The 57043-nt window shown below is 49.5% G+C and carries 58 protein-coding genes and 1 riboswitch; of the genes, 42 read left to right on the forward strand and 16 right to left on the reverse strand.

The genetic code is table 11. From position 1 onward, the window contains the following. The first annotated feature begins 313 nt into the window (after positions 1-313). Positions 314-1372: a Gfo/Idh/MocA family protein gene (locus EDM21_RS16395; protein WP_068774768.1), complete on the forward strand. Its 1059-nt coding sequence runs from the start codon at positions 314-316 to the stop codon at positions 1370-1372. 21 nt (positions 1373-1393) lie between these two features. Then, positions 1394-2266: a sugar phosphate isomerase/epimerase family protein gene (locus EDM21_RS16400; protein ID WP_157337172.1), complete on the forward strand. Its 873-nt coding sequence runs from the start codon at positions 1394-1396 to the stop codon at positions 2264-2266. 153 nt (positions 2267-2419) lie between these two features. On the opposite strand, the gene EDM21_RS16405 is transcribed toward EDM21_RS16400, so the two are convergent. The 3 genes from EDM21_RS16405 to EDM21_RS16415 are packed head-to-tail and all read right to left on the reverse strand — an operon-like array spanning position 2420 to position 4979. After that, positions 2420-3271 carry a MetQ/NlpA family ABC transporter substrate-binding protein gene (locus EDM21_RS16405; RefSeq protein WP_157337174.1) on the reverse strand — a complete coding sequence of 284 codons (852 nt, stop codon included), beginning with the start codon at positions 3269-3271 and terminating at the stop codon, positions 2420-2422. A gap of 39 nt (positions 3272-3310) precedes the next feature. After that, positions 3311-3970 carry a methionine ABC transporter permease gene (locus EDM21_RS16410; protein WP_068774771.1) on the reverse strand — a complete coding sequence of 220 codons (660 nt, stop codon included), beginning with the start codon at positions 3968-3970 and terminating at the stop codon, positions 3311-3313. Further along, on the reverse strand, positions 3957-4979 hold the full coding sequence (locus EDM21_RS16415) for a methionine ABC transporter ATP-binding protein (RefSeq protein WP_157337176.1): 1023 nt from the start codon (positions 4977-4979) through the stop codon (positions 3957-3959). The genes EDM21_RS16410 and EDM21_RS16415 overlap by 14 nt, the downstream gene beginning before the upstream one ends. A gap of 84 nt (positions 4980-5063) precedes the next feature. Next, a riboswitch (SAM riboswitch) is annotated at positions 5064-5185 on the reverse strand. 154 nt (positions 5186-5339) lie between these two features. Here EDM21_RS16415 and EDM21_RS16420 point away from each other — a divergent pair. Next, positions 5340-6125, forward strand: coding sequence for an alpha/beta hydrolase (locus EDM21_RS16420; RefSeq protein WP_157337177.1), 786 nt, complete (start codon positions 5340-5342; stop codon positions 6123-6125). 184 nt (positions 6126-6309) lie between these two features. On the opposite strand, the gene EDM21_RS16425 is transcribed toward EDM21_RS16420, so the two are convergent. The 3 genes from EDM21_RS16425 to EDM21_RS16435 all read right to left on the reverse strand — a co-directional run bounded on the left by EDM21_RS16425 (position 6310) and on the right by EDM21_RS16435 (position 9775). Next, positions 6310-6996, reverse strand: coding sequence for a DUF6483 family protein (locus EDM21_RS16425; protein ID WP_157337179.1), 687 nt, complete (start codon positions 6994-6996; stop codon positions 6310-6312). A gap of 99 nt (positions 6997-7095) precedes the next feature. Beyond that, positions 7096-8076, reverse strand: a complete 981-nt coding sequence (locus EDM21_RS16430) for a YpdA family putative bacillithiol disulfide reductase (protein WP_157337181.1) — start codon at positions 8074-8076, stop codon at positions 7096-7098. A 250-nt stretch (positions 8077-8326) separates the two neighbouring features. After that, positions 8327-9775, reverse strand: coding sequence for a SulP family inorganic anion transporter (locus tag EDM21_RS16435; RefSeq protein WP_157337183.1), 1449 nt, complete (start codon positions 9773-9775; stop codon positions 8327-8329). A gap of 423 nt (positions 9776-10198) precedes the next feature. On the opposite strand from EDM21_RS16435, the gene EDM21_RS16440 reads away from it, so the two are divergent. Together EDM21_RS16440 and EDM21_RS16445 are read left to right on the forward strand one after the other, a co-directional pair. Then, positions 10199-11431, forward strand: coding sequence for an aminopeptidase (locus EDM21_RS16440; RefSeq protein ID WP_157337185.1), 1233 nt, complete (start codon positions 10199-10201; stop codon positions 11429-11431). 56 nt (positions 11432-11487) lie between these two features. Continuing rightward, positions 11488-11763, forward strand: coding sequence for a HesB/YadR/YfhF family protein (locus tag EDM21_RS16445; RefSeq protein ID WP_157337187.1), 276 nt, complete (start codon positions 11488-11490; stop codon positions 11761-11763). A 131-nt stretch (positions 11764-11894) separates the two neighbouring features. Here EDM21_RS16445 and EDM21_RS16450 read toward each other — a convergent pair whose 3' ends face one another. Further along, complete coding sequence (locus tag EDM21_RS16450) at positions 11895-13439, reverse strand: MDR family MFS transporter (protein ID WP_157337189.1); 1545 nt, start codon at positions 13437-13439, stop codon at positions 11895-11897. 151 nt (positions 13440-13590) lie between these two features. Between EDM21_RS16450 and EDM21_RS16455 the strand changes: the two genes are divergently transcribed. From EDM21_RS16455 to EDM21_RS16465, 3 genes are read left to right on the forward strand one after another with little or no spacing between them, the layout of a single operon-like run. Next, positions 13591-14034, forward strand: a complete 444-nt coding sequence (locus EDM21_RS16455) for a MarR family winged helix-turn-helix transcriptional regulator (protein ID WP_157337410.1) — start codon at positions 13591-13593, stop codon at positions 14032-14034. Beyond that, positions 14024-14761 (forward strand): AzlC family ABC transporter permease, encoded by a 738-nt coding sequence (locus tag EDM21_RS16460; RefSeq protein ID WP_166542067.1) that lies wholly within the window; start codon positions 14024-14026, stop codon positions 14759-14761. The genes EDM21_RS16455 and EDM21_RS16460 overlap by 11 nt, the downstream gene beginning before the upstream one ends. Continuing rightward, positions 14752-15078 (forward strand): AzlD domain-containing protein, encoded by a 327-nt coding sequence (locus tag EDM21_RS16465; protein WP_157337191.1) that lies wholly within the window; start codon positions 14752-14754, stop codon positions 15076-15078. The genes EDM21_RS16460 and EDM21_RS16465 overlap by 10 nt, the downstream gene beginning before the upstream one ends. On the opposite strand, the gene cdaS is transcribed toward EDM21_RS16465, so the two are convergent. After that, positions 15075-15719: a sporulation-specific diadenylate cyclase CdaS gene (cdaS, locus tag EDM21_RS16470; RefSeq protein WP_157337194.1), complete on the reverse strand. Its 645-nt coding sequence runs from the start codon at positions 15717-15719 to the stop codon at positions 15075-15077. The two genes, EDM21_RS16465 and cdaS, sit on opposite strands and share 4 nt — an antisense overlap. A 251-nt stretch (positions 15720-15970) precedes the next feature. Between cdaS and EDM21_RS16475 the strand changes: the two genes are divergently transcribed. The 4 genes from EDM21_RS16475 (at position 15971) to EDM21_RS16490 (ending at position 20833) form a co-directional block, all read left to right on the forward strand. Further along, positions 15971-17053: a lactonase family protein gene (locus EDM21_RS16475; RefSeq protein ID WP_157337196.1), complete on the forward strand. Its 1083-nt coding sequence runs from the start codon at positions 15971-15973 to the stop codon at positions 17051-17053. Positions 17054-17292: 239 nt separating this feature from the next. Further along, positions 17293-18558, forward strand: coding sequence for a multidrug effflux MFS transporter (locus EDM21_RS16480; RefSeq protein ID WP_157337198.1), 1266 nt, complete (start codon positions 17293-17295; stop codon positions 18556-18558). A gap of 231 nt (positions 18559-18789) precedes the next feature. Continuing rightward, on the forward strand, positions 18790-19392 hold the full coding sequence (locus EDM21_RS16485; protein WP_157337200.1) for a nitroreductase family protein: 603 nt from the start codon (positions 18790-18792) through the stop codon (positions 19390-19392). Positions 19393-19540: 148 nt separating this feature from the next. After that, on the forward strand, positions 19541-20833 hold the full coding sequence (locus EDM21_RS16490; protein ID WP_157337202.1) for an N-acetylmuramoyl-L-alanine amidase: 1293 nt from the start codon (positions 19541-19543) through the stop codon (positions 20831-20833). Positions 20834-21004: 171 nt separating this feature from the next. On the opposite strand, the gene EDM21_RS25410 is transcribed toward EDM21_RS16490, so the two are convergent. Further along, on the reverse strand, positions 21005-21121 hold the full coding sequence (locus EDM21_RS25410; RefSeq protein ID WP_338044005.1) for a YjcZ family sporulation protein: 117 nt from the start codon (positions 21119-21121) through the stop codon (positions 21005-21007). Between the two features lie 427 nt (positions 21122-21548). Here EDM21_RS25410 and EDM21_RS16500 point away from each other — a divergent pair, with 427 nt between their 5' ends. Then, entirely contained in the window at positions 21549-22100 is a 552-nt protein-coding gene (locus EDM21_RS16500) for a hypothetical protein (RefSeq protein ID WP_157337206.1), read from the forward strand. A 118-nt stretch (positions 22101-22218) separates the two neighbouring features. After that, positions 22219-22458, forward strand: a complete 240-nt coding sequence (locus EDM21_RS16505; protein WP_157337208.1) for a hypothetical protein — start codon at positions 22219-22221, stop codon at positions 22456-22458. Positions 22459-22872: 414 nt separating this feature from the next. On the opposite strand, the gene EDM21_RS16510 is transcribed toward EDM21_RS16505, so the two are convergent. Continuing rightward, positions 22873-23913 (reverse strand): lytic polysaccharide monooxygenase, encoded by a 1041-nt coding sequence (locus tag EDM21_RS16510; RefSeq protein ID WP_157337210.1) that lies wholly within the window; start codon positions 23911-23913, stop codon positions 22873-22875. A gap of 877 nt (positions 23914-24790) precedes the next feature. Here EDM21_RS16510 and EDM21_RS16515 point away from each other — a divergent pair. The 3 genes from EDM21_RS16515 (at position 24791) to EDM21_RS16525 (ending at position 28573) form a co-directional block, all read left to right on the forward strand. Then, the gene (locus EDM21_RS16515; RefSeq protein ID WP_157337212.1) at positions 24791-26317 is read left to right on the forward strand and encodes a glycine betaine uptake BCCT transporter; all 1527 of its coding nucleotides are present in this window, start codon (positions 24791-24793) and stop codon (positions 26315-26317) included. An 84-nt stretch (positions 26318-26401) separates the two neighbouring features. Next, positions 26402-27544, forward strand: a complete 1143-nt coding sequence (locus tag EDM21_RS16520) for a zinc-dependent alcohol dehydrogenase (protein WP_157337214.1) — start codon at positions 26402-26404, stop codon at positions 27542-27544. Positions 27545-27796: 252 nt separating this feature from the next. Further along, on the forward strand, positions 27797-28573 hold the full coding sequence (locus EDM21_RS16525) for a TipAS antibiotic-recognition domain-containing protein (protein ID WP_166542059.1): 777 nt from the start codon (positions 27797-27799) through the stop codon (positions 28571-28573). A 174-nt stretch (positions 28574-28747) separates the two neighbouring features. Here EDM21_RS16525 and EDM21_RS16530 read toward each other — a convergent pair whose 3' ends face one another. Further along, on the reverse strand, positions 28748-29347 hold the full coding sequence (locus tag EDM21_RS16530) for a nitroreductase family protein (RefSeq protein WP_157337216.1): 600 nt from the start codon (positions 29345-29347) through the stop codon (positions 28748-28750). A 328-nt stretch (positions 29348-29675) separates the two neighbouring features. Between EDM21_RS16530 and EDM21_RS16535 the strand changes: the two genes are divergently transcribed. The 9 genes from EDM21_RS16535 (at position 29676) to EDM21_RS16575 (ending at position 39258) form a co-directional block, all read left to right on the forward strand. Continuing rightward, positions 29676-30407, forward strand: coding sequence for a ZIP family metal transporter (locus EDM21_RS16535; RefSeq protein ID WP_157337218.1), 732 nt, complete (start codon positions 29676-29678; stop codon positions 30405-30407). A 152-nt stretch (positions 30408-30559) separates the two neighbouring features. Beyond that, positions 30560-31255: a response regulator transcription factor gene (locus EDM21_RS16540; protein ID WP_157337220.1), complete on the forward strand. Its 696-nt coding sequence runs from the start codon at positions 30560-30562 to the stop codon at positions 31253-31255. Beyond that, positions 31252-32649: a sensor histidine kinase gene (locus EDM21_RS16545; protein ID WP_157337222.1), complete on the forward strand. Its 1398-nt coding sequence runs from the start codon at positions 31252-31254 to the stop codon at positions 32647-32649. The genes EDM21_RS16540 and EDM21_RS16545 overlap by 4 nt, the downstream gene beginning before the upstream one ends. A gap of 142 nt (positions 32650-32791) precedes the next feature. Next, the gene (locus EDM21_RS16550; RefSeq protein WP_157337224.1) at positions 32792-33796 is read left to right on the forward strand and encodes a TolB-like translocation protein; all 1005 of its coding nucleotides are present in this window, start codon (positions 32792-32794) and stop codon (positions 33794-33796) included. A gap of 36 nt (positions 33797-33832) precedes the next feature. Continuing rightward, positions 33833-34864, forward strand: coding sequence for a hypothetical protein (locus EDM21_RS16555; protein ID WP_235918235.1), 1032 nt, complete (start codon positions 33833-33835; stop codon positions 34862-34864). Positions 34865-34877: 13 nt separating this feature from the next. Beyond that, entirely contained in the window at positions 34878-35906 is a 1029-nt protein-coding gene (locus tag EDM21_RS16560) for an S-layer homology domain-containing protein (RefSeq protein ID WP_157337227.1), read from the forward strand. A 120-nt stretch (positions 35907-36026) separates the two neighbouring features. Next, positions 36027-36719, forward strand: a complete 693-nt coding sequence (locus tag EDM21_RS16565; protein ID WP_157337229.1) for a response regulator transcription factor — start codon at positions 36027-36029, stop codon at positions 36717-36719. Next, positions 36716-37786, forward strand: coding sequence for a sensor histidine kinase (locus tag EDM21_RS16570; protein WP_157337230.1), 1071 nt, complete (start codon positions 36716-36718; stop codon positions 37784-37786). Before EDM21_RS16565 ends, EDM21_RS16570 begins: the two co-directional genes overlap by 4 nt. A gap of 239 nt (positions 37787-38025) precedes the next feature. Beyond that, positions 38026-39258, forward strand: coding sequence for a cell wall-binding repeat-containing protein (locus tag EDM21_RS16575; protein ID WP_157337232.1), 1233 nt, complete (start codon positions 38026-38028; stop codon positions 39256-39258). A 250-nt stretch (positions 39259-39508) separates the two neighbouring features. Here the strand turns inward: EDM21_RS16575 and EDM21_RS16580 are convergent, their stop codons facing one another. The 3 genes from EDM21_RS16580 to EDM21_RS16590 are packed head-to-tail and all read right to left on the reverse strand — an operon-like array spanning position 39509 to position 43255. Next, positions 39509-40642: a Ger(x)C family spore germination protein gene (locus EDM21_RS16580; RefSeq protein WP_157337234.1), complete on the reverse strand. Its 1134-nt coding sequence runs from the start codon at positions 40640-40642 to the stop codon at positions 39509-39511. Then, positions 40639-41751: a GerAB/ArcD/ProY family transporter gene (locus tag EDM21_RS16585; protein ID WP_157337236.1), complete on the reverse strand. Its 1113-nt coding sequence runs from the start codon at positions 41749-41751 to the stop codon at positions 40639-40641. The genes EDM21_RS16580 and EDM21_RS16585 overlap by 4 nt, the downstream gene beginning before the upstream one ends. Before the next feature lie 10 nt (positions 41752-41761). After that, positions 41762-43255, reverse strand: a complete 1494-nt coding sequence (locus EDM21_RS16590; protein ID WP_157337238.1) for a spore germination protein — start codon at positions 43253-43255, stop codon at positions 41762-41764. A gap of 193 nt (positions 43256-43448) precedes the next feature. Here EDM21_RS16590 and EDM21_RS16595 point away from each other — a divergent pair, with 193 nt between their 5' ends. The 12 genes from EDM21_RS16595 to EDM21_RS16650 all read left to right on the forward strand — a co-directional run bounded on the left by EDM21_RS16595 (position 43449) and on the right by EDM21_RS16650 (position 53103). After that, on the forward strand, positions 43449-44456 hold the full coding sequence (locus tag EDM21_RS16595; protein ID WP_157337243.1) for a formylglycine-generating enzyme family protein: 1008 nt from the start codon (positions 43449-43451) through the stop codon (positions 44454-44456). Positions 44457-44569: 113 nt separating this feature from the next. Further along, entirely contained in the window at positions 44570-44830 is a 261-nt protein-coding gene (locus tag EDM21_RS16600) for a YqkE family protein (RefSeq protein WP_157337244.1), read from the forward strand. Positions 44831-44968: 138 nt separating this feature from the next. After that, positions 44969-45991 carry a potassium channel family protein gene (locus EDM21_RS16605; protein WP_157337245.1) on the forward strand — a complete coding sequence of 341 codons (1023 nt, stop codon included), beginning with the start codon at positions 44969-44971 and terminating at the stop codon, positions 45989-45991. 52 nt (positions 45992-46043) lie between these two features. After that, a complete protein-coding gene (locus EDM21_RS16610) occupies positions 46044-46967 on the forward strand; it encodes a phosphotransferase family protein (RefSeq protein ID WP_157337246.1) in 924 nt (307 codons plus the stop codon). Between the two features lie 115 nt (positions 46968-47082). Next, on the forward strand, positions 47083-47454 hold the full coding sequence (locus EDM21_RS16615) for a MerR family DNA-binding transcriptional regulator (RefSeq protein WP_166542060.1): 372 nt from the start codon (positions 47083-47085) through the stop codon (positions 47452-47454). After that, positions 47451-47768, forward strand: a complete 318-nt coding sequence (locus EDM21_RS16620; RefSeq protein WP_157337249.1) for a thioredoxin family protein — start codon at positions 47451-47453, stop codon at positions 47766-47768. The genes EDM21_RS16615 and EDM21_RS16620 overlap by 4 nt, the downstream gene beginning before the upstream one ends. Positions 47769-47952: 184 nt before the next feature. Beyond that, positions 47953-48291: a hypothetical protein gene (locus EDM21_RS16625; protein WP_157337251.1), complete on the forward strand. Its 339-nt coding sequence runs from the start codon at positions 47953-47955 to the stop codon at positions 48289-48291. A gap of 227 nt (positions 48292-48518) precedes the next feature. After that, positions 48519-49805, forward strand: coding sequence for an ABC transporter substrate-binding protein (locus EDM21_RS16630; RefSeq protein WP_235918236.1), 1287 nt, complete (start codon positions 48519-48521; stop codon positions 49803-49805). Between the two features lie 79 nt (positions 49806-49884). Then, positions 49885-50739 (forward strand): carbohydrate ABC transporter permease, encoded by an 855-nt coding sequence (locus tag EDM21_RS16635; RefSeq protein ID WP_157337252.1) that lies wholly within the window; start codon positions 49885-49887, stop codon positions 50737-50739. A 2-nt stretch (positions 50740-50741) separates the two neighbouring features. Further along, positions 50742-51629, forward strand: coding sequence for a carbohydrate ABC transporter permease (locus EDM21_RS16640; protein ID WP_157337254.1), 888 nt, complete (start codon positions 50742-50744; stop codon positions 51627-51629). 214 nt (positions 51630-51843) lie between these two features. Further along, entirely contained in the window at positions 51844-52521 is a 678-nt protein-coding gene (locus tag EDM21_RS16645; RefSeq protein ID WP_157337255.1) for a Na-translocating system protein MpsC family protein, read from the forward strand. 153 nt (positions 52522-52674) lie between these two features. Continuing rightward, a complete protein-coding gene (locus EDM21_RS16650) occupies positions 52675-53103 on the forward strand; it encodes a response regulator (RefSeq protein ID WP_157337257.1) in 429 nt (142 codons plus the stop codon). A gap of 126 nt (positions 53104-53229) precedes the next feature. Here EDM21_RS16650 and EDM21_RS16655 read toward each other — a convergent pair whose 3' ends face one another. Then, positions 53230-53967, reverse strand: a complete 738-nt coding sequence (locus tag EDM21_RS16655) for a YwaF family protein (protein ID WP_157337259.1) — start codon at positions 53965-53967, stop codon at positions 53230-53232. A 135-nt stretch (positions 53968-54102) separates the two neighbouring features. Between EDM21_RS16655 and EDM21_RS16660 the strand changes: the two genes are divergently transcribed. Further along, the gene (locus EDM21_RS16660; protein WP_235918237.1) at positions 54103-54318 is read left to right on the forward strand and encodes a hypothetical protein; all 216 of its coding nucleotides are present in this window, start codon (positions 54103-54105) and stop codon (positions 54316-54318) included. Positions 54319-54503: 185 nt separating this feature from the next. Next, the gene (locus EDM21_RS16665) at positions 54504-54971 is read left to right on the forward strand and encodes a hypothetical protein (RefSeq protein ID WP_157337261.1); all 468 of its coding nucleotides are present in this window, start codon (positions 54504-54506) and stop codon (positions 54969-54971) included. A gap of 104 nt (positions 54972-55075) precedes the next feature. Here the strand turns inward: EDM21_RS16665 and EDM21_RS16670 are convergent, their stop codons facing one another. Beyond that, positions 55076-55291 carry a hypothetical protein gene (locus EDM21_RS16670; RefSeq protein WP_157337263.1) on the reverse strand — a complete coding sequence of 72 codons (216 nt, stop codon included), beginning with the start codon at positions 55289-55291 and terminating at the stop codon, positions 55076-55078. A gap of 189 nt (positions 55292-55480) precedes the next feature. Between EDM21_RS16670 and EDM21_RS16675 the strand changes: the two genes are divergently transcribed. Beyond that, positions 55481-56374 carry a hypothetical protein gene (locus EDM21_RS16675; protein ID WP_157337265.1) on the forward strand — a complete coding sequence of 298 codons (894 nt, stop codon included), beginning with the start codon at positions 55481-55483 and terminating at the stop codon, positions 56372-56374. Between the two features lie 84 nt (positions 56375-56458). After that, positions 56459-57016 (forward strand): M15 family metallopeptidase, encoded by a 558-nt coding sequence (locus EDM21_RS16680; RefSeq protein ID WP_157337268.1) that lies wholly within the window; start codon positions 56459-56461, stop codon positions 57014-57016. Positions 57017-57043: the final 27 nt, after the last annotated feature.

Here is a 57043-nt window from a genome sequence, read left to right on the forward strand (position 1 = left end):
AGCCACCTGGCTTTGGAGAACCGGTGGCTCAAAACAGAAACTTACTGCATTTTTGAGTTTTTTATTTCTCCAAACAAGACAAACTCCTGAGTTCCATTCGGAACAAAGGAGTTTGTCTGCAATCTGAAAGCATACCTGATAAATCGGGTGTGCTTTTTTGTTTAGTCGTGCAGGTTTTATCTTGATAAATAATATTAATCACTATAACTAAAAAAATGTTCACTGCTTCCTTAAATTAGCTTGAAGACGTTTCCTTTTCATGCAAGAATGGAGGAGGAGTGAACTCTATAGACAATGGAGGAGAAGGAGAAGCATGTCAAAACTTAAAATCGGTGTCATTGGTGCCGGCTCAATTTCCGAGTATCATTTCGGCGCGTACGCAAAGAACAGCCAAGTCGAAATTCACGCGGTATGCGATCTGAACGAGGAGCGGGCCAAGGCCAAGGCTGATAAATACGGTGCTGTGAAAACGTTTACCGACTATCACCAGCTATTAGCCGACCCCGAAATCGATGCGGTCAGCATTTGCACATGGAACAATACGCACGCAGAAATAAGTAAGGCTGCCGTAGAAGCAGGCAAGCACGTACTCGTAGAGAAGCCGCTGTGCAAGACTGTAGAAGAAGCAGAACAAGTACAGGAAGCCGTGCGCAAGTCGGGCAAGGTGCTGCAGGTCGGGTTTGTGCGCCGTTTTGGAACGAATACAAACGTAGCCAAACGTTTTATTGAAGCGGGCGAACTGGGTGAGATTTACTACGCCAAAGCTACTGTTCTCAGACGCCTCGGCAATCCTGGCGGATGGTTCTCCGATGTGGAACGTTCCGGCGGCGGGCCTGTTATTGACATTGGGGTTCATGTAATTGATCTTTGCTGGTATTTGATGGGCAAGCCGAAGGTGAAGTCCGTATCTGCCGTTACATATGACAAGCTGGGCAATCGTTCACATATTGAGAATTTAAGCTTCTATAAGGCTGCGGATTACGATGCGGCCAAGAATACGGTAGAAGATATGGCTTCTGCTCTGATCCGTTTTGAGAATGGGGCGGCGCTGTCCGTAGAAGCAAGTTTTACCCTGCATGCCAAGAAAGATGAAATTTCCGTTAAATTATTCGGCGACCAAGGCGGAGCTGAAATCGAGCCTGAACTGATGATCGTAACGGAGAAACATAACACAATTCTTAACCAGACTCCACAGATTGATCACCTGACCTTTGATTTCGAAGCGGGATTCCTTCGTGAAGTGGATCATTTCGTCGGCTGCTGCCTGGGCAACCATGAGACGATTTCCCCCGTTGAAGACGGCTTAGAGCTGATGAAAATTTTGTGCGGTATTTATGAATCCAGCGCGGCAGGTAAAGAAATCGAATTATAATAGTCGGAGGTAAACAGCTATATGAGTATTCCGAATCCAATCGGCGTCATTGTAGACAGCTTCGGGCTGCCTGTACGTGAAGGCTTGCAGAAAGCCAAAGAAGTTGGAGCAGACGGCGTTCAAATTTATGCCATCAAAGGTGAAATGTACCCGGACAACCTGAACCCGGCTCAGCGCAAAGAGCTCAAGGCGTATATTGATTCATTGGGGCTTGAGGTATCCGCATTGGTAGGCGATTTTGGCGGACACGGTTTCCAGGTTCGTGCGGACAATAAAGAAAAGATCGAGAAATCCAAGCGCGTGATGGATCTCGCACTGGAACTCGGTACGAACATTGTTACGACGCATATCGGGATCGTTCCTTCCGAGCAGGACGAAATCTTCGAAGCCATGCAGGAAGCTTGTGAAGAGCTGGGGCAATATGCAAAGAGCATGAACGGCTATTTCGCAATCGAGACAGGCCCGGAACCGGCTGCCCATCTCAAAAGCTTCCTGGACACGCTCAGCACCAACGGCGTATCCGTTAACTTTGACCCGGCTAACATGATCATGGTTACAGGTGACGACCCCGTACAAGGCGTATATACACTCAAAGACTATATCGTTCACACCCATGTGAAAGACGGCCTGCGTCATCAGGAATTTGACCCGCGTATTCTGTACGGAGCGGTAGGCTTTGAGCCGATGGGACACGAGCGCATTGCAGACATGCTGCGTGAAGGCAAGCTGTTCGAGGAGCTGCCGCTGGGTCAGGGCAAGGTTGATTTTGACCAGTACTTCAAAGCGCTTCAAGATATCGGATTTAAAGGCTATCTGACGATAGAACGTGAAGTAGGGGATAACCCTGCCGAAGATATCCGTAAAGCAGTCGAGTTTATTAAAGCATACCGTTAATAATCAGGCTGGCCGGGCTAGGACAAGCACGCCGCCGGACATTAACGGCGCAACAAAAAAACCTTTCCAACCGGACCTCCGGCGGAAAGGTTTTTCGTTCCTGCATCCCAGTCATGGAATACCCAACTGGGATAATAATCCAGTTGTCTGAAATTAGAATGCTGGAATGATGGAGCCTTGGTACTTGTCTTCGATGAATTTCTTAACTTCTGGCGTTTGCAGTGCTTTGATCAGTTTTTGAACCGCTTCTGCGTTTTTGTTATCTTCACGCGATGCAATGATGTTCACGTATGGAGAATTTTTATCTTCGATGAAAAGAGCGTCTTTCGCCGGTACCAGCTTCGCTTCAAGCGCATAGTTGGTGTTGATCAGGGCAAGCTCGACTTCGTCCAGTACGCGCGGCAGCATGGCTGCTTCAAGCTCTCTGATTTTCAGGTTCTTCTTGTTCTCGGTGATGTCTTTCGCGGTACCCGTGACGCCAACGCCTTCTTTGAGCTTAATCAGTCCGCTCTTCTCAAGCAGGGCCAGAGCGCGGCCGCCGTTTGAAGGATCGTTCGGGATCGCGACGGTTGCTCCGTCTTTAATTTCATCCACGGATTTTACTTTACGGGAATACCCGCCGAAAGGCTCGATATGAACGCCGCCTACGCTGGTAAGTTTGGTACCTTTGTCTTTGTTGAATTGATCCAGGTAAGGCTGGTGCTGGAAGAAGTTTGCATCAAGCTGTTTCTCGCTCAGCTGAGTATTCGGCAGAATATAGTCGGTAAACACTTTAACTTCCAAAGTGACGCCTTCTGCTTTGAGCTTGTCCTTCACGGATTCGAGGATCTCTGCGTGAGGAACGGCGCTTGCGCCCACCTTGAGCGTTACTTCTTTGGGTGCGCTCCCGGAGCCGCTACCGCCTTCAGGGGAAGGAGTTGCACCGGATTCAGGCTTGTTGCCGCAGGCCGACAAAGCAGCGAGGGCGATAATCAGGATAAAGACGAACAGCGTATTCTTTTTCATCTTGCAGGTTTCCTCCTTTAATGAGTTCTATTTATCGCATTATTTGCGCGTGAAGTGGAGAACCAGACGGTCTCCGATCATTTGCAAAATTTGCACCAGGATAAGAAGAATGACGACGGTCGTGATCATGACCTCGGTCTGGAAGCGCTGGTAGCCGTAACGGATCGCCAGGTCACCCAGTCCGCCGCCGCCGATCATACCGGACATTGCGGTGTAGGACACCAGTGTGACCGTGGTGATCGTAATGCCGGCGACTAGGCCCGGCAGGGCTTCCGGAAGCAGGACGCGGCGTACGATCTGTCCGCGTCCCGCACCCATGGACTGCGCGGCTTCGATAATGCCGCGGTCCACTTCGCGCAGGGCCGTTTCGACCAGCCGTGCGAAGAACGGCGCCGCTGCAATAACAAGCGGCGGAATGGTTCCTTTGACGCCTATGGATGTGCCGACGAGTACTTTGGTAAGCGGAATGACCGCGATCATCAGGATGACGAACGGGACAGAACGCAGTACATTGACGACAAAGGACAAAATAATATTGGACAACCGGTTCTCCAGCAGGTTGCCTTTGGAAGTCAGGAAGAGCAGAATTCCGATCGGCAGTCCGATTACAAAAGTGAACACGGCGGATAATCCGAGCATAATAAGCGTATCATTAGTAGCTGTTCCGATCTCGCTCCAGTCGAGTCTAGACCAATCCATGGTTGTACACCTCCACATCAAGGCCGCTCTCGCGAAGCAGGACGATGGTCTGCTCGGCGGCCTCGGCCGGTCCTTGCAGCCTTACGACAAGCTGGCCGTAAGGCGTGTTCTTCATCCGGGAAATCGTTCCCTGCAGGATCGAGAAGGTTACGCCGGTCTGCTGTACGGCTCTCGATAGAATCGGATCGTAAGTCGTCTCACCCAGGAAATTAATCTGGATTACGGTGCCGGCATCCGTCTGGTCTGCTGCCGCTGCATCCAGTTCCACCGGGTCGGCGACCTGCTCGATAAATTGCTTGGTGACCCCATGCCGGGGTTTCAAGAATACCTCGGCAACAGGCCCCTGCTCGACGATCTGACCGGCATGGATGACGGCGACACGGTCACAAATCGAGCGGATGACGTGCATTTCATGCGTAATGAGCACGATCGTGATATTCAGCTTGCTGTTAATGTCCAGCAGCAGAGCCAGAATCGAATTCGTCGTCTGCGGATCGAGAGCCGATGTGGCCTCATCGCACAGCAGCACGTCCGGATTCGTCGCAAGCGCTCGCGCGATGCCGACTCTCTGCTTCTGTCCGCCGGACAGCTGTGCGGGGTATTTGCGGCCCTGCTCGCCAAGGCCGACAAGATTCAGCAGCTCGCGGACTCTGGCCTTCACAGCGGATTTGCTTGTCCCCGCCAACCGAAGCGGGAAAGCGATGTTCTCTTCCACGGTTGCGGAAGAGAGGAGGTTGAAGTGCTGGAAAATCATGCCGATGCGGCGGCGCTGCTCCTGCAGACGCTTCGTGCTCAGAGATGTGAGATCGACTCCATCCACAATAACCTTGCCTTCAGTCGGACGCTCCAGAAGATTGATGCTCCGGAGAAGCGTGCTTTTACCGGCGCCTGAATGACCGATAATACCGAAAATTTCACCCTTCGCAATCGTGAGATTGATTTCTTCGAGGGCATGCGTTGTATGCGAACCGCTGCGGTATTCTTTTCTCAATTGCTGCAGCTTGATCATAGCTTCACCTTCTTTGCTCGGAAAAATAAGAAAAAACCCGATTTGTATAGGACAAAAAGGGCTTTTCGGATATCGAAAATGACCTTCTCATCTGCCAGAACCGATTAGGATTCTGAAGGAATTGGCACCATGTCATTGCGGAAAAATCGCTGCAATCGGTTGCCGGGCTTCGTCGGGCCTTGTCCCTCCGCCACTCTTGATAAGAAAATTTAGCATATACAGTTGTCTGGTTTGCTAAGGGTTTGCTTCTTTTTTGCTTCTTTCATTGAAAAAGACAATTCCGAGTATAACCTAACGGAGTTTGGTAAGTCAATCATTATTTCACCATAGGTTATTTAACCAAAGTCAGGAGAGAATAAGATGGCATTTATCCAATGTGATTTCTATTCGGAAGTACTGGGCGTATCTACGTCCGTGAATGTTCTTCTACCCGAGCAGACGAGTACACAAATCGGGATGGAAGGCAGATCGTCCGGGCGCAAGCACCCCACGCTCTATTTACTTCATGGCCTGTCCGATGATCATTCCATCTGGATGCGGCGCACGGCTGTCGAACGATACGCGGCTCCGCTCGGAGTCGCCGTCATCATGCCGAATATCGGAAGGAGCTTCTATACGGATATGGCCTGCGGGTACAACTATTGGACGTTCCTGTCTGAAGAGCTTCCGAGGGTCTGCCAGTCCTTCTTCCCGTTATCGGACCGGCAGGAAGACACGTTTGTCGCCGGTCTTTCCATGGGAGGTTATGGCGCATTCAAGTGGGCCCTGCGCCAACCCGGCCGATTTGCAGCCGCCGCGAGTCTGTCGGGAGCTATGCGTGTGCAGGAGATGGCTGAACGTGTTCCGCATGATTACCGGTTAATCTTCGGAGAAGGCAAGGAACTTGCGGCGGAGAATGATCTTTTTGCCCTGGCTGCCAAAGCGGCAGAGGAGAAGACCGCTCTTCCCCGGTTATATCAATGCTGCGGAACAACCGATTTCCTCTATGAGGAAAATACGGCTTTCCGCGACCATTTGACGAGTCTGGGAATTCCGTCTCACTACGAAGAGGAAGAAGGCACAGCTCATGAATGGGCCTATTGGGACAGGCAGATTGCCAAAGTGCTGAACTGGCTCCCTTTACACGGACCCAAAGATAAGGAATGAAGTTAACGTAGCAGCAGCTCAAGCTGAGAAGAAGCTCTGAATAACTAAGAACCGACTGCTTAAGCTTACAGCCGTATAAGCTTGGTTCTTGCCAGATAACCGCTCCCATACAGCGTATACGCGAAACCGGCGACTGCTTCTTGGGCAGCGGTTTTTTGGATATAACGACCCATACCGTTGTCAGTTATGTGGCGGATTGCTCCAGCCGGGGCCAAGCAGATTTCCATTCCTGGAGTCCGAGTTCGACTTCGCTGCGGGGAAGTCCGCCGTCCTCAAGCTCCTGATCGCTCAAATGAAGCAGCCGCTCGTAGAAATGTAATCCCCATTCAGGAAGCTGCCTATCATCACTTATCTCCCGCCCAAGTTCATACAGGATGTTCTCCGCTTCATCGAAGCGGCCCCGGTTTGCAAAGTATTCCATTTGCTTAAAGTGGGCGGCAGGGGACAAACGGTAAGCTTTCAGCCGGTTCTGAAGGGCCTTAATTTCCTCATGTACCGGAATATCTTTGGTATCGGCGCCCTGCTCGGCCGCATGGTAGTACAAGAACAGGGCATTAACACGGCGCTGATAGGCTTCCCGTTCCTGTCCCATATCCTCATAGATCTCACCTTCTTCACGAAGCAGCCTGGCTGCCGCGACCAGCTTCTCGTTGTTTAGAGCAGGGCCTGTGCGGAGCATGCGAAACGCATCTTCTTCCTGTACAGAACCGAGTACTTTGGCAGGGGGAAGATAGAATTTTCCATAAAGTTCTCCGAGCGCTTCCAGCGCTTCTTCATGTTTGTTCTCCCTGCGGAGTTTAGCGACCCGGCTTGCGATGGCTTCGATCATTCTTGAAATCATAGTGATCAGATAGTCTTTGCGTTCGAACAAATGAATCCCCTCCATTATGAAGCGTTTCCGTCCTGCCGCTCAGCCGCTAAAATCTGGAGTAAAGCGATGCCGGCTATACTGGCGGCCTTGCGGTACTGCTTACCGGTTCTCCCGCAGGGTAAGCAAATGATCGGCTATCGCTTTGCCGTGCTTACGTCCGCTCTCGATAAAGATTTCATTGGCATTATGACCCGAAGCGATGACGCCGGCTACATACAGTCCGGGTGTGGTCGTTTCCATCGTATCGGGGTTATAGACCGGCTGGAAATACTCTCCCTGAAGCTCTACACCCGAACGGGTAAGCAGGCTGCGGTCCGGCCGGAATCCGGTCAGCGCGAGTACGAAATCATTATCGATGATCTTTTCACTCCCGTTCTCATCAATCGTTACGGTCAGATCGTCGATGCTTACGACCCGTGAGGAATACAGCATGCGGATACGGCTTTTGAGTACCATGCTCTCGAAGATGGGCCTGACCCAAGGCTTGATGCTGGCAGACATCTGGTCTCCGCGGTAAACAACCGTAACATCCGCGCCAACGCGCATCAGGTCCAAAGCGGCATCCACGGCAGAGTTATTTCCACCGATAATCGTTACCTTCATGTTCGTGTAAGGATGGGCCTCCCGATAGTAATGCGTGACTTTGGGAAGATCTTCGCCTGGAATTCCCAGCAGATTAGGCGTATCAAAATATCCGGTCGAAATGACGACCTGGCTGGCATTCGTTACGATTTCTTTGCCCGCACGGTCCACAGAACGCACAACAAAGGAATCCCCCTCTTTACGGATGGAGGTCACTTCCTCATAGCTGCGGATCTGCAGCCCGTAATGTCTGGCTACGTTGCGGTAATAATGCAGAGCCTCTTGTCTGAACGGTTTATCGTTCGGCGTAGTAAATGGAACATCCCCGATTTCCAGCAGATCCGGGGTACTAAAGAACTGCAGGTGGGTCGGGTACTGGTAAATCGAATGTACCAGACAGTTTTTCTCGATAACAATCGCGGGAATCCCCGCTTTTTTCATTTCGACGGCCGCAGATATTCCGCACGGGCCGGCTCCGATAATAACAACTTGTTCCATGAAATAAGCCTCCTTCCGTCACGGATGAAGACAGGCGTAAGATCTTAGGACTTGCGTCTGACATGTAGCGTGGCGACGGTTTTATTCTCATAGTAACGCAATCTTGGCTTCAAAAACAACCGGGCTGCCACGGATTGCCGGAATGGGCCGAGTAAGAACCAAATAAAAACTCATTCCAGGGACACTATGCAGCAGTGCCTACCGGAAATGAGTCTGAGTCTGGTTATCTTATATTGTAGAGATGCGTTACCTAATGCGTCCCGCCAGCCGTACCGGCGATACGTTCCACCAAATGCTTGCTATCTGCGTTCAATCCGGTAACCGATACCTGTTTGTTCATCTGGTGATATTTCGTCAGCACTTTCGTAAGGGCCGCAGCGCCGGACGAATCCCATATATGGGAATGGCTGAAATCAATGATGATACGGTCAGAATCGTCTGTGTAGGTAAATTGTTCGGCAAAATGGGTGGTTGCCCCAAAAAACATTTGGCCGCGCACCTGATAGGTTGCCGTGTTTCCCTGAAGGGTCCGCGTGACACGGATTTTGGACATTTTGTAAGCGAATACTACCGCGCTCAGGAGCACGCCCGCGAATACGCCTTTGGACAGATCGTGAGTGATTACCACAATACTTACCGTAACGATCATGATGATTGCGTCCGAAAGCGGTACCCGGATCAACCCGGTAATGGATTTCCAGTCAAAAGTTCCGATCGATACCATGATCATGACGCCGACCAAGGCGGCCATGGGAATCTGTTCAACCACTTTACCCAGTACAAGTATGAGGAATAGAAGAAATATACCGGCGACCAGTGTGGATAGACGGGTGCGTCCGCCGGATTTAACATTGATTACCGACTGTCCGATCATGGCGCAGCCTGCCATACCGCCAAAGAAACCGGTGACGATATTAGCCAAACCCTGTCCGCGTACTTCCCGGTTCTTATCGCTTGGCGTATCCGTCATTTCATCCAGGATCGTTGCGGTGAGCAGTGACTCCAGAATCCCGACAAGCGCCAGTGACATGGCGTATGGAAAAATAATGGCAAGCGTTTCAAAATTTAAAGGGATCATCGGCAAATGAAACAAAGGCAGGGTGCCTGTAATTTGTCCCATGTCACCGACGGTACTGACCTCCATACCGAAGCCGATCGTAATGGCCGATAGGATCAGGATGGCTGCAAGAGCCGACGGAATAACTTTGGTAAATCTGGGCAGTACATAGATAATGAGCAGGGTAAGCGCGACAAGTGCGTACATGACCCAGTTTTGACCGATAAAATGGGGCAGTTGAGCAGCAAAAATAAGAATGGCTAACGCGTTGACAAAGCCGGTCATAACGGATTGGGGTACAAACCTGACCAGTTTGCCAAGCCGGAGCAGCCCGAGAATCACCTGCAGAATCCCCGTGAGAACGGTAGCCGCAAACAAGTATTCCAGCCCGTGATCTTTCACAAGCGTGACCATCAGGAGCGCCATAGCACCCGTAGCTGCTGAAATCATGCCCGGCCTGCCGCCCGTAAACGAAATGACGACTGCCATACAAAAAGACGCATAGAGTCCCACCATAGGGTCGACACCCGCTATAATGGAGAACGCGATGGCTTCAGGAATGAGCGCAAGGGCGACGGTTATGCCGGATAAAATATCACTGCGCGGATTGGAAAACCAGGTTTTATTCAGTTGAGTAAGCAAGACAACTAATCCTCCCGTATTTATACAATTTGGATAATGACTTTCCACTCTCAGAAAAGTCGGGGCCGATGATTAACTAGGTGACATTATAGCGGAGGAATGAACTGGATTCTAATCGTCTCTTGCTTAAAAACGGGTTAGAATACGGCGGTTTCTACAGGATGCTCATTTATTCGCCCGTTTTGTTTGTTTTTTAACTTATTTTGTTGTAATCGCTCGTTTATCTGGTTTCATTACAAGGGAAAGGTTTCTGTCAGGATATCGTTCGTATGCTGTCTCTTTCAAGAGAGGCCCGGGATGCTTGGGCTGACAGACGTGCCGGACTTTCTTTTTGCGCAGCTGAGGAGTAAAGTTAGGGGAGGGAAATACGTTTTACCTGGACAAGATTACCTACATAAAATTGAACCTTAAGGGGCAGCAGATATGAATTCTTTTGAGAACAAACTGGACAAATATGCAGAGTTAGTCGTTAAAGTCGGGGTGAATATTCAGCCGGGCCAAGTCCTATATATTGAGTCGCCGATCGAATCGGTTGAATTTACGCGGATCATAGTGCGGAAGGCTTATGAAGCCGGGGCAAAGTATGTGCAGGTGGAATGGAGCGATGAAGCGACGACCCGGATCCGCTACGAATCCGCACCGGATGAGTCTTTCTCTTTCTACCCGGAATGGACAGCGAGAATGATGGAGCAAATCGCGGAAAGCGGCGGCGCCTTGCTCAATATAAAAGTGCCGGACCCCCAGCTGTTCAAAGGGATAGACACTTCGAAGGTGTCCCGGACAAGCAAAGCGGCCTCTATAGCCAGACAGCGGTTCCAAAGCTATGTCCGGAGCAACAAGTTCAGCTGGTGCCTGGTCAAGGCACCGACCAAGGCGTGGGCGGCCCGGGTATTTCCGGAGCTGCCTGAGCACGAACAGATCGAGGCTATGTGGGAGACGATTTTCCGGTTTAACCGGGTGGATAAGGAGCAGCCGATCGAAGCCTGGCAGGAGCATATCAGGCAGCTGACCGAGACACATGAGCATTTGAATGCCAAGAAATACCGCAGATTGCACTATAAAGCTCCGGGTACCGACTTGTCCGTAGAGCTACCTGAAGGGCATCTGTGGCTCGGAGGCGGTTCGGTCAACGAACAGGGCGTGTATTTCGTGGCGAATATGCCGACAGAGGAAGTCTTTACGATGCCCAAGCGGGGCGGAGTTAACGGTACGGTCAGCAGCACGAAGCCGCTTAATTTAAACGGACGGCTGGTAGACAACTTCCAGCTGACCTTTAAAAACGGCAGGGTGATTGACTACAAGGCCGAAGTAGGGATGGAGCATCTGACCTCGCTGCTGCAAACGGACGAAGGGGCGAATTACCTGGGTGAAGTGGCGCTCGTTCCGCATGATTCGCCTATTTCGAATCTGGGCCGTATTTTCTATAATACGGGAATTGACGAGAATGCTTCGTGCCACTTTGCATTAGGCAGCGCCTATCCGTTTACACTGGAGAATGGAACGAAGATGACCCCGGAAGAGCTGTTGGCGCATGGGGGTAACGTGAGTCTGACGCATGTCGATTTCATGATCGGGTCCGCTGATCTGGACATTGACGGTGAACTGCCTGACGGTACCATGGAACCGATATTCCACAGCGGAAATTGGATCGCATAAGAAGAAGAGAGAAGTCTCAAACAGTGAATCTCAAACAGTGAAAGGGGGCGGCCGAGATGGGAATCCGTGTATCACCGGGTGCAATCGCGTGTTTTAAAGGAGACTGGGGCTTTCAAAGCGGAGATCAGGTTCGTATCTTTGTCCGTTACAGCGGAGGCGGAGAAGACGCTTTTACGTTCGGTATTATGAAAGATTCACCGCATTATCCCGGTGTGACTGCCGAGGAGGATGGAATCAGCTTCTTTATGGAACAGAGCGACATTTGGTATCTGGAAGGCAGAGACCTTGTGATCGACGGCAACGGCGAAGATATTTCTATATCACGTGTATGAGTGTTCATGAGTTCATCTCAATAGCAGGCGCAGGGGCTTTCGCATCGGCGAAGGCTCTTTGTCCTGTGTTTACAGGGTGCAAAAAAAGAACAGCTCCATAGGAACTGTTCACGGAATGATTGGGCTGAAAATCAGATTCTGGAAGCGCCGCTTGTTTCTTTGTCCGCTTCCTTCGATGAGATGACGCGGGAGTTCCCCATGAAGAATACCGTGATGACCGCAATTCCGATCGGAATTAAGGCGAGCATAAAGGTATATGCGATCGATTGAGACATCGCATCTGTAATTTTAGCGAGGATGTCCGGTGGGATTTGGGCCCGCGCCTCCGCTTGGAAAAGCTGCTGGGGTTTGCTCATATCGATTCCACCCATTGCAGCGCCTCCGGCCATCCCTTGGAAGGATTCCGCGAGCTTGTTACTGAATGCATGGCTCTGAATCGTGCCGAAGACCGTGATCCCGATAGTCATGCCAAACGACCTCAAGAAGGAGTTCGTAGATGTCGCGGTTCCTCTGAACCGGGGGTCCAAATTGTTAGTTGAGGCCGTAGGAAGAAGGGAGAACGAGAAGCCGACTCCGAATCCTGCGATAATCATAAACACGGTCAGCATGCTGCGGCTAGTCTCCGGAGTCAGTCCTCCCAGCAGGAACATGCCGATGAAGAAGGAGAAAACCGAAATCAGCATGAGGTTGCGGAAACTGGTCTTCGCCAGGAAAATCCCGCCGATCGCACTGCCCGCTACACTGCCGAGCATCATCGGAGTCAGAATAAGGCCGGCATTGGTAGCCGATCCTCCGAAGACCGCTTGAACGTAGATCGGAATATAGACGGTCAGAATGATAAAGGTGGCTCCGTAGAGAACAGCCAGTATCTGAGACGTTGCGAACAAGCGCTGCTTGAACAGCCAGAAGGATATGATCGGATCTTTGGCCTTGGTTTCAATGATAAAGAACAGGACAAAGAATACAGCAAAGCTTACGAATAAACTGATGATGGGAGTGGAATCCCAAGCAAATCCGTCCTTACCGCCGAGCTCAAGCGCGAACATGAGACTGACGACAGCCACGACCAGTGTTGTGGCGCCCCACCAGTCGATTTTTTGTTTCACATGCTGTTTGGATTCGTGATAGTACCGGACGATTAAGATCAGAGATACGATCCCGATCGGAACATTGACGTAGAACACCCAATGCCAGCTTATGTATTCGGTGATATAAGCTCCGAGCAGAGGACCGAGTACGCTCGATGCTCCGAATACGGCACCGAGCAAACCGGTCATCTTCCCGCGTTTTTCCGGAGGGAAGATATCGAATACAATTGTGAAGGCAATCGGCATCAGGGCTCCGCCTCCGATACCCTGAATAGCCCGGTAAATGCTGAGCTGTACGATATCCTGCGCAATTCCGCACAATGCCGAACCGATCAGGAATACGATTAATCCGAACAGGAAGAACCGTTTGCGCCCGTACATGTCCGAGAGCTTGCCGAATATCGGCATTCCGGCCATCGTTGTAACCATGTAAGCCGAGGTGACCCAGACAAACTTGTCGAAGCCGCCCAGATCCGAGACAATCGTGCCCATTGCAGTAGCGACGATGGTGTTGTCCATAGCTGACATCAGAATGGCGAGAAGCAGTCCGGTTACGACATACTTAAGATTAGTGTTTTTGTCTATCAAAGCGGTTTCTCCTTTGCAAACTGTCTTAGATTCGATAAAATAAATAAAATCCCGTCATCCGTTATCTTGATGGTCAAGATATTTTCTAGTTTATGAGGAGGAATTTTCCTTGTCAAGTGATTTACCTGTGCAACCTACACCGGTACCTGCCATGATTTCGCAGATGAGAAAGCTGTCGACAAGAATCGTTCTTTTTCATCAAAATGCTGCATCTTCCATCGGTGTCATCCATACGGATTTAAAAACAGCCGATATCTTAAATGAAACCGGTCCGATCACGGCCGGAGAACTCAGCAAAATTACGGGTCTGACAACCGGCACCGTCACGGCTCTTCTAGACAGGCTGGAGGACGTGGGATTTATTACCCGGCAGAAAGATCCAAGAGACGGCCGCCGTGTAATCATCGTTCCCAACCTGGAGCGTCAAAAGTCCTATCACACCCTGTATGAGCCTCTGTCTCAGCATACCCAAAAACTTTGTTCGTCCTATACGCAGCAAGAGCTGGAGGTCATTCATTCTTTTCTCACTCAAATGACTGGAGTCTTTGAACTTGCAAACGAACAGATAGGAAGCTATTCCCGTGATCAAGAATAGATCCTCTGCGCTAGAGGAATCAGGCAGAGAATCTACGCAGGAAGATACGTTCCGGCAGGGGGTCAAAGATTGTGTGCCTACCTTACTCGGTTATTGGAGTATCGGATTTGCCGCAGGTGTCGTAGAGAAGACTGCGGGAATGAGTCTGGCAGAGATCGCTCTCTTGTCTTTGCTGCTGTACGCGGGCTCCGGTCAGTTTATTGCGGCTGGAATGATCGCTGCGGGCCAGTCCGTTCTGGCGATCGTCGCGACCATATTCTTCGTGAATCTCCGGCATTTGCTTATGAGCGCCGCTCTAGCTCCTTATTTCAGCAAATTCACCTGGTGGCAGAATGTGACGATCGGTTCCCAGCTCACAGACGAGACCTTCGGGGTAGCGGTCAACCGGGGAGCGGTCCGGAAGCGGCTGTCCTACAAGTGGATGCTCGGACTTAATTTGACGGCTTACCTCAATTGGTTCGCCGCCAATATGGCAGGCGGATTTCTGGGGGAGCGTATTTCCGATCCGGAGCAATTCGGCCTCACCTTTGCGCTTGCAGCCATGTTTATCGGGCTGCTTGTTCTGCAGCTTGCGGCGCGCAGGCAGCTGCGGCTTGATCTGATTGTAGCGGTGACGGCAGCTGCGACGGTCGTAGGCGGAAGTTATGTACTGAATCCGAATCTGAATGTTCTTGCAGCTATTCTGGTTGCAGCGACGGCTGGGCTGGTGATTGAGAAATGGAAATAAGAGAATGGTTCTGGTGGATGATTGCCGGTACATCACTCGTGACATGGATTCCCCGTGTGCTGCCTCTGCTTGCACTGAGCAAGCTTCAGCTGCCCGACCTGGGAACAAGATGGCTCCGGCATATCCCGGTTGCCGTCATGGCCGCGCTGCTGGCCCAGGAACTGCTTCTGAGCGAAGGCCGGTTTAATCTGACAGATAATGCGCTGGAACTGCTTGCGGCGCTCCCGGCTATCTGCGTGGCCGTATGGACGCGAAGTTTATTCGGTACTGTAATCGCAGGCATTGTCAGCTTCGCACTATGGAGACTGGTGCTCTAAACGCTCATCTGATTCGAAGCGGTCTGCTGCGGAACAATGGGATACAAATTCCCCTTCGAGGCAAAAGAAACCTTCCCTGTTTCCTCAGAGACAACGAGTATGATGGCGTCGCTTAATTCAGATAACCCGATTGCAGCCCGGTGACGGGTGCCAAGCTTGGGTTCAGGCTGAATGATATGAGACAGCGGCAAAATATTTTTGGCCGAAACAATCTGATTGTACCGAATGAGAACGGCTCCGTCGTGCAGGGGAGTGCCCGGGTAGAACAGAGACTCCAGCAGAGACTGAGTGACTTCAGCGCCGATCGGTATGCCGGTTTGAATGATGGGTTCAAGCGCGTCGCTTCGTTCGATTACGATCAATGCACCGTGCCGTCTCCGGGACAAATTCTGGACAGAGATGGAAAGTTCCGTGTATTTATCGGTAAACGGCGACAAGTAGCAGTTTAAGTAAAAGGTGGATGCACGGGATTCGATGCTCAGAAAACTCTCTTTAATCTGTTCAATTTCCTTAAGCATGCAGTAATTATCCTGATCGAGGGTTTCGATGCTTTTCTGTATTCTGCCGGTCAACAGCCGCATATCTTCTTTGAGACTTTCTTTCATTGGGGAAAAGTCACACTCTTTATAGGGGGAAAGCATGAATCCACTTCCTTCTTTTGTAAGGGTAAATTAAAGGGTCAGTTAAATTGTTTACAGACGGGCTCTAGAATAATCACCTGAACAGGATTCCTTTGTTTGATTTTGCTAAGGGATACGGTGTACATTTAAAGGAACCGTCCGTATTGGAAAAAAATATAAGGTTCTATCCTGCCGCTGCGGAAGGTCTGTACGGCGGTGTCATTACGGAAATAATCGACTACATATACAATCCAACCGAGGAGGAACACTTTATGACAACATTATCGGACAAGCATTTCATTATGATAGGTTCTTATGCGGAAGCGGACGGACCCGGTGTGTACGCAGCCCGGCTCCATGAAGAAACCGGAGAACTGACGCTGCTGGATGAGGCATCCGGTCTTAAAAATCCTACTTTCCTGGATGTGGATACAAAAAGCAGCAGAGTGTATGTTATATCGGAAGCGGCGGCGGATGACGGCGGAAAAAGAGGGGAAGCCGTCTGTTTAACGCTCGACCCGGCAACCGGGAAGCTAAGCTCTTACAGCCGGGCGGCAACGGTCTCAGCGCCCACCTGTCATATTCAGCGCGACCGGAGCGGCAAGTTTCTGGTCGTATCCAGCTATCACGGGGGACTCATCGGTCTGGTTGCCGTGAATGAGGACGGGACGATCGGGGAGCTGCTGGATGTGAAACAGCATGAAGGTTCAGGCCCGAATCCGGAGCGGCAGGATCAACCGCACCCTCACTCGGCACTGTTCAGCCCGGACAACCGTTTTGTGTTCATCCCTGACTTGGGCTTGGACCGGATTGTCGCCTATGCGGTTGATCCGAAGAACAAAGTTCTGGAGCTCCACGGAGAGACGAAGCTCCATCCGGGAGCAGGTCCCCGTCATATGGTTTTCCATCCTAGCGGTAAATTTGCTTATGTGATCAATGAAATTGACTCGAGCCTGACCGCGTTCGCTTATGAGGCGGAATCGGGACAGCTGAATCCGATTCAGACTCTTCCCACCCTTCCGCCGACCTATGAGGGCGACAACATTTGCGCAGAAGTGACGGTATCGGAAGATGGTAATTATTTGTACGGCTCCAACCGCGGCCATGACAGCATTGTCGTCTGCAAGATCGATCATGGTTCGGGCAAGCTCAGCGTGATCGAGCATGTTTCTACGGAAGGTCAGCATCCCCGTCATTTTGCCTTGACCCCGGGAGGGCGTTATCTTATTGCGGCTAACCGCGATAGTGACAACGTGGTAACTTATCGGGTTGATTCGGGCAGCGGCCGGCTGGAGTTCACAGGATATACGTTATCCGTATCCAAACCGGTATGCGTGAAGCCTTGCTACTTGTAGGGATGCAGAAGAGGAAAGGGAGTACCGGAAAGCTGGCAGAGGAAAGAGAGTAACGAAAAGCTGGCTCCAAAAGCAGGCCCTTCTGCCCGTCAGATGGGCTTGTTTCCTGTGCACAGCCTAACCAGGTTTGCGCTCGAAGCCGTATTGACACGCAGTTAAGTGTGCGTTAGTGTATACGTTGATCTTGACATTCTCACAAGATGGTTTCTTAATTTTTATACAAAGATAGGATGATGGTGATGCCAGGTACGGGAAACAAGCGGGAAGAGAAGGGAGTTCAAAGCCGTACTTCTTCCTTCCGCTCGAACAAAATATGGCTCGTTTTTGTATTGGGCGCTCTGTCCGCCTTCGGACCGCTGTCGCTGGATATGTATCTACCGGCGCTGCCGCTGCTGGCAGATGATATGGACACAACCGCTTCACTGGCACAGCTTAGTTTGACTTCCTGCTTGCTCGGCTTGGCGGTCGGCCAGATTTTTGCAGGCTCGATCAGTGATATCAAAGGCCGCCGCCTGCCTTTGCTCGCAGGCCTCGGTGTCTATACGGCAGCCTCGCTCCTGTGTGCCGTTGTGCCGTCGATCTGGAGCCTGATCCTGCTCCGCTTTATTCAGGGAATGGCGGGTGCGGCAGGGATTGTCATTTCCAGAGCGGTGGTGAGGGACCTTTACAGCGGCTCGGAGCTGACGAAGGTTTTCTCGCTCCTTATGCTCATTAACGGAGCGGCACCCATTCTGGCGCCTATTGTGGGGGGACAGCTGCTCCAGTTCACATCCTGGCAGGGCGTATTCCTAGTCTTGGCATTAATCGGTATTCTCATGCTGGTGGCGTCATTGTTCGGTCTGCCGGAGACGCTGCCGGCGGAGAAAAGATTCAAGGGAGGCATGAAACAGACCATCGGAACCTTCCGGACTCTGCTTCGTGACCGGATGTTTATGGGGTATGCCCTGACGCAGGGGCTGATTTCCGCGGCAATGTTCGCTTATATCTCGGGATCTCCTTTTGTCATACAAAATATTCATCATGCCTCTGCGCAAATGTTCAGCCTGTTCTTCGCCATTAATGGCATCGGCATTATCATTGCCGGGCAGATTGCCGGGCGTTTGGCCGGCAGGGTCAGTGAAACGAAGCTGCTCGTCAGCGGCCTGCTTATCGCTTCATTGGGAGGTGTAACGCTGCTTGCTATGATTCTTGCCGGAGCAGGATTAACTGCCATTCTTATCCCGCTTTTCTTCGTAGTATCGAGTGTCGGGCTTGTAAGCACCGCCAGCTTCTCCCTTGCGATGCAGAATTACGGTCATTCGGCAGGAAGTGCTTCGGCACTGCTAGGGCTGCTCTCTTTTATACTCGGTGCAATGGTCGCGCCCTTGGTAGGAATTGCAGGAAGCGCAACAGCGGTACCGATGGGAGTTGTGATTGCCGCTTCCGATCTCGGGGCTGTTCTGTGCTACTACATCATGATCCGCCGCAAGCCTGCCGAAGCTCCGCAAGCCACTCTTTCCAGTTAGACGGAGCCTGTATCTAATGTTTAATGTTTAATGTTTACCATACAAGAAACCGGACAGATGACGCCTGTGTCGCTTTGTCCGGTCTTTTTTGGGTTTGTCGGCTTCGAAGAATAAAGCAGTTATAGAATACGCACTCTATCAACGGTATTTTTAAAAAAAGGGTTTACTTTTCTAAAGAATACGTTACAATAATAAAGTAGGTTACTAACAAAACGTAGGAGGCTATACAATATGGCTATGGATTTTATTACAGCTCTTAAGAACAGACGCTCCATTTACGGAATCAGCAAAGAAACCGTTGTTTCAGAAGATAAAATTCAGGAACTGATTAACGAGGCTGTTAAGCATACGCCTTCCTCTTTTAACTCCCAAAGCGCAAGAGTCGTTCTGCTTTTAAATGAACAACATGATAAATTCTGGGACATTACGAAAGAAACCCTGCGCAAAGTTGTGAACAATGAAGAGCAGTTTGCTTCTACCGCAGACAAAATGGCTGCCTTCCAAAGCGGTTCCGGTACCGTTCTTTTCTTCGAGGATCAAAGCGTTGTAGAAGGACTGCAAAAAAACTTTGCGCTGTATGCAGACAATTTCCCGATCTGGTCTCAACACTCTTCGGGCATGCTGCAGTTTGTGGTATGGACCAGCCTGGAAGCTGAAGGTCTGGGCGCTTCCCTCCAGCATTACAACCCGCTTGTTGATGAAGCTGTGAAACAAGAGTGGAACATTCCTGCGAGCTGGAAGCTGATTGCTCAAATGCCTTTCGGCAAACCGACGATGCAGCCGGGCGAGAAGGAATTTCAGCCGCTTGAAGAGCGTGTAAAAGTTTTTAAATAAATTGACATAGGGTGCAGATGCACAATGATGAGCCGTCTTCATATGAAGGCGGCTTTTGAATTTTGTAAATAAAATGGACAGACACACTCGCATAAAGTCAGAATTATCATAAACTATATGTATAAACGCAAAATAAGAGGTGAGGCAGATGGAAGAGTACGGGATAAGTGCAGCGGCTGTGACCAGACATCCGATTATGGGCAGGACAAAAGCTGATGCGAGTAAAATTACGAACTTTATCCGCACCGTAAATCCGTCTTTCAATGCAGAGATCGCCCGCAACTTTGTTGACATCGGCGCCAAATACGGCGTCCGCGGAGACGTTGCTGTTGCACAGTCGATACACGAAACCAACTGGTTCCGGTTCGGGGGAGATGTTAAACCGGAACAAAACAATTTCGCGGGCATCGGCGCAACTGGCGGTGTTCCCGGCAACAGTTTCCCGACTATAGCTGCCGGTGTTACCGCACAGATTCAGCATCTATATGCTTATGCTTCGAAAAATCCGCTCCCGGGGGGTGAAGCGATCATCGATCCCCGCTTTCATTTAGTTACGCGCGGCATTGCCCCGAATTGGGAGGATCTGTCCGGCAGGTGGGCAGTCCCAGGATACGACCGGAAGAAATACGCATCGCTGCAAGACGCCTTGCAAGCCGGAGAGACATACGGTCACTCTATTCTGAAGCTATACAATAAAATGATGGCCTCCGGCCCGGCAGCTCCCGTTCTTCCCCTCATCGTGCTGGACGCGGGACATGGCGGGAAGGACTCCGGCGCACAAGGCAGCGGACTTGTAGAGAAATCACTCGCACTGCATCTGACCTTGAAAGTCCGGGATCGTTTAATAAACACTTACTCCGCGAATGTAAAGCTGACCCGGGATACCGATGTGTTCGTGGAATTGTCTGAACGGGCAAATTTGGCCAACAGATGGGGTGCCGCTTACTTCGTTGCTCTGCATCATAATGCAGGGGGCGGGGAAGGATTCGAGACCTATGTGTATCCGGGAACCCGGAATGGAGCAAGTGGTCAGAAACAAAACGTCGTTCATGATGAGATCATGAAGTTTTTGAGTACGCAGGGCGTGAAAGACCGTGGTAAGAAAGAAGCGAATTTTGCCGTTCTCCGCGAGACTAAAATGGATGCTCTGCTGATCGAGAATTTGTTCGTGGACAATTTGATTGATGCAAATCTGCTGAGTAATCCGTCCTTCTTACAAAGGCTTGCCGATACGATTGGAGATGGGGTGGCAAAAGCAATGGGCCTTCATATACCCGGCCCTTCGGGTCCTGATGACTGGAAACTTGAAGCGGTTGACTGGCTATACGAACAGGGGCTTCTGACAGATCCGGTATGGAAACAAAATCTCGAACAGCCTTTACCTCTGTGGGCTGAAGCACTTATTCTCAAGCGTCTCTACGAACAGATTATGAACAAGTGAGGTGTGCGAAAGGTTACCGGGACCACGGATAACGTCTTCGTGGTCGGCTCGGCGGCGGTGAACCCTTTCACATAAGAGCTCAGTAAAAAAACTGGCGCCGAGGGACGGCGCCAGTCGAACGATTGTTGTGTGCAGGCTTAGAGTAAGCCCCCAGCACCGCTGCACGGCTGATTAATACAGAAACGCACGGCTTATGATGACCAACAGGATAAAGAGAACCAGAATGGCTCCGGTACTTGTAAAGCCAACTCCGCCACCATAACCGCCAACGCCACCGACTCCGCCGATTCCGCCGACTCCGCCGATTCCGCCGACTCCGCCGATTCCGCCGATTCCGCCGACTCCGCCGACTCCACCAGCTCCACCAACATAACCCATTCGTATCCAGCTCCTATTCGGTAAAAGATTGTTAGAACGAGATAGAATATGCACTTAAACGGAGAGGGGACTGTGCGAATGTCCCTGTTCCAAAAGAAAATAGCAAGGTCAAGCATCAAGACAACCTGATCTTTATATGATGTAAGATATGAGGGGATGAAGGGAGGGCAGACCCCGGTATCCACTTAACAAAATTCGGGATAGTTGTGACATTTAATAGAAATTTATAAATATTTAGAAAAATCACTTAAGTTTCGGCAGGATTTTGCGGTATCCAGCAAGAATACTAATGAATCGCGGTTTATACTCACAGTATGAATGGAAAGGAGAGTGGATCATGGACATGGGAAAATTGCAGTCGGAAGGATTGAGTGCGACAGGAGCATGGCCTTTTTTCGTAGAAGGGGTATGCAGCGGATTGGAAAGTTATCTGGATAAGGAAATGGGAAAGCGGCAGCAGACCCAGAAACCAGCTATTAAAAAACTTGAACTGGGGATCGTAGAAGATGAAAGATGCCGCACACTCCTGCAAGATTTAACAGCCGCCAGCGGGTTACCCTTGTTTGGATCAGAAGAGGATCTGTTCGGTTTCCCGGTGATGTGGGTCGGAACGAATGGCCTCTGGTACGGCTGTTCAGGTCTCAACGCGACGACCGCTCTAAGGCGTGCGCTGCAAATGGCGCTGGATCACGTACACAACGTGACCGATCATGCGGATGGCACATGGAGGCTAGACGATGTGACGCTGGATGATCAGGCACCCCGAAGTGTAGATATACCTTCGAATGATGATTCAGCGATGTCCGAACTTTTGCAATCTGCCATGCAGATTCTGGACCGGAGCGGAAAACGCCTCTTAGTTTTCGATATAGCGCTGGAACGTTTCTGAAAGCGAATACAGATATTCGCCTATATCATTGGCAGGCAAGATGAAATGTAATCGTCCTGTTTGACTTCCTTCGATTTGAGGTATTTAACCTATACCAAATCGAAGTGAGGTGAGTTGTATGCCAGAACCTAAGAAGACCGAACAAGAGATTGAACAGCAGACTCAACAGAAGGGAAACCGCGATCATCCAGAGCAATATCCGACGGAGAAAGAAAGTCTCTTCGATATGTATGAAAGTCAGCAGAATGTGGACCCGATTCCTGTGGAAGATTTAAATATAGAGCAGCAAGAAGAGAAAGATAAGGAAGGAACCAAACACAATTCCTCCAGTCCGGATAAATATCATTCGGGTTTTTAGGTGAAAGAGGTACGTATTGTGAGTGACGGTGAAGAAGACAAATGGATAATAGACATAGCAATGGCCGATTTTCCAGTGGAATCCGGTCATTGCTATTTCTGTTGGAATCCGGTTTTAGTTGAGGCGAAGGGGGAATCCAGCTGAAAGCAGCACCTGCGGAAAATAGCGGATTTTCAGGATTTGCGGTCATAATCGGCGGGACGATCATCGACTGGCTCACCATTGATGCTTTGTTCTACTTCAGTGCTATCTTATATGCGGGAAGTTCCTGGTTGATCTGGAGATAACGGCGAGTAGCGTTCGGAGTCTCTAAGCAGGAGGAAGTACCGGGCGGGGGAGAAACTTTGAAATTTTCTTCATAGAAAAAGACCGCTCAAAATGAAACTTTTGAGCGGCCTTCTTTACATGGTTAGATTAGATCGCTTGCCATACGCCAGCGGATCCAGGAGTTTCACCTTGTGTCCACCATTTAGCTTGGTAAGAAACACCGTTGTGTGTTACTTTGCTGCCGCCTACATAGGCAGTTGCAGCATTCCAAGCAGGGAATGCAGAGCTGTCACCAGCAGTTTTAACGGACAGAGCAGAGGATGCGATAGATTTCGTGCCTGCATTGTCAACAGCTTTTACCGTGTAGGAGTAAGTTGTGTTAGCAGTCAGACCTGCATCGGAATAAGAAGTCGTCGTAGTTGTACCTACCAGTGTGTTGTTGCGGTATACTTCATAGTTCTTGATACCGCTAGCTGCTGTGGAAGCAGACCAGCTAAGGCTCACGCTGGAAGTAGTTTGAGCGGAAGAAGTCAGGTTTGCTGGAGTCGATGGTGCTGCAGGTGTAGCGCCACCGCCATTGTTACCACCCAGGTTAACGTCGATTACGTTGTAGAAAGCGTTACCTGTGTCGGAAATTTCCCATACTGCCAAGATTACGTTGTAGCCAGTGCGGTCAGTTGGGATGTTGCAAGAATGAGTTACGCTGAAATCAGGGCGTTTGCCGCCATCATTGAAAGAGCAGAACAGGTCGAAGTCGGAACGAGCAAGTGTCTTGTTAGGGTTCCAGCCTGGCTTAGTGATGTAGTATTTCCATTCTTTAGTTGCGTGAGCAGCAGTCAATTTCCATGTGAAGTTGTTAGCGCCAGTGTTCAGGTTTACTTTAGTCCAGCGGTCAGCTGTCTGAACGTTCAGTTCAGGGAATGCGCCAGCGCCTGCGATTTGACCGTCAGCAGGACCTGCAGCAGGGTAGTTACCTTTAGCTTCAAGGCTTTGCGGCTCGTATTGAATAGCTCCACAACCTACGTTAGCGCCAGTTTTACAAAGAGCCGCGCGGCTAGCAGGGCCTTCAATGTAACCGTGTGCAGAAGCGCTTTTAGCAAAAAGAAGTGAAAAAGCTACCGCCAGCATTACCATCACAATGCCAGTAAGGACTGGCGATACCTTGAATAGTCTTGTTTGTTGAACCATAGTATAATATTCCTCCTAGTAGTTGTGTTTAGTACGTGCAAGATGAATCCGCTTTCATTAGTAAGAAAAATAGTAGTTCAAAAGCATCGAATTAGTAGCTCAACTCGAAATCAGGGAACTGCTGTAATTCCATTTGAATCCTCATGCAACAAATCGTCTAGTGAATCTAAGCTGATCGACCTCCTGTTCATATTCCTTGCTTCCTTTATCTTCTATCCCCTCACCTCCTTCATAACAATGATTATAAACTAAGTTGGCGAAGTTTTAAACTGTTATTTTAACTATTTTTATACAAACTTGTCTCCAATTTTGTGTCGAAATTTGGTGGAAAATTCCTCTATTTGATGAACGCCCTCGATAAAAGTTATTTTGATCCCGATTGTTATAATAACTAAGTGATTAATTTCCATTTAAAAAGAAGAAGAAGTATTTCTTGATTCCTGAGTAAACCTAGGCAGTGAGCGGGACGAGAGGTTTCGTGATGTAGAATATTCAAATTTATTGTCGAAAAAAAATGGAAGTTGGCTAAACGTCTCTGTTATACCTGAATGAGGAGGACTTGGCCAAATACTATTACCTGAATGAAGAATGTCCAGCAAATCGTACGGCAAAACGGCGAAAAAAAAGCTTGAAGAATACGAATTTTTGAAAAATGGATTCAGAAAGATGCCTGAAAATGGTGGCATAAACATCAGTCGCAGTCTATTTGTTGAAAAATCGGACCTGCTGGTGAAACTCACGGAGGAGAGGAACCGGCAAAAAATCACTAAACGATGGAATGGATAATTAACGAAAACAAACCAAATACTTAGTATGGAGAAGCGGAAGAAGAGGCTCCTTTTTTGTTTGCTTGAGTTGCGGTAAAGGAGGAAGTGGGATGGTTTTTGGTATTTCGATCGTAATTATATTGATTTTCGTGCTGTGGGGAGCTTTGGCGCCAGTGCAATTTGCTTCAGTGACCGATGCGGTTTACAGCTATTCGATTTCCAATTTCGGATGGTTTTATCTGCTGGCGACATTCTTGTTCCTGCTCTTCTCCTTTTATCTGGCTTTCAGCAAATACGGGAGAATCCGGCTGAGCCAGAATGATGAGCGGCCTGTCTATACACTAGTCAGCTGGTTCGCCATGCTGTTCAGTGCAGGAATGGGAATCGGGCTTGTGTTCTGGGGAGCCGCCGAACCGCTTTCTCATTATTTACTCCCGCCTGAAGGAGCGGAGCCCGGCACTTCCGAAGCCGCACGGCTGGCGATGAGGTACTCTTTCTTCCATTGGGGGCTTCATCCGTGGGCCGTGTATACGGTCATTTCGTTATGCCTTGCGTATTTTCAATTCCGTAAAGGAAAAAAGGGGCTAATCAGCGCCACTTTTGAGCCCCTCCTTAAGGACAAAGTAAATGGTCCCATTGGCAAACTGATTGATACCCTGGCTGTAATCGCCACAGTTTTCGGCGTCGCGACCTCATTAGGACTAGGTACCCTGCAAATTGCGGGTGGATTTAATCATCTTCTGGGCTGGCCGAATTCACTCGGTACTCAGATCGGTATTATTCTGGTGGTGACGGTTCTCTTCCTTATATCGGCTACTTCCGGATTGGACAAAGGAATCAAACTGCTGAGCAATACAAATTTGATTATCGCCGTTGTCCTGATGCTGTTCGTATTCGTGATGGGGCCGACTGCCTTTATTATGGAAACTCTAACGGAATCGTTCGGCGGGTATGTGCAGAATTTGATTCAGATGAGTCTTCGTTTGACACCCTTCTCGGGGGGGAGCTGGGTCGGGACATGGACGTTGTTCTACTGGGCCTGGTGGATTGCGTGGGCGCCTTTCGTGGGCACTTTTATTGCCCGGATCTCCAAAGGAAGAACAATCCGCGAATTTGTCCTTGGCGCTCTTCTGGTACCCAGTATGTTCGGCTGTATCTGGTTTGCCGTGTTCGGAGGAACAGGGCTTAAGATGCAAATATTTGACGGGGTCCCATTGGCGGAAGCGGTTCAGAAAGATACGACAGCGGCACTGTTTATGACACTGGAGCAGCTTCCCTGGGGAACGTTCCTGACAGGCGTTGCCATTGTGCTCATCACAATCTTCTTTATTACATCAGCAGATTCGGCTACCTTTGTGCTTGGCATGCTCACCAGTGACGGCAAACTGAATCCATCCAACCGTGTCAAAATTACATGGGGAGTACTTCAATCCGCGATAGCGATGGTTCTTCTGATCAGCGGTGGATTAGGTGCCCTTCAGACCGCTTCCATTATAGCGGCACTTCCTTTTGCCGTTATCCTGTGTCTGATGTGCGTGTCACTTTACATAGCGCTTAGGGCGGAGGACCAGCAAAGGAAGGAACAAGAGAAGCATAAGCGGGCTAAAGTCGAGAAGCTTTTGAGAGATCATGCCTAGTCCGGCCGTTTCCTGCGTTTATATTTTATTGTCGGGGTGTAAAAAAATAAGTAGAGCGATTCTCATCTTGAAAGGAGCGACAACATGAAAGCTGTTACATTTCAAGGCAAGCAGAAAGTCAAAGTCAAAGAGGTAAAAGATCCGTCACTGGAGAAAAAAGACGACATCCTGGTGCGAATTACGACAACTGCCATATGCGGCTCCGATATTCATCTCGTCAACGGAATGGTTCCGGGTATGCCGGATGATTATGTGATCGGCCATGAGCCGATGGGAATCGTAGAAGAGGTTGGACCCGATGTCACGCGCGTCAAGAAAGGCGACCGTGTCGTTATTCCGTTCAATGTTTCCTGCGGAGAATGTTTTTTCTGTCAAAATCAGCTGGAGAGCCAGTGCGATAATTCGAACGATAATCCAAAGAAAGATACAGGCGGCTACCTCGGCTATTCGGAATCTTACGGTGGTTATCCTGGCGGGCAGGCTGAACTGCTGAGAGTTCCATACGGCAATTTCATGCCCTTTGTGATACCGAAGGAAGCGGAGCTGGAAGATGAGCAGGTGTTGTTCCTGTCGGACATTCTGCCTACGGCTTACTGGGCTGTAGATAATGCGGGAGTCAAAAAAGGGGATACCGTCATTATTCTGGGCAGCGGCCCGGTCGGTCTGCTCGCACAGAAATTTGCCTGGCAGAAAGGCGCTAAGCGGGTCATTGCTGTCGATCATGTCGATTACCGGCTTAATCATGCCCGCCGCGTGAATAAGGTTGAAACTTATAATTTCAAAGATAAAGATGATATTGAAGGATTTTTATTTAATGAAACGAACGGCGGCGCCGATGTGGTGATTGACTGCGTAGGAATGGACGGGGAGAAGTCGGTTGTAGAGAAAGTTGAAACAGCGCTCAAGCTTCAAGGCGGTACGCTGGGCCCTGTTCAGACAGCTACGAATGTGATCCGTAAAGGCGGTACGATTCAGCTGATCGGCGTATACGGGATGAATTACAACATGTTCCCGCTCGGCGATTTGTTTTCCCGCAACATCACGCTGAAGATGGGACAAGCTCCCGTCATTCATTATATGCCGGAGCTGTTCCGCCAAATCCGTACGGGCGAGCTGGATCCGACGGATATCATCACGCACAGACTGCCTTTATCTGAAGCGGAGCACGGATACAAGGTATTCATTGATAAAATGGAGGATTGCATTAAAGTTGTGTTAAAGCCTTAAGGAGTAAGGATAACTCAACTGAAGCCGTAGACCGTAAAGGTTTACGGTTTTTTTGCGATCCCTCAAGGGTCGCTTAAGGGTAAGGGGGGCTTAGGAGAAAGTAATCAAGGTGCACTTGCAGGAAACCGGGGATGGAATTCAAGAAGTTAAGGATGGCATACAAAAAGACAAGGATGAAAGATAAGAAAATGAACGAAGTGTTGACCCTCACGTAACGTGATGGTGTAGGATGAATTTCAGGAGGTGAAGAGAGTGCCCTATAAAGTGAAGGAAGTGGCCGATTTGGTTGGGGTCAGTGTGCGTACGCTTCATCATTACGATGAAATCGGGCTGCTCTATCCCGATTACATCAATGCGGCCGGTTACCGGCTGTACACGGATCAAGGACTCCAACGGCTGCAGCAAATTTTATTTTTCCGGGAGATCGGATTTTCGCTGCAAGAGATTAAAACGCTGCTGAACAGTCCGGACTTTGACCGCAAGCGGGCACTAATCGGACATAAAGAGCTGCTGCTGGAGAAAATGAAGCGGCTTCAAGATATCATCCGCACCGTGGATAGAACCATTACTTCCATTGAAGGAGGAACTGTGATGAGCGGAAAAGAAATGTTCGAAGGGTTTGACCTGCGTTCAATTGAGGAGCATAAGAAAAAATATGAGGCAGAGTCACGCCGGACATATGGAAATGAAACGATCGATGCGGTAGAGGAGCGTACGGGCGCTTATACCCCAGACAACTGGGCCGGAATCATGTCGGAGTCCCGGCAGATCTACGCTAAGGTGATAGCCAAGATGAGTGAAGGCGTCGATGACCCTCATGTACAGGAGGCGGTGGGAGAACTGAGGCAGTGGATCACGGACCACTTCTATGATTGTACGCCCGAGATCTTCCGCGGGCTCGGTGATCTGTACGTCGATGATGAACGGTTTACGGCTAACATCGACCAGTATCAACCCGGTCTGGCTGCTTTTCTGAAGGAAGCCATGCATATTTATTGTGACCGGCTGGATAGGGCCCAACAGCGATAAATCACGTCAGCCGAATTGAAATAGCCTAAGCCGTGGATGTACAGGCAGCACTGAGTATGCTGCAAAAGCAAAAAATCCCCAGAGCGGAAGTGGATATATACCACGCCAGCTGTGGGGATTTTGGTGTAAGGTTATTAACGGGTCCGGCGCACCGGAAGTTACAGGAAGTCTAGTCTAGGCTTGAGCTGCCGAAAACTCGGATATCCAGACGGTTTTATCCTCGAAGGAGCCCCTCTTGCCGGGATGGACAGGATTCACCGGATAGCCCAGGTAGATCAGTGCGACCATTTCGGATTCGTCCCCGAGGCCGAAGGCGGACTTCATGCGGGGATGATACATCGGGTCGCCGGAGCGCCAAATGGATGCAAGCCCTGACGCATGCGCGGCAAGCAGCATATTCTGGATAGCCGCATGCGCAGCCGCAAGTTCTTCTCTGCGGTTCACGTTGGCCGCTTCAGAAGGCGTAACCGCAACGGCAATGATCAGTGGGGCGCGGTAGGCTTTGAGCCCCTGTTTAGCGCGCAGCGCCTCCAGCTCGTCGCCGGCTGCATCCGACCCCTCGCATGCGATATCGGCGTAGGCTTCGGCCAGAACCTTGCGGCCGTGTCCGGTCATGACAAAGAATCTCCACGGTTCGGTGCAGTGGTGGCTCGGAGCCCAGTTACCCGCTTCCAGAATAGTCTCGATGATATTTTTGTCAACCGGAGTATCCTGCACTTTACCGATTGATCTGCGTGCGCGTATTGCTTCTGCTAAGGTCATGCTTGTGGACATATCGGTTCCCTCCAACTTCTCTTGCACATTTCATGATTACAGAAAGATCTGTAACCTGTTGATAAAAGCATAGGAGATTGGCAGCGATACTGTCAACTTGACAGGCTCTTATGCATAGTTATTGCAAGTGAAGGGAAAATAAGGACTTGAAGGTGAAAAACCTGATTTTTATCATTTTGCAGCGGGTAATAAGAGGTAGAAAGGACTTGATTTATAAGCGCATATAGGATAGTTTTTCATAAGATACATAGGAAGCCAGACTTGCGAAGCGGGCCTGATGAGCTTACGTACTTATAGAAAAAGACACTGGATAGCAAGGAGTTCATCTATGGAGACAGCATTAATCGGCAGTTTTATATCCGCGATGGCGACAGTACTCGGCGCTGTGCCTTTGCTGTTCGTCAAGACATTATCTGAGAAGTGGAAAGATATTCTGGTTGCATTTACCGCCGGCATCATGGTTTCTGCTTCTACCTTCGGACTGATGCCGCAATCAATTGAAGAATCAAGCCTGATTCAGATGACCATCGGACTTTTAATCGGTATTTTTGTACTCGACCGGATCGAGAAGAATATCCCGCATATCGACGTGGAGAACGATTCGGGTATTAAATCTTTTGATGCCCAGACGCTTCTCGTCATTATTGCTTTGTTCATTCATAATATCCCCGAAGGGCTGAGTACGGGTTTCAGCTATGCCAGCCAGAGCGAGGGCCTCGGGACGATGGTCGCTATTTCGATCGGTGCCCAGAACATGCCGGAAGGACTGATTCTCGGTGTGTTCCTCTTGAATTCGAACGTAAGCCGGATCAAGTCGTTCCTGATTGTGACGCTGACCGGTTTTATGGAAATGGTTTCAGCAGTCATTGGTTATTTTACGGCGAGCTATATCGATTGGCTGGTTGGCTACGGACTTGCTTTTGCTGCAGGTGCGATGCTGTTTATCGCCTATAAGGAACTGATTCCCGAAAGTCACGGCCACGGTTATGAACGGGTTTCCACGTATTCGTTTATATTAGGCCTGCTGCTGATGGTTTATGTCGGTTATTTTTGGGGATAAGAGAATAACGGGCTTTACGAAAAACCACGAAATGTGGTTTTTTTTGTTAAGAGCGGGTGTGCCCGGCACGACTGATCCATCGAGTATAATGAAGGTGAAATAAATGAAGATAGAGTAACAGACAGGATAGAGGAACAAGCGGAGGGGAAGACATGACGGTAAAAGTGCTGGTAGCAGATGATGAGCAGACGATAGCGAATGCGATTGCCTATGGACTTAAAAGAGAAGGGTATACGGTTGAAACGGCTGCGGACGGTGAAGAAGCTCTGCGCAAGGTGGACAGCTTCCAGCCTCAAGTCCTCGTGTTAGATGTGATGATGCCGAGAATGAACGGCTTTGATGTATGCCGCAAACTGGAAAATCGCAAAAACCTGGGAATTCTTCTGCTCACGGTCAAAAATGATATGGTAGATAAAATAGTAGGCCTTGAACTCGGGGCAGATGATTATATGACGAAGCCGTTTGATTTAAGGGAACTGATCGCCAGGGTGAAGGCATTGGCGAGGCGTCTGCAAAAGGCAGAATCGGAGCCGGACCCGGACCCGGTCTCTTTTAAAGTGGCAGAGCTCGTCATCTATCCCGAGCAGCGAAGCGCTTATTTGAAGGGAGAGGCGCTTGCGCTGACCCCGAAGGAGTTTGACCTGCTGGCATTATTTATCTCTCATCTCAAAAGAGTCTACACCCGCGAGGAACTGCTGGACCTCGTCTGGGGCATGGAGTATGAAGGGGGTACACGGACGGTAGATATTCATGTCCAGAGGCTGCGCACCAAGCTGGGCGGGCCTTATCAGCATCTTCTTCAAACCGTTTACGGGGTGGGCTACAAGGCGATAGGGGAAATACCATGAAATTGAATCTGAAATGGAAATTCGCGCTGTTTATCGCGGCTCTGCTGCTATTCGCTGTCGGTATTCTAAGCACGCTCGTTCTTAGTGGAGTGGCCGACTATCAAAGGGAGCAGCTGGAGGTTTCGCTGCAGCAGCAGGCGGATATTGCGGGCAACCGGATCCGGCAGCAGTATGTGTCCGGAACCCGGTTCGATCCGCAAACTTTCATGCAGCTGCAGGGGCAGAACCTTGCCGTACAAATCGGTTCGACCAGCGGGATGAGGGTCCTTTTGTACGATATCAGCGGTGCCAAAGCCGGCGATTCTCTTCCGATGGAAGAGGTCCCGGATACAGGGGAAGCGCTTAACTACGCCCTGCAGAACAAAATCGCCTATCTGGTTGCAGGCGATACGCAGGATTATCTGGCCCCGGTACAAGGACCGGACGGCCAGCTTGGGGTTATTCATTTTCAGGCTTTACTCGGCAGTCAACAGGCATTTTATAAAAATTTACAGGAACGGTTTGTGGTAACGGGAACGATGGTTCTCTTAATCAGTTTTGGACTGGGCCTCTTCTATATGAACCGGCAAGCCAAAGCGATCTCCCGCCTGAAAGATGCGGCCGACAGTATCCGCAAGGGAACTTTTATTACAGAGCCTCCGTTTGAACGCAAGGATGAGCTGGGGGAGCTGAGCGGAGGTATTTATGACATGAGCCAGGCTATACAGGCGAGCATGAATACCCAGCAGCATTTTATCAATAACATTTCTCATGAACTCAAAACACCCCTGACCTCAATCAGAGCTTATACCGATTTACTGCATATGTATGGAGATGACCCTGCTCTGATCAAAGAAGCCAGAGAGGTCATCGATAAAGAAGCGGCACGTTTGTACGATTTAGTGGAGAAAGTGCTGAAATTGGCAGCCATGAACAAGTATGAATTCGAACAGCAGCTGGAAAAGGTAGAAATGGCGTCCTTCCTCGAAGATTTGTGCGCACGGATGAAAGGGAAAGCGGATGTGTTCGGAGTTACCATTTACAGGGAACTGGAAACGGCTGAAATATGGGCAGACCGTGAAAGCCTGATGCAAATTTTCGTTAATTTACTGGATAATGCGATCAAATATAACAGGGAGAACGGCTCTGTTACCGTGAAGAACCGGATGATGGATAACCGGCTCGCAGTTGAAATTACCGATACCGGGGTAGGTATACCCGAAGAGCTTGGCGACAAAATATTCGAACCTTTCTATACCGTTAACAAAGACCGGGCAAGGAAGTCAGGAGGAAGCGGCCTGGGGCTGTCTCTGGTCAAGCAATGGGTGGATAGGCACAGCGGAAACATCCGGGTGGAGCATCCTGAAGAGGGCGGCACTCGTTTTGTCGTTTCTTTCGCAATTAATAAAAAGTGAAATGTTTACAAGTTCGAAATAAGTTGAAATGAGGCTGAAATGATTACGCTCTATAATCGGGTTAGAGCTTGAAGGGAGGGCATTCACTCTGAAGCTCGTAAATAAAGCGGTGGGAAGAAGAATCGGCAGATGGGCAGTTTGGATGATTCTTCTGACAGTTGCGGCAGCCTGTGAAGGAAATGACAGTCCATCCCTAACCATCCTGGAGCCGCCCGCTGCCAATCAGACTGGAGAAGTGCTGCTTGAGGGAATCCAGCGTATAGAAGGATTCTATGCGATGGGCTGGATATCCGATCGTGAGATGATCGGAACGAGCGCCTCGACAGAAGCGAGGCCTCATTTGTTCATTCGGGATGTCATCAAGGGCAGCATGAAAGATGCCGGAGTGGAAGCCGGCACCTCGGTTAACGTATCACCTGACGGGAAACATGCGGTCATTCATCAAAACCGGGCATTCCAGGTTGAAATGGTCGATTTAGCTGGCGGCGCCGGCAAACGTTTGCCGTTTGATACCAGATGGACAGAAGGAAGCTGGATTAACGGGGATACGTTCCTGACCGCCGCTGCGGGGTCAGCCCAAGTTCCAAAGCTGTACCGCGTAAATACGGCTGGAATTATCGAGACCGTATCTCTAGCTGAGTTCAGACCAGAGCAGTTCATAGTTAAAGTCGAAGGCAAAGGTAATCGGCTGTACACGCTGGACAGCGGCAATCAGCTGACTGTCATGGAAACGGAGAGTTTGGCGGTTCTGTGGCAGGAAGATGAAGTAACGGATTTCGCCTTATCACCCGACGGGAAGCAAATTGTCTTTGTCGCAGACACCGGCTCTAACCAGAAATCGATGCTGATAGCGGAAAGCTCCCGTGGTATTCAGCGCAAAACAGTTGCCAAAGGAAGACTCATCCAGCAGATTTCCTGGTCTCCTGCCGGTGATAAGCTGGCTTTCAGCGCCTTTTCTCTTGATCAGGGAATGACCGGACTTTATGTGATGAACGCTTCAACGGGTCATATGACATCGGTCTCTTACCAACAAAATTTAAAAAGCTCTATCGAATGGAATCCATCCGGCAGCTCTTTTATGGTGAGTGAAATGCAGCCGGGGGAGCTGACCGATACCTTATCCACAACCCTGTACCGGTTGAAATAAAAGCGCAAGAATACTAGGCAACGGAGTGAGATGAAGTTGAAACACAATGGTAGAAGTACAAGGGCTGTCCTGTCCCTAGTGGCGGCTGCTTTGATAGCAGCCGGCTGCGGAGAGAAGAACACCGATCTGACCGTCAAAGAGCCCGTCAAGACAGGGGGTGCTCCGTCTACTCCGGCTGATTCCGCCGTCAGCCCGAATGAAAGCTTGTACAATCACTTTATTCTGATTACCGCACAAGCAAAAGAAGCAAGGGAAGTCACCTCTTTCCTGGACGCGAATGTATCCAAGGCGGATAAGGCGACAGCGGACAGGATGTTCCTGGAACTGGAACAGTATTATGACAAGCATCTGCCCGGATTAAACGCGAACTTGGCAGAGATCACAACCCAACCCGGAGCCGCGGACAAACTGTCCCGAATGGGATATCCGGCAGATTTCAATAAAATCCAAGGCGATGAATCGTTGAAGCAGTGGCTGAAGAATCAGGCGGCCGGCAAACTGGCGCTGAGCGACCGGCAAGGGGATTATTACTGGAAGGTCGATTATGCGGCTTTGAATAAAGCTTATTCCGCCTACCTGTCGGATGACCTTCAACAATATTTAACGATACGGGCCGCAGAGTCTGACGTGCAGGCCACTTCCGATGGGAGTATCACTATCACCAGAGATGAATTAGGCAGCAGAATACTGCTTGCTGAACATTATTTGACCAGCCATCCCGACGGTCTCAAAAAGACGGATATTCTTCAATTGTATAAGATGTATCTAGGCGAATATATTCATGGATACCGGTACGAAGCAGTCGATGAGAACTCAATGAAGCTGCTTCCCGAAGTCAAGCAGAGCTATGAGCGTCTGGTTCGGGAACATTCGGATTCCAAGACAGCTGTGATAGTCGGAGCATATTTGAGAGTCTTGCAGGATAATAACGATGTGATTTATAACCCCGGCAAGGAGGGCGAAAGTATCTTTGGAGATCCCAAGGCCGGCATTGCGGAGTTCTGGGGAAGTCTGGACAAACGCGTGCAAGATCAGTTCCCGGACAGCTTGAAACCAACTAAAAAATGAAAGCGGGATTGTGATGAGACAATTAAAAAAATGGACAACGGTTGCAGCTGTAAGCGGAATGCTGCTCATTTCAGTAAATTCGGTTACTCAGGCCCATTGGCTGTTTAAAGATATCGATAGTGTGCCTTGGGCGCAGAGCAGTATTATAAACGCACATCAGATGAACGTGATTGACGGAATGACGGACGAGAATTATGCTCCTCAAAGTGAAGTGACCTGGGGTCAGTTTATGAAAATGATCGTCATGACAGATAATCCTTCATTTGCTGCGGCTGCCGGTCAAGGCAATAACTGGTGGCAGTCTTATGTAGATGAAGCTCAGAAAACCAAAGGTTTTGTCGATGCGTCTTACAGGAAAGAAAATGTGAACAAGCCGATATCCCGGCTGGAAATCGCCCGGATTGTAAGCCGCGTTCTGGACCCTTCACTGCGCTTCAAGCCAGTAGATGAGGCAGCAGCTTCTTCAGCAATGCAAAAACAGGGGATTCTGGAAGGAAGATCAGACGGAGATCTGGCATTGAAGGAAAACTTGACACGTGCCGAGGCGGCGGTCATTGTGGATCGTCTTTTTGAGAAGAATGGATTGTACGGCAAACGATATGATCATCCGGATGTAAAAGCGGCCAGCGGAATGTTCAGTACGCACGGTTTGATGCTGGGGCAGACCGCCGAGCAGGCGCAAGCTATCCTGGGCGGGCCTTTGGAAACAGGCAAAGATCAAGCAGACGGTGCGCCGTTTGAGAAGTATAAAAACTATGTGCTGACCTATATGGACGGTAAAATCGCAGAGATTACGTATAGAGATCCCTCTGCGGATCTTCATGAGGCGAAGAAAGAGCTTGGCGGATCGGCGATTTTCCAGGATAAGGCTAATACGTTCTACTACTTCGGTGACACGGATCAGCTCCTGATCGCATCGGAGAATTCGATCCTCATTAAATGGGATAGCAAGAATATGGATTCTTATATTCGAGGCGGAGAACTTAAATCCGTCAATGAGGCTGCCAGGGACTATGCAAGCCGTCTCAACAATCATAAGTAAGAAGAATCGGAAAGCCGCGGCCCTGCGGCTTTTCTTTTGTGTCTGCACATACTACAATCTATATAACTTCTACACAGGTATTTGTTATTCTGATTGGAAAGATAGAAGGGAGGGGACGGCTTGCGAACGGTACTAGTGGTCGATGATGAGGAGAAGATCCGGGACGTTGTGGTCTCCTATTTGAAAAATGACGGCTTTCTGACGCTGGAAGCGGGCACAGGAGCGCAGGCGCTGGAGCTTGTGAGAAAAGAAGGGGTACACCTTCTGATTCTGGATCTTATGCTGCCGGATATGGACGGGGAGCAGGTGTGCAGAGCCGTCCGGCAGATGGATTCGGTTCCGATTCTGATGCTGACGGCTAAAGTATCCAATGCGAACCGGATTCAGGGATTGTCTCTCGGGGCGGACGACTATGTCACGAAGCCGTTCGATCCCCGGGAACTTGTCGCAAGGGTTCGCGCCATCCTGAGGCGGACGGACGATGGGCACCTGCTGGCGGACAGGGTGTCCTACGATAACGGGCATCTGGAGATTGATTCGCTTCAGCAGAAAGTATACTGCGGCGGTGAACCTGTCAGTCTGACACCGAGCGAGTATAAGCTGCTGATAGCGCTGGCCAAATATCCGAAGCGGCACTTTACACGGGATGAGCTGGCAGACAAAGTGCTTGGCTACGAATTCAGCGGGGATATCCGGACCATCGACCAGCATGTGAAGAATATCCGGCACAAAATCGAGCGCGACCCTAAACGGCCGTCCTATATCGTGACCGTATACGGCTCGGGGTATCGATTCTCGGGTGAAGGAACATGAAGAACAAATTATATATCCGGCTGGCGGGCATTATTATAGCGATGGCTACAGGCATTCTGTTCATCTCGGCCATCTCCATCTCCATTACCACGCATTACCATATTATCATGTATGAAAAACAGGCGGCCGGAGCCGATCACAGTATGCCGCAGTTAAACAACCATCTGGAGCAGGCGATTCTTCAGTCTGTGTTGTGGACATGCCTCGGGGCAATCGTCCTAGCCATATGTTTAGGTCTATACGTAGCCAGGAAAATATCGGCTCCGCTGATCGAAATGAAGCTGGTAGCGGAGAAAATGACGGAGGGCCAGCTCGACAGCCGGACTGTCGTACACGGGACGGATGAATTGTCCGAGCTCGGTACCTCCATCAATGAACTGGCCGAACAGCTGCAGAAAATGGAGAAAATCCGGGTCACGATGACCGAGGACATCGCCCATGAGCTGCGCACACCTCTAGCTACCCTGAAAAGTCATATGAGGGCTTTGGAAGACGGCATTTGGGAGCCGACCCCGGAGCGCATTCATTCCTGCTACGAAGAGATCGAAAGACTCGCGGATCTCATCGTGGAGCTGGAGGCCCTCAATGAGCTGGATTCGCCTGTTTTCCGGCTGGTTCGCTCAGAAGTAGAGCTTGACCCGCTCTTACAGAAAGTGATTCACTTGATGTCGGCCGCTTTCTGCGAGAAAGAAGTCCGCCTGAATCTGAAGGCGGTACCCGGCATAAAGCTGTTCGCAGATCGTGACCGGTTGACGCAAATTCTTGTGAATTTATTGAGTAATGCGCTTAAATTCACACCCCCGCAGGGTGAAGTCACTGTGGAAGCCCGCGAAGAGAAGAGCAGTGTTCTGCTTACGGTACGAGATACAGGGGCCGGGATCAGTCCGGCCGATCTGCCTTACCTGTTCGAGCGCTTCTATCGGGGTGATAAGTCACGAAACCGCAAGTCGGGAGGCAGCGGCCTCGGTCTGGCTATCGTGCAGAAGCTGGTACAGGCGCATGGGGGAGAGGTCTGGGCGGAAAGCTCACAGGGAGCGGTATTTTATGTGCGCATCCCTTTCTCCTAAATATCCATATCCATTAGAGCTCCGGCAAAAGAAGCAGAAGCAGATGCATAAGCAGGTGCATAAGCGTGACAAGTTATTGGCGGAACTTATTTAATCGCTGATTTGCCATTTCCGGCACGGTCTTCACAGGTTCTTCAAAAGTTATGGGTACACTTGAGATTGTAGACCGTTCTGCGCTTCCTTTCACTAATAGGAAGTAAGCGGTATGAGGTCAGACAATCTCAAGGAGGAATCAACACATGAAGAAGAGCTGGAAATTTGGACTTGTGTCCCTAACTGCATTATTAGCCTTGACCGGCTGTACGAGCGGAAGTCAGACTCCGGCGGCGACTGCGGGCGGTGAACATGATGGACATGCCATGCAGCCGTCGCCGGCTAAGACGGAGCAGACCTTGCCTGCCGACAAGACGCCTTGGATTGCGTCCAAGAATACAACGCGGATCAATTCGGGCGATCCGTACGAAGCGGCGGTACTGGTCTCCCGTACTTTATGGATGGCGACCAGCGGTGATAATCGTCCGGGAGGCGTCATTCTGACGGATTTCGAGGACTGGCAGACTTCTCTGGTGAGCGCGAATCTGATTCACCATCCGAACAACGGTCCCCGGCTATTCGTCAATAAGGACGGCATACCGGAAGTAACGCTAAGTGAGCTCAAGCGTCTTCAGCCGACTGGTGTCAAATCCAACGGGGGCGTGCAGGTAATGGTGGTCGGCAAAGTGGCGGCGAAGGTCGATGAACAGCTCAAAGAGCTGGGCCTCAAGACGGAGAAAATAGAAGGAGGCACTCCGGAGGCTGTGGCCAAATCGGTGGATGCCTATTATACGAAGGTTGCCAAAGAAACTTCACCCTCTGTCATCATCGGGTCCAAAGAGAGTCCGGAATATACGGTGCCGGCCGTAAACTGGATTTCTCACATGCCGGAGCCGCTGCTCTACGTCGGCAAGGATGAAGTGCCGCAGGAAACGATGGATGCCCTGAAGACTCGCGGAGGCAAAGCGAATATTTATATCCTCGGACCGGAATCGGTCGTATCCGCATCGGTAGAGAAGAAACTCGGTGAGCAGGGCAAGGTTGTCCGGATTGCCGGTCAGGATCCTTATGAGAATGCGATAGCCTTTGCCAAATATAAGGATCCCGCAACGGGATTTGGCTGGGGAATTACAACGCCGGGACATAACTTTTCGTTCGTGAATAAAACGCAGACCGGGCTTGCTCTGGCTGCCGCGCCTTTCTCTCATTTGGGCAAACATGCGCCCCTTCTGCTGACGGATCAGGACAAGATGCCCAAATCCGTAATGGATTATGTCATGTCGGTGCAGCCGAAGTATGATAAATCGCCGGTTGAAGGTCCCTTTAACCATGCCTGGTTAACAGGCAGCGGCGACACTCTGACGAGCGGCGCACAAGGTGAAATTGACAGCATGCTGGAAATCACATCGAAATCCGGCGGAGGCCATGGCGGTCATTAGCTGCAGCAGACCCCTTGAATTCACTGGTTGTGATTGTAGAGGAGGCTGCCTCAAAAGGGTAAACCTGAGTGAGGCAATCCTATAATAGGTGCAAAAGAACCTTCAAAACCACTATAAAAGTGGATCTGAAGGTTCTTTTTTAACCGAATATCACGTGAAAAGCGGGGACTGAATGTTCTCAAAATGAATTTTGAGTCAATCCCGTGTTCTTGCTGGTCGGGGATGAAGCATCCGCACGCGAGTCATCTGCTTATTCTACAACACCGGTGCGAAGCAGCTCTGCTTTTACTTCAACCTTGAATTGGGCAGAGGCAAACCGATCATGCCATTCTTCTTTGGTGAAAGAAGATCCTCTGACCGTTTGAAGATAAACTTCCCCGAATCCGATAGGATCCGCTTTAAGTTCTGTCAATTTCTTGAGGACATGTTCAGTTTTTTTCTGAAATTTTTGTACAATTAATTTCTCGATGGTGTCAATAACTTGGGGTTCGGACAAGCGAATCCCGGCTGTGATCTCCTCCAGTACATAAGTAAAATCGAGTTTCACTTCATAGATCAAGTTATCCGGATCAACCAGTTTAATCTCAGGATTATTCTCTAGCAGCCGAACTACGGCATGGATTTCCTGTTTAGCCGTTTTCTCTGCTTTCTTATAGTGGGGGCTAAGATCCTCGCTGTTCAGCCCGAATTCGAAGATTCCCGTCTTAAACCGGTCCCGGATCAATTTGAGGAAGGAAGAATCGCTGCTGGATAGGATTCCAGCCAATTTGTCCGCCCGGAAGACAGCAATGTCATCCATGACAATGGACTCGCCTTCTCGTACTACGACAGGTAAAAGCGGGTCTTTACCGGGCGAATAATAGTCCCTGAGGAACTCATGAAGCGTAGAAGAGATAACCTGTCCCTCCCTGACATTCTGTTTGATGGTCTCATACAGATAGGTCCCGATATTCCCGATATCTTTGTACGAATATTGAAGAAGGTCTGCTGTCTTTTTACGGCTTATTCCCAGGAATATTTTGGTACCGATAGAAGGGTCGCGGGATAACGAATCCACCAGGTTGATAATCCCGTTTTCGGCAACGGCATCTTCGTATAGGGCAACGCGCAGCTGTCCGAGTACTAATTTCTTGGAAGCTTTACGGTTCTGGTCTTCTCTTAGTTTCTTGCTGGTGTAGGCGTTGTTAGAGAGAACGGTAGCTTTACTGGGAACATCTTTATCGAGCTTGTATATGACCGAGGTGCCTTCAATCGTTCCCTCTTCTCCCTGATCGTACCCGAGTGCAACAATAAGTCCCAGACTCTCAAAAACGCTGGGGGTTACACAGCCGCTCAGCAATAATCCCGCTGCAGCCAGCGTCCATATCCCTCGCAATCGTCTCATGTTAACCTCCGTTTTCTCGGGCCCGTAAACGCCCTTTTTACGGTTACAACCAAGCAGATGAACAAAGGGTACAAGAATGCCATCAACACGCTGAAACGGCCTGAAAAGTTATTTAGCCGTTCAATTTCCAGGTGGCTGGTGAACCATACGCTGCTGATAAACAGAGCGGCTGCAATCCACACGGGTGCTTGTCTTTCCTTGATCCGGATAATCTTGCTGAGTCCGCGGCCTGCAGACCAGACGTAGAGCATCGTGTTAGGCAAAATACCGATGAGGTACAGCGAAACCGTAATATATTCCACCCGCTCGAAAAGGGGGAATTCAACGATTTTGAGAAGTGTCAAGGTTGGCCAGATGGTATGCATCAATTGTTCCCCGCTGAAATAAACGAGAGTCGTAACGGTGAAGATCAAATAAGTCAGCGTCGTGAAGGCGATTGCCAAGTGGGAGTACTTGGCCGCTTTTGCTTTATTGCTGACAAAAGGATAGACGAACATAAGGAGTTCAAAGCCGACGATGGTAAAGGACATCGAGAAGGCCCCTTTTAACATATCGGATAACGGGTGTTCCATAACGGGAAGCAAGTACCCCCAATTGGCATATTGAATCGGATAGTAGAACAGCGCGATTTCACTTGTAATGACAATCACACTTATCAAAGCGACGCCAATAATGACCCGGAGGCCTCCCAGAATACCGTACAGCATCAGAGCCAATACGAAGAGACTAAGGAACCAGGTCGGGATATCCGGGAACATCCAGGTTTGGATAATCTCGATATAATTACGCAGAATGGTCAATGCAATCGTCATTAAATAAATCATATAGACAGTGGAGCAGAGAGCACCGGCAAATTTGCCGAAAGTGTCTTGATGAAGGTCATATAGATCTGAGCCAGGGTTTTTCCCGAGGAACGAAAGAATGGCCGCTACTACGATATGGGCAGCCAGGCCGGCTATAAGAACCGCTATCCAGGAGTCTTGCTCGAGGATTTTGTACAGATTACGCTGAAAACTGGCTCCGCCGACACCGATCTGCGCAGCGGATACAATGAAGAACAGTAAGTAGGCTCGAAAGGAAAACATACGGGTTACTGTGGAATTCTGCATCTGTAGACACCTATTTTTCTTCTTGAAATTGTTCGAAAATGTCTGCTTTTTGGGTGGAATCGGAAGCAGCACTGGCCTTTTTCGCAGAGGTACCCGACAAGATTGACACGATTTTGTTCATAAAATCAGGCAGCGGCGGGCGGATAAAAAGCGCTACAACCTGAGGAATATTCAGCGGGTAGATGGGCTTGAGATAAGAGGCTCCCAGTGAGGTCAATCTCAGCAGATGGATCATCAGGAAAGAAAGACCGATGACGATCCCTATTCCGCCCCAGCACCCCGCTATGAAAATCATGGGAAAACGGAGAATCCGGATGGCAGATCCCATCATAAAACCGGGAGATGTATAGGAAGCCAGCGCGCCCAAAGCTACAATCATAATCAGGAGATTACTCGTAAATCCCGCTTGAACGGCAGCTTGTCCGACAACGATACCCCCCACGATTCCCATGGTTTGTCCGACCTTGGTAGGAAGTCTTGCTCCGGCCTCCCGCAGCAATTCGATGATAATTTCCAGCAGAAGGGCCTCGAATAGAGGAGGGAAAGGGACTTTGGCTCTGGAGCTTGCCAGTGAATCGAGAAGAGCCGAAGGAATCATCTCATAGTGATAAGTTAAAGCCGCCACGTAGAATGGAGTCAGCAGTAAAGAGAAGAAGACTGCTATCATCCGGAGAGCAAAGACGAAAGCGGATATTTGCCAGCGCAGGTACCTGTCTTCTTCGCTTTTAAAACAATCCAGAAATGTGGTAGGACCGACAATAACTCTTGAACTGCCGCCTACCAGAATGACAATTTTGCCTTCCAGTAAAGAAGCTGCCGCACGATCCGGACGTTCGGTTAAGAAATAGAGAGGGAAAATACTTCCCTTGGTATCCTCGATAAATTGGGATAGAATAGCGGAATCCAGAACCCCGTCCAATCTAAAGTCTGCCAGCCGCTGCTGAACCAGCTTCCGTGCGTTTTCATTGTTCGTATTCTCGACATAGCACATCATAATTCTGGATTTGGTTTTACTTCCGATCGTAAAAGATTCGGTCCTGAAATGAGGATCATTCAGATAGCTCCGGATCAGGGCAATATTCTGATCGATCGACTCGGCAAAGCCGACCTGCGGTCCGAAAATCTGACTTTCATTCTCCGAAGCGCTTAAGGACCGGCTGGGAATGTGCTCTGCGTTAACGACTATTCCGGTGGAAGAAGCGGAGCTGCCTACGTAAATCCATCCGCTGAGGAGCAGAGTGACGATTTCATTCCAGTCCTTGCTTTCGAGGGCATTTCCCACGGGCAGATAAGTCATCAACTGCTGGGAGCTCATACCGCCGCCAATCTCAAGAAGCGGATGCAGCACATCCCGGTGCAGAGTGTTTTTATCGATAAGCTGTTCGACAAAGAATAACTCGTAGGTTTCCCCGGGAATCCCGGCCGTTTTCCGCTGGATCTGGCTGGTACTCAGGGAGCAGTAGGCAACAAACTCTTCATAATTACGGATCACATATGATTGCATGGGAGAAGGTCCTCCTGTCTAATCCGAATCAGAATCTTGAATTAGTATGGCCCGGCATTCACTAATTTACTTACAGATGTTAGCGAAACAGCAAATACAACTAAACCGAGTTAAATATTCGGGATTAACGTTTCAAGTTATGTTATATTCTATGATAAAAGAAACTGTACACGAATTAGTGGGAGGTGCCATCATGTTATCGGAGTCTAAATCAGCCCCAATCTGCTGCGGGGCCAGCCGGGCGGACATAGAGGCGGGCGCGGGAAGCCGGCCGGAAGCTGGCAAGTTAGAATCTGCTGGAATTTCCGCAGGCAGCGTGTTCACAGATCGGTCCGCGGAGGACCCGCTCAAGGGAATGATCTTGCTGCCCGGAGGCTCCTTCCATATGGGAACAGAAGACGAGGAAGGTTTTCCGGCTGACGGGGAAGGACCGGTTCACGAAGTCACCCTGTCCCCCTTCTATGTCGATAAATACTGCGTCAGCAATGAACAGTTTGAGCGTTTCATTGCCGCCACAGGCTATGTAACCGAAGCGGAACATTACGGCTGGTCGTATGTATTTCAGCACTACGTTTCCCCGGAAACAGCTGATCAGGTAGTGAATGTGCCGCAGCAGACGCCTTGGTGGTACGTCGTTAACGGGGCAGACTGGAGGCATCCGGAAGGGCCGGATTCGGCAATAATAGGCCGGATGAATCATCCGGCCGTCCACCTGTCATGGAATGACGCGGAAGCCTACTGCAAGTGGGCCGGCAAACGGCTGCTGACCGAAGCGGAATGGGAATATGCAGCCAGAGGAGGGCTGCATCAGAAGCGCTATCCATGGGGCGATGAGCTCAAGCAGGGAGGCAATCATCACTGCAACATCTGGCAGGGCAAATTCCCTGTCAAGGACAACGGCAGCGACGGTTACAGGGGGACAGCGCCGGTAGATGCCTACGAGCCCAATGGATACGGTCTCTATAATGCAGCCGGCAATGTATGGGAATGGTGCTCGGACTGGTTCGATCCCGGTTACTATTCCCATAGTCCGGGGCAGGATCCGGCAGGTCCCTCCGCCGGGAGCAGCCGGGTCATGCGCGGCGGCTCCTATCTCTGCCACAAATCGTACTGCAACCGTTATCGTACAGCGGCGCGCAGCAAGAATACGCCGGACAGCTCCTCCGGAAACATTGGTTTCCGCTGTGCCGCAGATGCGTAAGAAACACAGCATACAGGAGCGAACTAAACGGGCTTCTGGCATAGGGAACTCATTCCCGCTGTTTCGGTCCTTCGCTCAAACTGATATAATAGGGATAAATCGAGGTGATCGCTATGGGGAAAAAGAATAGGCAGGCCGCTTCATCCAAGCCGGTACAAGCCGACAAGCCAGCTACTTTAAAGGACCTGCTGGACCCGGGGATTCTGGAGAAACTCAAAGCTCAGGCTGACCAGATGAAGGCGGAGGAAGCCAAGCAGCGTGAAGCGGCTCAGGAAAAAGCGGCGGAAGAGCGAAAAGCGGAGCAGAAGCGCTTGGATAATAATTTCGGGCATCTGCTGGAGAACAGCAAGCTGGATTGGCGTAAATATAAGTAAGCAAACAAGAAGGCAGGCTGACCGACAGCCTGTCTTTTTGTATGAGGCCTCTTAAACGGAGCGGGGCGGTTTTTTTGCTTTGAAACGAGACTTTTGGATTTTTTTTCCGTACAATACGAGCAGGGAGGTGAATAGAACTTGCATTTTGTACTCCGGTACGTGAATCAAATGCTCCGTTTGAGCAATGGCCTCATCGCTATTTTAACGGTGGCGTTCGTCCTGCTGTGTTCCTTAATCGCTTACTGGATCGAGCCGGATACGTTTGAGACCTGGTTTAACAGTTTGTACTGGGTGATGACGACTATGGCGACGGTCGGGTACGGGGATTATTATATGAAAACGGTACCCGGTAAACTGTTTACTATTTTCTTATACCTGTTCGGCATCGGTCTGCTGAGTCTGGTTATTGGTAAAATAATCGAAGCCTTCTCAAACGTAAAACTAAGGAGGGAAACCGGCAAGGTGAATTATCGCGGCAGCAATCATATTGTGGTTATTACATGGAACAAGAAGGCTCATTCAGCCGTTGAGGAATTAATTTCTTCCGACCCTGAACTGGAAATTGTCATTATTGATGAGAACGAGAAGCTTCCTTACGATCACAAAAAAGTCCATTACATAAGCGGGGACCCGGCTCTGGAGACAACACTGGAGAAAGCGGGGCTGAGCAAGGCGAGAGCGGCGATTATATTTGCGGATGAAAGAAGCCAGGATATTTCTCTTGTGGACGGCAAAACTCTCCTGATCGCTTCAAGCATTGAGAGGCTGGCCCCGGACGTACATACAACCGCGGAGATCATGTCCGAGAAACATATTTCCAACTTCCGATATGTAAAAGTAAATGACTTTATACTGTCTCACGATGCGGTGTCCAACCTCGTTGTGCGCTCTGCGCTTAATGAAGGAACGATAGATTTGTATATGCAGCTGATCAGCCGCCAGCACGGGGACGATCTCTATGAAGTCGGTCGGAAGCCGCAGTGGGTTACGTATCACGATGCTTTTCTGGACTTGCTGCAGCAGGGTGCCACACTGATTGCGGACCGGAATGACCTCGGAATTAACCGGAAGCTGCAGGAGAAAATCCCCGCGGATGCCAGACTCTTCGTCGTTTGCGACCCCGGGACTTATTTGAGAATAAGCGGCAAGGAAATTCTATAACAGAAGAGCAGCCTTTAGAGAAGGCTATTTCTATGAAAAGGATGTGGGCCACATGAGCCGATTTACGGATCTATTGCCGGATCATGTTCTTCAATGGGTGGTAAATGCCGCAGACCCTCAGGCAGACGTCGTATCTGTCCAGAGGCTGTACGGAGGGATTTCTTCCCTGCTGCATAGTATCACTTTGAATAGCTCGGGGACCGAGAAAAGCTTCGTACTGCGTCAACTGACGAACAAGGAGTGGCTTAGCGAGGAGCCCGATTTGGCTCTGCATGAGGCCGAGAGTCTTCGCTGGGCAGCTCAAATCCAGGTGCGGACTCCTGAAGTCATCGCGTTTGACGGGGCGGGAGATGCAAGCGGCATACCTGCCGTGCTCATGACCCGGCTGGAAGGATCGGTCGTGTTGAGTCCGCCTGACCGTGAACTTTGGGTCGATGGTATCGCGGGGGCGTTGGCTCTCGTTCATCGTACGGATGCCGAGGGCTTTCCCTGGGCTCACTTCAGATACAACGATCCCGCCGCCGTTGAAAAACCGCTGTGGTCCAGGCACCCGCACTTATGGGAGGAGGCTTTTAAGATCATAAGAGAAGCGCCTCCGGCAGTGCAGCCGTGTTTTATCCACAGAGACTACCATCCGGCTAATGTATTGTGGAAAGACCGTGCCGTGAGCGGGATCGTAGACTGGGTGAATGCGTGCAGGGGACCGGCCGGAATAGATGTCGGTCACTGCAGGGTCGATTTGGCGCAACTGGTTGGTATTGAGACAGCCGATGCATTCCTGAGCGCATATATCTCACATGCGGGCCGCGCATTTACCTACGAGCCCTATTGGGACCTCGTTTCATTAGTGGACATTCTATTCGGTACGCCGGAAGTGTATGCCGGATGGACAGATCTCGGTATGACAGGGCTTACCAATGAGCTCATAAGAGAGCGGTTGGATGACTATCTGGTAAGTTTACTGAAACGGGTTTAGGTTAATCATTTGAACGTCTGTCGGAAAATGGTACAAAATTCGAAAAATCCCTTGACCCTGACATTAACGGTACGGTTTATACTCGTGGTAACGGATGGGAAGGAGGACTTGCGCTGTGAGAATCGGAGAGTTATCTGCGCGTACAGGAGCCAGCATCCGTTCGCTGCGTTACTATGAACAGCAAGGTCTGCTTGCTCCGGTCCGCCTGGAGAACGGATACCGCGCGTATTCTCCTTTTGCAGAAGAACAGGTGAGGACCATCCAACTCTATCTGGGTTTGGGGCTGACGACGGAACAAATCGCGGGCTTTCTGCATTGTGTGATGAAGAATGAAGAAACGTTCTGCAGCGAGGTCCTGCCGATCTATACGCAGAAACTGGCGGAAATAGACCGGCAGATCGCGGAACTCCAGCGCATCAAACTAAACCTGGAAGAGAGAATCCGTTATGTTGTTAAGGAAGAACCCAAACAGGAGGGATTGGAATGAGTCTGGTTTCCGTAAACGATGATACCTTCAAGAGCCATATGCAGACGAAAGGTGTCCTGCTGGCGAACTTCGGTTCGCCATTCTGCCCGCCTTGCAGAGCGCTGACTCCGGTATTGGAAGAATTGCAGGAAGAATATTCGGGTGGAATCGGTATTCTGAAGATCAACTGCGATGATTCACCGCAGACGGCATCAGACTACGGAGTTATGGCTACGCCTACGGTTATTGTTTTTCATAATGGCGAGCCCGTAGAGAAGCTAGTAGGTCTGAGATCGAAACAAGTCTATCAATCTGTAGTTAACCGTTACATGTAGATGATACGGGCACATTTTATGGCTTTTCCAGCGAAGAACCTGCACGCTCCTCATGAAGCAAGTTTCATGAGGAGTTTTTTCTGTGCACCCCTTCAGCTGAATTAGAGAGGACAGAGTTCTAGTTGAGCCGATATTGGGTAATGCTACATAGAAACAAATACGCTGACAAGGTAGGTGCTCCTGTATGGATAAACAACTGCAATCTGTGACCGACTGGCTGAACGAGAATACCAATAAAGCAATCCGCATTAAAAAGGAAGAGCAGGGGGATCTGGATCAGGTCGACCTGCAGCTGTCCCAGTTCGAATACCGCGAACATCAACCGGATGCAATCGATGATTATACGAATGGCAGTGCCCTGCTTTTATTCGGTGAAGGTGAGGTTCTTAACGAAGGAAAGAAGGAAGCGCTGCCTGAGAACACGTTCGTTATTCCTTTGGACGGGTTAAATCTGGCAGGGGTTGAGAATGAGATTGTTGTTCTTGGAACGGACAGGGCAACCTATTCTTTGATGTTGCAATAATTCCCGTTCGCTCCAGTTAATCATGAGGCTCTGCATATATGCAGGGCCTTTTTTTTATAATTGCAGAAGTAAGCAACACCTTCATTTCGGTAGGCGAATAGAGTTAATGTAAACGCAATCTTATCAAATTTATACAAAATCCCATATTAATTAGAGGAATTTTCCTTTTACCGTAGAATAAGGAGGTAGTAATCTCCAAAACAAAGAAATCTGAAGGAGGGTTTTTTTTGAAGAGTTCTATGAAGTGGCTTGCTTTAATTTTCGCTGTCATCCTGGTTTTCACAACCGCATGTTCCAAGCCAAATGGCAATGCGGGAGGATCAGCATCACCAGGAGCAGAACAGCCGGCAGGGAGCGCGAAAGAGATTACATTCTGGACAATCGCACTGAGTCCGACATTTGACGATTATATTAACGGTGTGATCAAAGATTTTGAAGGGAAGAATCCGGGCGTGAAGGTTAAATGGCAGGATATTCCGTTTGATGCAATCGAACAGAAAACGTTGACAAGCGCAGCTTCCGGCTCCCTCGCTGACGTCTTGAATCTTAATACAGACTATCTGAAGAAACTGGCCGCCTTGGGCGCAGTCGCTAATATGGATGAACTGGCTGGCGACGTGAAGAAAGATTACTTCGAGGGCGTATGGTCTGCGGGTGAATTTCAAGGTGTTTCGTATGCGCTTCCATGGTATTTATCCAACAGCGTTCAACTCTATAACAAAGAATTATTGAAGAAAGCCGGATTCGATGCCCCGCCGACAACGGAAGAAGAATCATGGGCGATGTCTAAAGTTATTAAAGAAAAAACAGGTTCCTACGGAAACACGATTAAAGACATTCATCTATATCTGCCGCAGAATGGCATTAAAATTGTGAGTGACGATTTCAAGCAAGCGGCCTTTAATACCCCGCAAACGCTTGAAATCTTCAAAAAGTTCCAGCAGCGGTACAAAGATAAGCTGATTCCGGATGAAATCATGCTGAACCAGGCCAAGCCGCAGGAATGGTATGCACAGGAGAAGATTGCCTTCTGGGGCACTGGTCCTCAATTGTTCCGGCAAGTGAAAGATTTGTCTCCGCAAGTATATGCTAAATCCGATGCGGCGCCGGCCTTAGTCGGGTCAAGCGGTAAAGTCAATGTCGCTATTATGAATATTGCGGTATCGAATAAAAGCAAGCATAAAAAAGAAGCGGCTGACTTCGCCAAGTTTATTACAAGCGGTGAGAATCAGCTGAAATTCGCCCAAATTGTCGCGATTTTGCCGTCCGTTAAAAAAGCCGCAGAAGATCCGTTCTTTACGAAAGGCAAAGATTCCGCAGATCCGGCTGAAAAAGGGTTGTACCTGGCCGCCAAGCAGCTGGAATCATCAGAGAATATGTTCCCTCCGGTTGAGAACATTTCGAAGATCAACAAAGCCATCAATGATGAATTCCATAAAGTCATGCTGGAGAACAAAGATCCTGCCAAAGCTTTGAGCGATGCAGAGGCAGCCGTCAATAAATTACTTAAGTAAATCCGCCAAGTATGCAGCACCAAGGCCCGGCCGCGGGTTCTGCGGCCGGAATCATGACGACTAGGGAGGTCTGGTAAAGATGTACAAGAGTATACATGCATGGGCTTTCCTGGCGCCGGCCGCTATTCTTTTGTTCATGTTCAGTATTGTCCCGTCTGTAGCGGCTTTATATCTGAGTTTTACTTCCTATAACATATTTGAACCGACGCAGTGGGTAGGGCTTCAGAATTACAAAGCCGTTGTGTCGGATTCGGAGTTCTGGAAAGCGATGTTCAATACGTTCTATTATTGGATTCTTGTGACCCCTGCCTTGGTAATTCTGCCTGTTTTTATTGCCATTCTGGTGAATCAATCCCTGATCGGGATCAAGATGTTCCGGCTCATTTTTTATTTCCCGGCGCTTGTCTCGGTTGTCGTTACGGCATTCTTGTGGGGCTGGATGTTCCAGAGTGAAGGGATTCTCAACTATCTGCTAAGTCTTGCCGGGTCTGAGCCTGTGAAGTGGCTGACCAGCAAATATATGGTTATGCCAAGCCTTGCTATTGTGACGGTCTGGCAGGGACTCGGATATTACATGCTGTTCTACCTAGCGGGACTTCAATCGGTTCCGGAAGACCTATACGAAGCGGCCGAGCTTGATGGCGCGGGCTTCTGGACCAAACATGTGAATATTACGTTCCCGATGCTGAAACCGGTCATTTTCTTTGTTGCCGTGGTTTCAACCATGGGAGCTTTCAAGGAGTTTACCCTAATGCTGGCGATGACGGAAGGCGGTCCGATCGGGGCTTCGACAACCGTCGTATACATGGTGTTCGATCAGGCATTCAAACAGCTCGATATGGGCTACGCCAGTGCAATCTCGTTCATTTTGTTCCTGGTCATCCTGCTGCTGACTCTGATTAACAAGCGGTCGATGGACGAGAGGGGGGCCTGAATATGGAGACACAGACACACCGCATACAAGCCCCTGCTGCCGCAAGCAAGCCAAGACTATGGGGACGCCGCAAAATAGGCCGTTATGCCGTCTCATACTTCTTCCTGCTACTGATCTCCGTTATCATGGTTGTTCCCTTTCTCTGGACGTTATCCACCTCATTGAAAGGCCAGGATGAAGCGATCTATTCCATGCCGCCGCAATTTATTCCCCAGACCTTTACGCTGGAGAATTTCGCAACGGTCTGGAATTCACTTCCCATTCCGATGTACCTATGGAATAGTACGGTATTGGCTTTCTTTGGCGTGCTGCTGCCGGTTATATTCTCCTCCATGGCCGCTTTTCCGCTGGCAAGGATGAATTTCAAAGGGAAGCAGCTGATTTTCCTGATCATTGTTGCGACGATGATGATTCCGGGAGAAGTTACCATGATTCCGGTATACCTGATTCTGAACAAGTTAGGGCTGCTTGGCTCCTATACGGGTGTTATTTTGCCTGCGGCTGTGTCAGCTTTTGGAATCTTCCTGATGAGGCAGGGGTTTCTCGGTATTCCGAAAGAAATCGAAGAATCGGCGGTTATTGACGGGGCTAACGTATGGAGAATTTTCATATCGATTATGATGCCCATGGTCAGGCCTATGATGGCCACCCTGGCGATTCTCAGCTTCATCGGCTCCTGGAATAATTTCTTATGGCCTTATCTGGTTATTGAAGATGACAAGCTATATCCGCTTACCCTGGGGTTGTATAATCTCAAAGGAACCTTTGTCACCAATACACGTCTGATCGCGGCCGGTTCCGTTATTGCCCTGCTGCCGATTCTTGTCGTGTTTATCAGCTTTCAGAGTTATTTTATTAAAGGCGTGCAATCAGGCGCTGTAAAAGGATAAGTGCTCACGATACGTCTAAAGGCCGCAATTCTTATGCGGCTCTTTTTCCGTTCTCCTCCCTTAAAAGACACAAAAACAGTAGGTCTTTAAAATTTTCTCGAAATGTATTATAATTTCTAAGGGTCTTTGGACACGAACGCCATCGATTTAATTGCTGGATAAATTTTTTAAAGATCCTTGGACACTGCCGCCAATGATTCAAAGGAAGGGTATTTTGGACAAAAAAACCGCACTTAGCCATTTATCGAGCAAAACGGGAAAGATGCTCAGGGACCGTTTTGGCAAAGGACCTGAGTCCATCTTTATATCGTATAATGAATACGGCATTACACTGCATTTCCGCAATTTCGTAAGCGCAGTGGAGACGATTCTTCTGGACAAACAGAAAGATGAAGCGGTGAGGGAAACTCGTCAGATGGTGATGGACGTTCTCCTTCCGGAACTGAAAGAATCGATTCAACAAACGATTGGCCTCTCTATTCAAGAGATGTATTATGACTGGGACCTAGAGAATCATTCCGGCATTATGATCGGTTTAACGAATGCAAGCCATTCGGGCATACAAGAATGCTACACCGGCTATGAGAAGGTTCATGATCAGATCAGTCAAATTACGGCGGATGTACAAAGATTTCCAGATCATGTATTTTCTTTCTGGACGAATCCGAGAACACTTGTTATTGTAAGAGAAGGTATACTCATCAAGCTGGAGAAAGAACTGCTGAAGACCGGTTACGAAAATGCACTGAGGGTTGCCAAACGTTCTCTGGAAAAAGTTCATCTTATAGAAGATACGGATCTGGTTGAGGCGCTCGGGAAGAAAGTAAACGGGTTGTATCTCGACTGGAGCTTTGACAAAGATAAAAGTGTGGCCGTCTACACATTCCAATAACAGAATATTGGTCAAAATGCCTAGATATGGATACATACGCTGGTCATGAGCCAAGGAAAGCGCGCGCTGCGTATTTTCTTGGTTTTTTATTTCCTCAGCTAAGCCCATTTAACCGATCCGGCTTCAAATCATGTGAAGGAAGTGTTGACAGCTATGCCTGTTGAGCAGCAAGGTAAGGCAGCTAGTGATCACCTCCAAATTCTGGTTGTGGAGGATAATTTCATTAATCAGAAACTATTGAGAATGATCCTTGCCAAAAGAGGACACGAGACGGATATTGCTGAGAATGGTGTGGAAGCGGTTGAAGCAGTCTTGAGAAAAGCGTACGATCTTGTATTTATGGACATTGCAATGCCAGAGATGGACGGTTTCGAAGCCGCCAGAAGCATTCGTGACAAGATGAATTCGCCACACCTGCCTGTCATCATAGCGGTAACAGCCTATGCAAGAGAAGAAGATCAGATTCAGAGCATGGCCAGCGGAATGCAGGATTATTTGAGCAAGCCGTTTAGAATTCCTCATATAGACGCTCTGCTGGACAAATGGACTCCTTATATTCACACTTACAAATCGAAAGTTTAACGCTGTATAAGAGTTATTCTTGAAGCAGCGACAAGAAGAGCCGATGCGGGCAGTCGCCGGCTCTTTCGGTGTACCTACTCCCCGATTATTTCAACTTGAACCGCCAAGCTGTTTTGCTGTAGCTTCCTACGGCAGGGACAGCTTTTTTTGTTTGCCGGAAGCAGAAACCGCAAAAGGCAAATATAAGAAAATAAATAAGACGAATGCGGCTGCCTCCATAGAAAGCAAGTACCAGGGATATGGACCGAGATAATCAAGAAGCGAAGACGTGGCGGGCTTGCGGGCGAGGAACATATAGTTGGCACCCGTATAAGTGTTGACCGGAATGACGATCAGCAGAAGCAGATTGAGGAATCCCATGGTGAACAGAATGGATCTGAATGTCGGCCTCATATTCTCAGCCCAGACCATATACAGAACGGCTGCAATAATTGCGATATGGGCTGCAAAGAATTCCAGAAACCGGTAATGCGGATAGGCGTAACCCAGGACCGGGGTCAGCAGAGCCTGAAGCGCGCCTCCGATTCCGATAAAATAAACGATTTGAAAGAGGAAGCGGCTCCGCAGCAGCAGCATCGCTACACAGAGATAGAGCGATATGCTGCATAGCTCCAGCGGCAATGAATGCCGGATGGAATACATGCTCTGCTGGACATACCAGACGTTCAGGGTGACCTCCGACAGGACCAGGATGGATACGATGATGAGGCTTACCGTGCGGCGTTTAGCAGAACTTTGCCTTAGCTGCCTGCGGCAAACAAATAAGAGCACAACGACTGCTGCGAGTAAAGCCAACGCAACCAGATGCGACGTGGTGTATGCGGCAAACGAGTTCGGATTGTTTGCATCCCAGAATGCGTACATAAGAACCTCCGATTGAGAAAGTGAAAGGGATTTTTTTCTATCATAGCACAGGTATTTGACAGGCTTTCAAATTTTTACAGATGGATCAATCAAAATAGAAGAATCGGGGTAATAGAGAAGCAGGAGGTGTCGAGAATGATGAACATACCTGATAGCTCTAACCGCAGCAGAGAAGAGATTCCAGATATTCCTGAAATGCCGCCTAAGGTTATACCGGAGATTAAACCGGACGTAACACCGGAAATCCCCCCGAGAGACGTACCGGAAGGTCTGCCGGCAAGCCCACCGGAAATTAAGCCTGATCCTATTCCGGAAATACCGGACAGAATCGAGCCAAATTCCAGCAATTAATTGGATAATTTTCACTGATGATTTGACATACTTCGCTGTCTTGCAAAGGTATACTCTAATCTGTTGCTTGAGAAAGAAAGCATAAATCACACGATCGAGTCATAAGTATGAAAGAATCAAAGGTGCACAAGATTTAACCCAAGACCCGTTGCTAGAAATAGACAGAAGGAGTAGATTAGTTATTTATGGATAAAAAAGAACAGAAAACGGTAGAAGTGTTTTTTCATGCGACCATTTCCTACCTGGTACGTTCGGCTAACCGGTCACATGCCATGGAGGCGGCCCAAGCGCAGTTGAATGAGAGCTGTATACAGCTGGGTCAGCTCAGACTGGTCAATGAACAGGGTATGGCGAAGTGGTTTCAGGTAGAGAAGCTGGAGGAGCTGGAATGGACGGAGGCGCAGGATATGCGTGACAGCAACCGGTATAAAGTCAGCGGGCAAGTAAAGCTGCGGCTTAGTCTCCAGACCACCGATAAAGTTGAGAAAGAACTGAAGATGAACAGCTTCCGTCTTCCTAAATCTATGATTCATGATCATACCGTATGGGTTATCCCTACGATTAGCCATCCGGCTTTTGTCAGTGTTACAAGCCAGTCCTTACATGTCATTCCGGCCGTTGAGAAAGTGGCCGTCTATTCTAAAGTCGGCTGACGTGCAAGTCTTCATCTGTTTAAGCGCAAGGCCGCGAGCTTCTAGCAAAAAGGCTGCCAATCCGGCAGCCTTTTTGCGTTTTCTTCCCCCGCGTACAAGGGTGGTTATCTTTTTTTCATCGTAAAAAACTCACAGGCTTTGCGGTCATGGTAGGTCAACTCGCTAACCCGTGTCTGAACCACAATGAGGGTATCGTCAAAGCGGCTGATTACCGCATCCGAATCCACAATATGATCGTTTTTAAAGACACGGACCAGGTAGCGGCGGTCCATTGCGTCCTGGAAATCCTCATCGGTTAATAACCGCATGTTATGAGCCATCGTTCGTCTCCTTCTTCCTGTATCCAATAGTTAGATGGTAACACAAAAAGGGTAAGGCGTCAGGTACGCGGGCTTCTAAGAAAGAAACGAACCGGAATGTATGTTCTGGTATATTACTGGAAGTTATTGATGCGCACCCTCATATCCCGTACAGTTTACGAAAGAGTAAAGAGGAGGGGATTGACGGCTATGGAAAAGAAACGTTGTTTATTCTGCGATGCGATCGTTCCTATACAAGTGAAAGGCGACTACGATTATTATGAAAACTGCCTATGTTCGCCAGATGGAAAATACGGGATGCAGCAAGCGAGCTATGAAGCGTATCATGCGCTTTCGTATCAAATCAAACACGAAATGTTCCCGATTATTTCGGCCTATATAAGGGAGTTGACCGACTGTGGGGAACAAGTGGAATTGTCGATCGAAGATGTGGAGCTGATCCGGCACTCGCCGCGTGTTCCGGTGACAATCGAAGATAAAAGCACCCGCTTGCTTCAGTTTTTCTACCGGCATGCGGGCGCTCCAGGCAAAGCTGTCGTGCTGCATCAGCTGCCCAAGTCATTCAATTTAACCTACTCGCCTAACCTGCAGGAGCTCATTTATATTATTGAAAAGCTTAAGGATGAGCAGATGCTTGAACGGATGGGCTCTACATTTAAGCTGACGGAAGCAGGCTGGAAAGCGGCCGAAGTAAGTCTGGGCGGCAAGCTGCTAAAGCCTTGCTGTGTGCTGCTTCCGGCTGACGAGGAGCGCCGCAGGGAGTGGTTCGATAAGGTGCTGCCCGTTATCGAGCAGTGCGGCTACCTTCCGCAGGTAGCGGAGAAAGCGGCCGGAGAGAAACGGGCGGATACGAATCTCAAGCTGATAGCGGGCAGCAAGCTTGTTATCGCGGATCTGACGGACGCTTCCCCGGAAGTGTATATGGCCGGCGGATATGCCTTTGGTCTGGATATCCCTGTCATATGGACGGTGGAGCAAAGCGCGGCAGGCAAGCTCCCGGTAGCATCGGAGCAGATCCGTCCTTTTTCATGGAACAGCTCGGAGGAACTGGCGTTAATTCTGAAACAGCGCTTAAGCGTTTAATCCATTTTGCAACCCTATTTAATTGCTGCTAGAATTAAGAAACTAGAGTAGAGAGAATGCTAGATCTTAAAGGAGCGGCAGAAATTGAAAAAATGGGTATTCGTTCTTATCGCGGTTTCCACCGCTTTGTTTTTACTTCCCTTATTTTTTACGGATCATGCAGAAAAGAAACTGGAAAAAAGAGGGCTCAGCCGCGAAAGCCTGTTGACGGAACTGAATCCGGTCGTCGCTGAGAAAAAAGCGGAGCTTGTCAAAAAAACGGCGGCCATCGGCATTACCATTCTTATAACCGATGATTTTCGGAGCATAGAAGCTCAGGATGAATTATACAAGAAAGGCCGCTCAGTGGACGGCAGCATTGTGACCAAAGCCAAAGGCGGGGAATCGTATCATAATTACGGACTGGCTGTCGATTTCGCACTTCGCAAGAAGGACGGTAAAGTCATATGGGATATGAACTACGATGGCAATAGGGACGGTAAGAAAGATTGGATGCAGGTAGTTAAGATCGCCAAAGATTTAGGCTTCGAATGGGGAGGGGACTGGGAGAACTTCCCTGATTATCCGCATTTACAGATGAGCTTCGGGCTTAGTATCGCCCAGCTTCAGCGTGGTACCAAAACGGCTCTGTTAGACGAATGATGAAAGAGAACCACTCTGAACGGACCA

It is taken from the genome of Paenibacillus lutrae, from assembly GCF_009757775.1.
Taxonomy (GTDB): domain Bacteria; phylum Bacillota; class Bacilli; order Paenibacillales; family NBRC-103111; genus Paenibacillus_F; species Paenibacillus_F lutrae.

What these genes read in the sequence shown, in the direction of transcription:
- EDM21_RS16540 (WP_157337220.1), top strand. Translation starts at nt 30,560, where the DNA reads ATGACGGTAAAAGTGCTGGTAGCAGATGATGAGCAGACGATAGCGAAT.
- EDM21_RS16620 (WP_157337249.1), top strand. Translation starts at nt 47,451, where the DNA reads ATGAGTCTGGTTTCCGTAAACGATGATACCTTCAAGAGCCATATGCAG.
- EDM21_RS16580 (WP_157337234.1), bottom strand. Translation starts at nt 40,642, where the DNA reads ATGAGACGATTGCGAGGGATATGGACGCTGGCTGCAGCGGGATTATTG.
- EDM21_RS16670 (WP_157337263.1), bottom strand. Translation starts at nt 55,291, where the DNA reads ATGGCTCATAACATGCGGTTATTAACCGATGAGGATTTCCAGGACGCA.
- cdaS (WP_157337194.1), bottom strand. Translation starts at nt 15,719, where the DNA reads ATGCTTTCCCCCTATAAAGAGTGTGACTTTTCCCCAATGAAAGAAAGT.
- EDM21_RS16655 (WP_157337259.1), bottom strand. Translation starts at nt 53,967, where the DNA reads ATGTACGCATTCTGGGATGCAAACAATCCGAACTCGTTTGCCGCATAC.
- EDM21_RS16560 (WP_157337227.1), top strand. Translation starts at nt 34,878, where the DNA reads ATGAGACAATTAAAAAAATGGACAACGGTTGCAGCTGTAAGCGGAATG.
- EDM21_RS16650 (WP_157337257.1), top strand. Translation starts at nt 52,675, where the DNA reads ATGCCTGTTGAGCAGCAAGGTAAGGCAGCTAGTGATCACCTCCAAATT.
- EDM21_RS16585 (WP_157337236.1), bottom strand. Translation starts at nt 41,751, where the DNA reads ATGCAGAATTCCACAGTAACCCGTATGTTTTCCTTTCGAGCCTACTTA.
- EDM21_RS16550 (WP_157337224.1), top strand. Translation starts at nt 32,792, where the DNA reads ATGATTCTTCTGACAGTTGCGGCAGCCTGTGAAGGAAATGACAGTCCA.
- EDM21_RS16485 (WP_157337200.1), top strand. Translation starts at nt 18,790, where the DNA reads ATGGCTATGGATTTTATTACAGCTCTTAAGAACAGACGCTCCATTTAC.
- EDM21_RS16590 (WP_157337238.1), bottom strand. Translation starts at nt 43,255, where the DNA reads ATGCAATCATATGTGATCCGTAATTATGAAGAGTTTGTTGCCTACTGC.
- EDM21_RS16500 (WP_157337206.1), top strand. Translation starts at nt 21,549, where the DNA reads ATGGACATGGGAAAATTGCAGTCGGAAGGATTGAGTGCGACAGGAGCA.
- EDM21_RS16415 (WP_157337176.1), bottom strand. Translation starts at nt 4,979, where the DNA reads ATGATCAAGCTGCAGCAATTGAGAAAAGAATACCGCAGCGGTTCGCAT.
- EDM21_RS16570 (WP_157337230.1), top strand. Translation starts at nt 36,716, where the DNA reads ATGAAGAACAAATTATATATCCGGCTGGCGGGCATTATTATAGCGATG.
- EDM21_RS16475 (WP_157337196.1), top strand. Translation starts at nt 15,971, where the DNA reads ATGACAACATTATCGGACAAGCATTTCATTATGATAGGTTCTTATGCG.
- EDM21_RS16440 (WP_157337185.1), top strand. Translation starts at nt 10,199, where the DNA reads ATGAATTCTTTTGAGAACAAACTGGACAAATATGCAGAGTTAGTCGTT.
- EDM21_RS16490 (WP_157337202.1), top strand. Translation starts at nt 19,541, where the DNA reads ATGGAAGAGTACGGGATAAGTGCAGCGGCTGTGACCAGACATCCGATT.
- EDM21_RS16640 (WP_157337254.1), top strand. Translation starts at nt 50,742, where the DNA reads ATGGAGACACAGACACACCGCATACAAGCCCCTGCTGCCGCAAGCAAG.
- EDM21_RS16575 (WP_157337232.1), top strand. Translation starts at nt 38,026, where the DNA reads ATGAAGAAGAGCTGGAAATTTGGACTTGTGTCCCTAACTGCATTATTA.
- EDM21_RS16455 (WP_157337410.1), top strand. Translation starts at nt 13,591, where the DNA reads ATGATTTCGCAGATGAGAAAGCTGTCGACAAGAATCGTTCTTTTTCAT.
- EDM21_RS16515 (WP_157337212.1), top strand. Translation starts at nt 24,791, where the DNA reads ATGGTTTTTGGTATTTCGATCGTAATTATATTGATTTTCGTGCTGTGG.
- EDM21_RS16665 (WP_157337261.1), top strand. Translation starts at nt 54,504, where the DNA reads ATGGATAAAAAAGAACAGAAAACGGTAGAAGTGTTTTTTCATGCGACC.
- EDM21_RS16400 (WP_157337172.1), top strand. Translation starts at nt 1,394, where the DNA reads ATGAGTATTCCGAATCCAATCGGCGTCATTGTAGACAGCTTCGGGCTG.
- EDM21_RS16510 (WP_157337210.1), bottom strand. Translation starts at nt 23,913, where the DNA reads ATGGTTCAACAAACAAGACTATTCAAGGTATCGCCAGTCCTTACTGGC.
- EDM21_RS16420 (WP_157337177.1), top strand. Translation starts at nt 5,340, where the DNA reads ATGGCATTTATCCAATGTGATTTCTATTCGGAAGTACTGGGCGTATCT.
- EDM21_RS16610 (WP_157337246.1), top strand. Translation starts at nt 46,044, where the DNA reads ATGAGCCGATTTACGGATCTATTGCCGGATCATGTTCTTCAATGGGTG.
- EDM21_RS16405 (WP_157337174.1), bottom strand. Translation starts at nt 3,271, where the DNA reads ATGAAAAAGAATACGCTGTTCGTCTTTATCCTGATTATCGCCCTCGCT.
- EDM21_RS16480 (WP_157337198.1), top strand. Translation starts at nt 17,293, where the DNA reads ATGCCAGGTACGGGAAACAAGCGGGAAGAGAAGGGAGTTCAAAGCCGT.
- EDM21_RS16520 (WP_157337214.1), top strand. Translation starts at nt 26,402, where the DNA reads ATGAAAGCTGTTACATTTCAAGGCAAGCAGAAAGTCAAAGTCAAAGAG.
- EDM21_RS16465 (WP_157337191.1), top strand. Translation starts at nt 14,752, where the DNA reads ATGGAAATAAGAGAATGGTTCTGGTGGATGATTGCCGGTACATCACTC.
- EDM21_RS16395 (WP_068774768.1), top strand. Translation starts at nt 314, where the DNA reads ATGTCAAAACTTAAAATCGGTGTCATTGGTGCCGGCTCAATTTCCGAG.
- EDM21_RS16675 (WP_157337265.1), top strand. Translation starts at nt 55,481, where the DNA reads ATGGAAAAGAAACGTTGTTTATTCTGCGATGCGATCGTTCCTATACAA.
- EDM21_RS16600 (WP_157337244.1), top strand. Translation starts at nt 44,570, where the DNA reads ATGGGGAAAAAGAATAGGCAGGCCGCTTCATCCAAGCCGGTACAAGCC.
- EDM21_RS16410 (WP_068774771.1), bottom strand. Translation starts at nt 3,970, where the DNA reads ATGGATTGGTCTAGACTCGACTGGAGCGAGATCGGAACAGCTACTAAT.
- EDM21_RS16625 (WP_157337251.1), top strand. Translation starts at nt 47,953, where the DNA reads ATGGATAAACAACTGCAATCTGTGACCGACTGGCTGAACGAGAATACC.
- EDM21_RS16430 (WP_157337181.1), bottom strand. Translation starts at nt 8,076, where the DNA reads ATGGAACAAGTTGTTATTATCGGAGCCGGCCCGTGCGGAATATCTGCG.
- EDM21_RS16445 (WP_157337187.1), top strand. Translation starts at nt 11,488, where the DNA reads ATGGGAATCCGTGTATCACCGGGTGCAATCGCGTGTTTTAAAGGAGAC.
- EDM21_RS16530 (WP_157337216.1), bottom strand. Translation starts at nt 29,347, where the DNA reads ATGTCCACAAGCATGACCTTAGCAGAAGCAATACGCGCACGCAGATCA.
- EDM21_RS16505 (WP_157337208.1), top strand. Translation starts at nt 22,219, where the DNA reads ATGCCAGAACCTAAGAAGACCGAACAAGAGATTGAACAGCAGACTCAA.
- EDM21_RS16635 (WP_157337252.1), top strand. Translation starts at nt 49,885, where the DNA reads ATGTACAAGAGTATACATGCATGGGCTTTCCTGGCGCCGGCCGCTATT.
- EDM21_RS16545 (WP_157337222.1), top strand. Translation starts at nt 31,252, where the DNA reads ATGAAATTGAATCTGAAATGGAAATTCGCGCTGTTTATCGCGGCTCTG.
- EDM21_RS16660 (WP_235918237.1), top strand. Translation starts at nt 54,103, where the DNA reads ATGATGAACATACCTGATAGCTCTAACCGCAGCAGAGAAGAGATTCCA.
- EDM21_RS16535 (WP_157337218.1), top strand. Translation starts at nt 29,676, where the DNA reads ATGGAGACAGCATTAATCGGCAGTTTTATATCCGCGATGGCGACAGTA.
- EDM21_RS16595 (WP_157337243.1), top strand. Translation starts at nt 43,449, where the DNA reads ATGTTATCGGAGTCTAAATCAGCCCCAATCTGCTGCGGGGCCAGCCGG.